The sequence below is a fragment of the Mesorhizobium sp. M0028 genome, from assembly GCF_040323855.1.
Lineage (GTDB): Bacteria > Pseudomonadota > Alphaproteobacteria > Rhizobiales > Rhizobiaceae > Mesorhizobium.
Map to the genome: position 1 here is coordinate 286864 of NZ_JAMYVG010000005.1, position 54215 is coordinate 341078.

Here is a 54215-nt window from a genome sequence, read left to right on the forward strand (position 1 = left end):
GGCTCGGCCGTGGCGACGGCGCGTGGCATCGTCTCGTTCGCGCTCGGCACCGACACCGCCGGTTCGGGCCGCATACCCGCCGGCCTCAACAACATCGTCGGGCTGAAGCCGAGCGTCGGCGCGCTGTCGGCCGCCGGCGTCGTGCCGGCCTGCCGCACGCTCGACTGCGTCTCCGTCTTCGCACTCAACGTCGACGACGCCTACAGCGTGTTCGAGGTCGCGGCGGCGAAGGACGACGCCGATCCCTATTCACGTGACCTCGGCATCCAACCGCTTGCCGCGCGCCCACCGGTGCTGACGGTTGGCGTGCCGGCCAAGGCCGATCGGACGTTCTTCGGCGACCAGGCGATGCAGGCGGGCTTCGAGGCCGCTCTTGCCTCGCTGGAGACGCTGGGCTGCAGGCTGGTCGAAATCCCGTTCGGCGATTTCTACGCCACCGCCAATCTGCTTTACGAGGGCGCCTGGGTGGCCGAGCGTTACACCGCGATCAGGGACTTCATGGATGCCAACGAGGCGGCCATGCATCCGGTGACGCGGCAGATCATCGGCGGTGCGCGAAAACTTTCCGCAGCGGACGCCTTCAACGGGCTCTATGCCTTGCAGGCCTACAAGGCCAAGCTTGCGCCGGTTATCGCCTCGGTCGATCTTTTCTGTGTGCCGACCGCGCCGACGCATTACACAGTCGAAGCGGTGTTGGCTGACCCTATCGTCACCAACAGCCGGCTCGGCACCTACACCAACTTCGTCAATCTGCTCGACATGTGCGGCATCGCCGTGCCGACCGGAACCCGCAGCGACGGTTTGCCGATGAGCGTCACCTTGCTTGCCGCGGCGGGCAAGGACCATCTGACGGCGTCGCTTGCGCGCGATGTCCATGCGGCAAGCGGCCTTGCGCTGGGCGCTACCGGCTGGCCGCTGCCGCCGCGTGGCGATATCCGCGTGGACGTGGATGAAGGCACGATCGAGCTGGCCGTGGTCGGCGCGCATCTATCGGGGATGGCGCTGAACGGCCAGTTGCAGCAGCTCGGCGCGATTTTCGCCCGGGCTGCGAGAACGGCGCCGCTCTACCGGCTTTACGCACTCGCCGGCCAGTCGGTGTCGAGACCGGGGCTCGAGCGCACCTGCAATGGCAAGGGCACAGCCATCGAGGTCGAAGTCTGGCGGCTGTCGCCGCAAGCCTTCGGTCGCTTCGTCGCGGCGATCCCGCCGCCGCTCGGCATCGGGACGCTTCTGCTCGACGACGGAACTTCGCCGAAAGGCTTCCTCGTTGAAAGTGCCGGCCTTACCGATGCAGAAGAGATTTCGCATTTCGGCGGCTGGCGCAATTTCATGGCGGATCAGCAGCTGCGGAGCTGACGCCATCACTCGACCTTTTGCCGGAACTTCGAGTGGCAGCTCGAGCAATCCTGCAAGATGAGATGCAGGAGGTGCTCCGCCGGCAATTTGGCGGGATCGGCTTCCGCCGTCCCCGGTCGCTTGCCAAGCAGGCTGCCACCGCCCATCGCCGGGCCGGAACCCATTCTCATGTCGTCGGTAATGCGCGGCGGCACCCGCTCGGCGTCGGAGGCCAGGGCGCTGGCCAGCGTCCCGATGTGGCGAGCCAGCCCTTCGAACTCCGCGCGGGCAGGGTCGATATCCAGCTTGGCGCCTGAAGGCGCACCCAATGTCGCGCTGGGGAATTCGGCAATGAGGGAAGGGCCGGTGCGGGCGCGGATGGCCTCGGCCGCCGCTTGGAAAGCCGCGGCGTCATACGCCCGCTTGCCGTCGAACATCCCGGCGATCGCCTTTGCCGCCGCAGCCATTTCCTTCATCGAGGCCTGGCGAGCCTCGATGACCGCATCACGGCTCGAATGGGCGGCAGCGAGCACGACAGAGACGCAGGCAAGCGACAGCACTGTTAGAGCGGCTGCGAGCCTCACTGGGCCACGCCTTGTCCCGCCAACTCGTCGATGATCGGGCACTCCGGCCGCTCGTCGCCGTGGCAGTGACTGACCAGATGGTGAAGCAAGCCACGCAATCCGACCAGTTCGGCGATCTTCCTGTCGATCTCCACCAACTTGGCTTTCGCGATCGCCTTCACGTCAGCGCTGTCACGTTCCCTGTCTTGGTACAGCGAGAGCAACTGGCGGCATTCGTCGACCGAAAACCCCAGGCTTCGCGAGCGCTGCAGGAAGCGCAGCCGGTGAATATCGGCCGTCGAGTAATCGCGATAGCCACTGTCTGTCCGGGCCGGGTGCAAGAGCCCGATGTCCTCGTAGTAGCGGATCGTCTTGGCCGGTAGGCCGGATTTTTCGGATGCGACGCCGATGTTCATATCGGAAATCTCCTTTATCGGAGGAAATAGACCTTCCAGTAGATGGAAGGTCAACATGATGTGGCGATTTTGGATGCCCGACGCAACCGCCCGCCGGCTCCAACCGTTTGCCTGCCAACAGCGCATACTGAACCTTCGGGAAGAAATCAGTTTTCGGAAACGTTTATCGAACAGCGCTCAAACTCGGCGCCCGGCACCAGGTACCGATCAGCAAGGACCCTCCGGCGGCACGTTACGCCGTGCAGACGCCGAGGAGATAGAACATGCCCGTCAAGGCCTATATCAACCGGATCGCGACAGCGGTGCCGGAGCACGAGGTTCATCAATTCTACCTGCGTTTCGCGGCCTCGATGCTCGCGGCCGATCGCCGGAGGATCTTCGAACGCATGGCCGATCTTGCCGGCATCGAGCACCGCTATTCCTGCTTTGCGCCGGCGTCCGATCCCGAAGGACCATCCGCCGACCTGGCCGGGACCTTCATTCGGGGCGCGTTTCCCGGAACGGCCATGAGAATGGCGATGTTCGACGATGCCGCACCTGTTCTGGCGCAAAAGGGCATCGACGGATTGCAACTTGGCGACGACGCTTCCCGCATCACCCATCTTATCGTCACTACCTGCACCGGTTTTTCGGCGCCGGGCATCGATCTCGAGCTGGTTGCGCGTTGCGGGCTGCCGAACGGGGTCGAACGCACGATGATCGGTTTCATGGGTTGCTACGCGGCGATCAACGGCCTCAAGCTGGCGCGTCACATCGTCCGCTCCGACCCGCAGGCCAAGGTCCTGCTGGTCAATATCGAGCTCTGCACGATGCACCTGCGTCAAACCACCGAACTGGAAAAACTGCTGTCGTTCTGCCTCTGGGGAGACGGCTGTGCGGCTGCGCTCATCACTTCCGAGCCGCTCGGCATCGAGCTCGATAGCTTTCACTGTCTGGTGGCGAGGGAGCGGCGGGATCTGATGCGCTGGAATATTCGCGACCACGGATTCGAAATGGTTCTTTCCGGCCAAGTGCCGGCAGCGATTCATGAAGCGTTGCGGAGCAACCAGGCCGCCATCCTCGGTGGCCGGCCGACCGAGGCGATCGACCTTTGGGCCGTGCACCCGGGTGGGCGTTCGGTGCTCGATGCCGTCGAAAGGGCTCTGGAACTGGAGCCCACCGCGCTGGAACCATCGCGCGCGGTGTTGCGCCAATACGGGAACATGTCGTCGGCGACCGTCATGTTCGTGATGAAAGAGATGCTGAAGGCGCCTGCCGGCCTGCTCGGCTGCGGCATGTCGTTCGGACCCGGGCTGACGGCCGAAACCATGCTCTTTCGAACGGTGTCATGAGCGGCCTGGAGCATCGGCAGCTTGCGCCGGAAATCCTTGACGGCCTTGCGGCCGACGATCCGCGAGCGCTGACCGCGCGCCGCGACCTTCGGCGCATCAATATGCTGATGTTTCAGGTGCCGATCATGACGTCGTTGCTCAGGAGGTTTGTGCCAAAGCCGCCACGCCGCATTCTGGAGATCGGCGCCGGCGATGGCTCCTTCATGCTGGCGGTGGCGCGGCGCATGGCCAGGCATTGGCCTGGGGTCGAACTGATGATGCTCGACCGCGTCAGCCTCGTCACCGCGCAATTGCGCGGCGATTTTGACAGGCTGGGATGGAAGGCTGAAGGGATCACCGCCGATGTCTTCGACTGGGCAGGAAAGATCGAGGGCGCACGGTTCGACGCCGTCACGGTCAATCTGTTCCTGCATCATCTCGACGATGCGCAGCTCGTGCGTCTGTTTTCGCTGATCAGGCCGAAAGCCCCGTTGCTGCTGGCGACTGAGCCGTTGCGGGCGAAACTGGCGCTGGCCGCGACCCGTCTTCTCCCGGCAATCGGCGCCAATGACGTCACACGAAACGATGCGGCGCAAAGCGTGCGTGCCGGCTTTCGCGGCAGCGAGCTTTCCGGTCTCTGGCTTGCGGCCAACGGCAAACCGGTCGAGGAGCGGCGCGCCGGCCTCTTCTCCCACATCTTCGTCGGCGCCAGTGCCGGCAGCGACTCATGACGCGATTGTCGACTCATGACGCGATCGTCATCGGTGCCGGCCCGGCGGGGACGTCCGTCGCGCTCACGCTGGCCCGGCGCGGATGGGCCGTGGCAATTGTGGAAAAGACCGCATTTCCGCGCCGCAAGGTCTGCGGCGAATACATCTCGGCAAGCAATCTTGCGCTTCTCGACCAGCTGGAGATCGGCGATGCCTGGCGTACCGATGCCGGCCCCGAAATCCGCCGCGTCGGTTTGTTTTCCGGCGAAACCTGCGTCGAGGCGGCAATGCCACGTGCAGGAGCTGGGCCTCCTGCAAAAGACGGCTTCGGCCGGGCACTCGGCCGGGACATTCTCGACTCTCTGCTTTTGCAGACGGCGCGATCGGCGGGTGTCGAAATCTTCCAGCCCTGCCGCGCCGTCGCCATCGACCGGGACGGCGAGATGCAAAGGGTACGAATTCAAGCCGGGGACGAAACGGCGATGTTGCGCGCCCCGGTGATTGTCGCCGCACACGGCTCCTGGGAACCGGGGCCGCTGCCCAGCCAGCTCGCAAAGGCCAATCGCCCGTCGGACCTGCTCGGCTTCAAGGCGCATTTCACCGGGTCGTCGCTGGCGCCGGATTTGATGCCTCTGCTGGCCTTCCCCGGCGGCTATGGCGGCATGGTCTCGGCCGATCATGGCCGCTTGTCGATCTCGTGCTGCATTCGCCGCGATATGCTGGCGCGGTTGCGTAAACAACATGGCCCCAAACACCGGAGCCATGTGCCGGCCGCCGATGCGGTCTCCCGCCATCTCGTCGACTCATGCCGGGGCGTGCGGGACGCTCTGGAACCGGCGCTTCTCGACGGTCCGTGGCTTGCCGCAGGTCCGATCCGGCCGGGAATTCGCTCGTTCTACGAAGAGGACATCTTCCGCGTCGGCAACGCAGCCGGAGAGTCTCATCCTGTTATCGCCGAGGGTATCTCGATGGCGCTGCAGTCCGGCTGGCTGCTGGCTTGCGAACTCGCATGCGCGCCAGGTGGCCGAGCAGGGCGCGAGGCTGCCGCCAGGCGCTATGAGGGGGCCTGGAAAAGACTGTTTTCGACACGGGTCTACGCTGCCGCGGCCCTTGCCGGAATTGCCCTTCGCCCCGGCAGCGCCACCTTGATGGCGGCGATCGTCCGGAATTTCCCGCAGACACTGACACTGGGCGCGCAACTGAGCGGCAAGACCAAGCGGGTTCCCGGCTTTGCCTGACGAGTGACGCGGCGTCGTGCTGCCCTGGTCGCCTTACATGCCACCGCCACAGTTGGCAGCAGCTGGCTCCTTCTCCCCGGAATTTGTCATCGCATAGTCGTATACCTGACTGCGTCCGCGGCTTCAGGTTCGCAGGTATTTGACCAAGGCTGCAATCGCGAGCAAGAGGGCGACGAACACCAGGACCCAGACGAGTGCCATGCCGCCCATCATCCACGTATCCATTGGACCATTCATCATTGCAATCACCTTTACGGTCAGTGAAGGCCCGCCTTCGTCGGTAAGCATCGGCGACTGCGAAGGCAATTAGCTCGCCGGGGACTTCGGTCAAGACGACCAGGAAACCGATCGGCCGCCTGTCGCCTTGTCCCGCCAACCGGAAGTGTCCTGTCCTGTCCGTCTCACATACCTCCGCCGCAGCCGTCCGAGAGATCCCAGACGTCGACGACCTGCTTGCCGGTGAAACCTTGCTCGCGGATCAGGAACTTCGCCAATCCGCCATACACTTTCCAGCGCCAGCATTGGCAGCAGCAAGGGCCTTTCTCGTTGGAATTGGCCATCGCATAGTCATAGGCCTGCTGCTCGTCGCCGGAGAGTTTCACATCGTAGTAGGGCATCATCTTCTGTGCGATGCCGGCCGGAATATCGTACGGATCGTTCGGGATCATCGCGATCTCGCGGTACCTGGCCAAACCGTTCACCTGCTCGGCATAGCGCTTTGTCTCCATTGGGCTGCAGCACGAGCCCGTGATCCGCGACATCGCCGGCATGGTCGCAATCGACTCCGTGAACTTGGCCGAACACGTGCTGTTGCCGTTCTGGCTGAGATATTTGAAGCGGCGCACCAGATCGGAATCCTCCGCGGCGATCGTCAAATCCGGCCCCTTGAGCAAGCCGACGACCGCAGCGACGCCAAAGGCGCTGCCCAGAACAACCGTCCGTCGGGTTGGATGGCATATCCGGCTCATTTGCTGTTCCTCGCTTGCTCGATCAGTTTCTTCATCGTTGCGAGGTCGGTCGCGCCGGGGAAAATCTGCTCGCCAACGACGAAGCTTGGCGTTCCACTGATCTTCAGCGCCTGTGCCAGTTGCGTATTCCGGTCGATCGACGCCTGGATATCGGGCCGCTGCATGTCGGTCTTCAGCTTAGCCACATCGAGACCGACGTCGGCAGCAACCTTCAGCACGACCGCTTCGGTCACCCGCGTCTTCACCGCATACAAGGCCTTGTGGAATGCCATGTACTTGCCCTGGCGCATTGCGGCGAGAGCCGCCTTGGAAGCAAATACGGAATCCGTGCTGAGGATCGGGAATTCCTTGTAGACGATTTTGAGCTGCGGATCGTCGGCCACGGCTTGCGCCAGGATCGGCGCAACCTGGCGGCAATAGGGGCAGTTGTAGTCAAAGAACTCGACCATGATGACGTCGCCTTCGGCGTTGCCGCCGACCGGGCTCGCCGGGTCCCGGAAGATATCGTCGGCCTTGGCCGCCAGGGCAGCCTTCGCCTCTTTTGCCGCGGCCTCGCGCTGGCGGGCATCGAGGCTCTGCAGCGCCTCCATGACGACCTCGGGATGCGCGAGGATATAATCGTGGATGCGCTGGTCGAACTGGTCCTGGGACATCTCGCCCGCGGCGATCGCCTGACCGTGGATACCGAGCGCGAGCCAGGCCGTCGCACCGGCCAGGACGAAGGCACGGGCCATTTTGCCGATGGCTCCGCGCCATGAATTGGATTTGTGGATCACAGGGTTCTCCTTCCCTCTGTTTCGCCGGACCGCCGGCATGTGAATGGTGCCTCAGAACATGCCCTTGATCGTCGCCCACCATCCCGTTTCCGGCTCATGGTGCGGGCGCTCGACATTGTTGGTGAGCGCATTGACGAAGGTGACGAGATTGACCGCAGCGAAATTCAGGCCATGGAAATTCGCCCGCCAGCGGCCCTCCTTGTCGATCACATGGGTGACGGTGCCGTGCATCTGATAACCATCGTCCGTCAGTGTGAACTTGTGGCCGAAGGCCTCCGCCAGTCTGCGGGTCGCATCCTCCGGCTGATCCGCCGTCGTGGTCAGGAACAGCCAATTGACGGGATCGAGCCCGTGCGTCTGCCCGTAGCTGCGCAGCACGTCCGGCGTGTCCCTGGCGGGGTCGGTGGTGATGGTCACAAAGCTGACCTGGCCTCTCATCGGCGTGCCGTTCACCATTTTCTGGACCTCGGCGATCTTCTCGGCATGCAGGGGGCATACATCCGGGCACGATGTGTAGATGAAGTGGAGGACGACCACCTTGCCGCGCAGATCTGCCGTTCGCACGACACGCCCATCGGCGGTGCGCAGCGTGAATTCAGGCGCCGGCTTGTCGATCGTTTGGAAATATTTCTCGTCGCCCTCAAGCATGGTGTCGATTTCGTCGAGCGAGTGGGCTTGCGCCCGATACGAAAACCCCACGGTCAGCGCCGCAATGGCAATGGCGCCCAGCAGCAAACATCTCCACTCGTTCAAAGCCGATGCAAGGCAGTGAGCCTTCAACCCGGACATATCTGTTCCTTTCTCACTCGGCAGCGATGCGGCTGCCGATGAAGTCGACCATGTCGGGCGCGTCCCATTCGGCCGGCCCAATCAGCCGGCCGATCTCCTTGCCGTCGCGATTGATCAGCAGGGTTGCCGGAAGGCCGACGGAGCCGATGGCGAACATGGCCTTGCCCGAGGCATCGATGTTGAGGGCGAGGTGCTTGATGCCGATCTCGGCAAAGAACTTCTTCACAACCTCCGGACCGGCACGGTCCATGGACAGCGCGACGACCTCGAAATCCGGACCGCCCAGTTTGGCCTGCAGACGATCGAGCGTCGGCATCTCCTTGCGGCAAGGCGCGCACCATGTCGCCCAGAGATTGAGCAGCACGACCTTGCCGCGGAAATCCGCAAGCGTTTTCGGCTTGCCATTGCCATCCTCGAAGCTGATTTCCGGTACGGGGACGGGCGCCTCGTGAACGACAAAGTTCTGCGGCGGCTCGGCGGCTGATACCGGCAGCGAAAATGCCAGCAGCATGCCAATCAGGACCATGGCCAGTTTGCTCACAATAGCCTCACTCTGTCGCGTAGACGGTGGGCGCCTTGCCGTCCTTGGTGAAGGCGTAGACGACGAAGGGGCCTTGCTTCTCACCACCCATGCCTGGAGCGCCCGTCGGCATGCCGGCCAGCGTTATGCCGGTGATGGCAGGGCGTTCGGTCAAAAGCTTCTTGACGATTTCGACCGGCACCAGGCCATCGACGACATAGCCGTCGACCATCAGCGTGTGGCAGCCTTCGAGGTCGGCCGGCACGCCGGCATCGCTGCTGATCTGAGAGAGATTGTTGACCGGCTTGATGTCGACCTTGAAGCCGTTGTGCTCGAGATAGTTGGCGTAGGATTCGCAGCAGCTGCATTGCGGGTTCTTGTACATGACGGCGTTGATCGTGGCGGCAAAGGCAGGCAGCGGCGTTGCGATCAGCAGGGACAGTGCGGCTAGGCGGTAGGTCAGTTTCATTGCAGTTCTCCTTGGTTGGACAAAACTTTCAGGTCACGCGGAACACTGTCATCAGGCCGGCCATCTGGTGATCGGCGACATGGCAGTGCAGCATCCAGTCACCGGGATTGTCGGCAACGAAGGCGCATTCGATCGTGTCCTTGGGGGCGAGCAGCACCGTGTCCTGCCATTGCCGGTGCGGTACTGGCGAGCCGTTGCGCGAAAGCACCGACAGGCTGAAGCCGTGGACGTGCATGGGATGCCACCACGCGGTTTCGTTGCGCATGGTGAGACGGCAGGTGGCGCCGCGTTCCAGCGTGAACTGTGGCGCCATGCCCGCGTGGCCGTCGCCGGTCATCGACATGCCGTTGATTGCCCAGGCGGCGGCGCCGCTCATGCCGGGCATCGCCATGCCCATCATGCCGCCGACGCCGGCCAGCTTGCCGCCGCCCATCATGCCGCCCTGCAGGACGATTTCATGCCGTTCGGCCTTGGCCAGGTCGGGGGCCGGCAGCGGATTGGCCGGCAGACGAAGCGGCGCATCGAGAGGATGGTCGCGCAGCGGCGCGCCGGCGTCGTAGGCGAGCGTGGTCAGGGAGTAGGCAAGGCCGTCGTAGAACTCATCGATCACCGCGTAGCGCTTGCCCGGGTCGCCCTGCATGTCGAGCACGACATCGATGCGCATGGCAGGCGCCAGCACCAGGCGTCCGCCCTCCGGCTCATGCGGGTCGCAGGGCTGGCCGTCGATGGCGACGATGACCGGACGGTGGACTTCGAAACGCAAAGCCATGATGCGAGCGAGTGACGCATTGGCCAGCCGCAACCTGACGCGCTCGCCGGCCTTCACGGTCAGGTCGGCCGGCGGTGCACCGTTGACGGTGACGACATTGCCGACGCGGCCCGACATCGCTGCATCCATCATGTTGCCGAAGCCGGCAGCGATTTGCCCATCCTTGGTGAGCCGCCAGTCCTGCAGCAGCCATAGAAGCTCGCGGTCGACCGCGACCGGTTCGGCTTCCTCGACGATCAGTGCGCCTGCAAGGCCACGGCCAAGCTGAACCAGGCTGTCGGCATGCGGATGGTACCAGAAGGTGCCGGCATCGGGCGGGGTGAACTCGTACACGAAATTTTCGCCCGGCCTGATCGGCGGTTGGGTCAATCCCGGCACGCCGTCCATCGCGTTCGGCAGCCGGATGCCGTGCCAGTGAACCGTGGTGTCCTCGCCCAGTCCGTTCTCAACGATGATGCGAGCGGGCCGCCCCTGGCGTAAGCGCAGTGTCGGGCCGGGGACCGTGCCATCATAGGCCCATACCGGAGTGCGCGGACCATCGGGGCCGGTGAGCCGTGCCTGGCCTGGCGCCACCCTGATCCGGTGTTCGCCGGTAGCCAGCGCCAGTGCAGGGCGGATCGGCACGGAGGCGGCAATGCTCGCTGCCGCAAACAGGAATTTGCGGCGCGTTATGAACGGACTTGAAACGGAATTCACCCTTGTGACCCCTGCGGTAACCGACGGCGAACGTCGCGACGTCGATTGGATTGCTGCCGCGCCCGCTGCGCATTGTGCGCAGCCGGACGATCAAACGCCGCCAATCAGCCGCGGAAACGGCAGAAACGGCGTCAGACGAGAGCGCTGGGTCTTGGAGGGAATGGCTCGGGCAACAGACTTCGCCCGTGCAGGAACGCGGCGGGAAGCGCCGGCGGCAGCTCTGCCCGCAGCAGTCCCGTCACGGGGAGAGCTTCCGGCAGCACCGCCAGAACCGGTGCGACGCAGGTCGGCGCACATTGCATCGGTTTGTCGTTGTCGGCCGAGCTCTTGAGGCAAGCGCTGCAGTCGCCGCCCTTGGCATCGGCCATCTTGGCCATGTCGGCGTCGGTGGTGCCGGCATCTGCGGCCATGGTCATGCGGCTGTCGATCGCCATCCTGGCCGACATGACGGCAGCCTGAGCGGCGGACAGGCTGAACCCGGCGATCACGAGGACCGCGAGCAGCATAGTCAGGAGGTGTTTTGGTGACAGACGTGCCATGTTCGGCCTAGGCTGGCCTCAAATAGCGGTTTTTGCAAGCCCCTGCGAGATCGAGACCATCGAGAGCCGGGGCGGCCAGCAATAACATCAACACCATCACATCGGGACAGACCATGCAGCAAGCCATTACGTCGGACGGCCTTCGCCGGGTGGTGCTTGTCGTCGCGCTGCTGAACCTCGGTTATTTCGGCATTGAATTCGCCGTGGCGCTGGCGATCGGCTCGGTGTCGCTGTTCGCCGACAGCGTCGATTTCCTGGAAGATGCCTCGGTCAACCTCCTGATACTGCTCGCCATGGGATGGTCGCTGCGTGCCCGCTCGCGGGTCGGCATGGCGCTGGCACTTATCCTTTTGGTGCCGGGCCTGGCGACGCTGTGGACCGCGTGGGAAAAGTTCAACATGCCGGTGCCGCCGCAGCCAACGGCCCTGACGCTGGCGGGGTTGGGCGCCTTGGCGGTCAACCTGTCATGCGCCTACATGCTGGCGCGCTACCGCCACCACAGCGGCAGTCTTACCAGGGCGGCATTCCTCTCGGCCCGCAACGACGCCGTCGCCAACATCGCGATCATACTGGCCGGACTGGTGACCGCCTTCCTATGGCGCTCGGCATGGCCGGATCTGATCGTCGGGCTGGGAATTGCGGCACTGAATGCAGACGCGGCGCGCGAGGTCTGGGAGGCTGCCCGGGAAGAGCACCGAGCCGTTTCGTGAAGCCAAACGCTCAGCGCGCTGCCGGATTGCTAATCCGCCAATGCAGGGCGCATACCGGCCGGCAGTGATCCAGAAACTTGCGTGATCTCTAATATAAACGCACACTTGCAAAGCGGACCGAGAGAGAAACCGCCACGAACATCATCAAAAAGGCCCGCGTCCCGGACGAGGACGCGGGCCGGTTTTCGTTGGCATGCGCTAGGCAGGTATCAAGACGGCGATGCGGTGGATGCCGACCACCTTGCTGGTGTTGGCTGCCGCCTCGGTCTTGCCCTTGGAGCAGGTATACATGTCACCTTCCTTGAGCTTGAATTGCTTGTCGGCTTTCTTGATCGTGAATTCACCGGCGGCAATGGTACATACCATGTCGTTGTCCATTACCATTGCGGGAGCGGCTGCTCCCGGCTGAAAGACCACATCGACAATTGAGATGCTCTTGTAGGCGGGGATATCGGAATTGCCGGTGCCGACCTCAACTACCCTGACGCCGGGGGCTATTTCCCTGCCTTCCTTCGGGCCGTATTTCTTGGCCTTTGCAGCTGCCGCCAGCGTGAACAAAGGCGTTACCGCGGCCGCCGTCACGCCGAGCGCAATTGCAGACCTGCGATTTATGGTTTTCATCGCGTCCTCCCATTATGTTGGCCGCGCACCAATGTGCATGGCCACTCTATGTTAGCACATTTGCAGATAACTGCAGAACGCCGTTTCGGAGGGTCCATGAGCGAACCGCCGCTCGGTCGAATGCGACCGAAAAACAGACAATTCCATGCTATGCTGACGAGCCATAAAACGGACGGCGGGGGATAGCAATGTTGGAAACGGACAAGGTGTTCGCTGGCTCGATTCCGGAAAACTACGACCGCTATATGGTGCCGTTGATTTTCGAGCCGTTCGCCGCAGATCTTGCACGACGGGCCGCGTCCTTGTCGCCCAGGGCCGTTCTGGAAACCGCCGCGGGCACCGGTGTTGTGACCCGCGCATTGGCGCCAAAACTGTCCTCCGGTGCAAGCTATGTCGTAACCGACCTCAACCAGCCGATGCTCGACTACGCCGCTTCGCGGCAAGCTCCCGACGATCGCATCGAATGGCGCCAGGCCGATGCTCTGGCGCTGCCGTTTGAAAATGCGGCCTTCGATCTCGTTTGTTGTCAGTTCGGTGCGATGTTCTTTCCCAACCGCTCATCTGCCTACCGCGAAGCCCGGCGAGTTCTGAAGCCTGGCGGACATTTCCTATTCAGCGTATGGGATCGCATCGAGGAGAATGTATTTGCCGACGATGTGACGAATGCTCTGGCGCGGATTTTTCCGAACGATCCGCCGCGCTTTCTGGCCCGCACGCCGCATGGCTACCACGATACGGCACTGATCCGCCGCGAACTGGAGGACGCAGGTTTTTCCGGTGTGGTGATCGAGACGAGGGCCGAACAAAGCCGTGCCTCCTCGCCGCGCCTTCCGGCCGTTGCTTATTGCCAGGGCACTCTCCTTCGCAACGAAATCGAGGCCAGGGAGGCGGGAAAACTGGATGCTGCAACCGACTACGCCGCAGCCGCGATTGCAGACAGGCATGGCAGCGGCGGGGTTGCTGCCAAAATCCAGGCTCACATAATCATGGCTGTGGTCTGAACGGTTCATCGTTTTCCGGGCGGAAAACCGTTTCACACTTTTCCTGGAATTTGCTTGAGGTGCTGGATATTCCGTTCCAGCGCTGAGCAGCAAACGTCTTGCCGCTATCCTGAATTCCCGGACGTTAATCGTTCATTCGCCCGAGTGGCAGGTCGACAAGTGGCAGGTCGATAATCGCCAGTTCGACCGATCGCCGGGGCTTGATGGCGGCGGCTGCCGGCGGCGCGATTCTGGTCGGCCTGGCTTCACTTTGGCAGCCGTCGCCGACTCCGCCCAGCAAGGTCTAGTCATTTCGCTTTCTTGACTCGGCCGACAAAAACGGGCAGCAAAGTCATCATTGGAGGGCAGTTTTGCCAACTATGCAGGTTTTGGAGGGCGTTTTTCGGTGTGACCGTCGCCCAATCGGCGGTCGGTAGAGGGATTGGTTAACCAACTTTGTCCATCTTTTGAATCAATCGGCAACAGACGCGAAGTGTGCTGGGGGCACCAGGCGAACTGTGAATGTCACGGCTGCGAAATCCGCTAGCCGGCAACGGCCGATTGAGAGTGGTTGAATGGCGTTTGTAAGTGCGAAAACCCGGGGTGACAGTCCTGCAACTGGATTGACTTCGATGAGGCCCGGCCTGCGCTGGGTCGCGGTTCCGGCCGTCGGCGCAGCCATTGCTTTATGGTCGGTGGCGACCTTGGCCGGCCTTTATTCGATGGGAACCTCGCTCACCGCCGCTTCCAACGGTCTCCCGCAAAGCCTGCTCGCGCCGCGCACCATCGCGCTCGCCGATCCTCGCCGCAGCCTTGCAAAGGCGCAGGCCCCGACATGGGCCGCGGCAAACGCAGCGCTGTCGGCCCAGTTGCTGCAGCACGGATGCGATGCCAACTGCCTGCGGTCGGCGTCGAACTTCGTTCACCAGGGAAAATCGGCGCGTCTCAAGCGCAATACCGTGCCGCTTGTCGCCGATGCATCGCGGCAATCCAGCTTCGACGACGTGGTGGCCAAAGCCGCGCTGTCGCCGCAAAAGCTTGCCGCTGCCTTTGCCCGTGCCTCCTCCGGCTCACCCGTCATGCTCGCCAGCCTGCCGGCCGATGCCCGGTTCGCCGAGCCGGTACGCATACCCGACCCGAACGGCCCGCCATCGGTGCGCTTCGGGCCGGCGGTGGCGGAGATCGAACGCTCGTCGCGCCTGGCGCTGGCGCTGGCGAATACGTTGCCGGAGCAGATGATCGACGTGCTCCCGGCAGCCGTCATGGCAAGCGAGCCCGCGGCTTCACAAGAGCCGCAAGAACCTGAGGTCCAGTTGGCCTCGCTGCCGCCGCAGGACGACATGCCCGACAGCATTCCGCTGCCGACGCTGCGTCCGCGGGCGGTCATCGATCAGCCGGCGCCCCAGACTCAAGCCTCGAAAGACCGGGCGCCGAAAGACCGGACGCCAAAGGATCAGGCAGCAAAAACGGAGCCGCCCCAGGCATCCAAGGCCCAGGCATCGAAGACCCAGGCATCCAGGGCGAGCAAGGTCCAGACGGCCGATGCTCCGCCGGTCGAGACGCAACCCGGCAGCCTGTCGCCTCGCAATTCGTCACAAGCGGCAGTGCCGGCCGTGTCGGGCAAGCCGGGCAAACGGTCGAAGACGCAGGGCGGCGACATGCTGGCCTATGCCAAGCCCGACATGCCTTCCGGCGGACTCGGCGGGGCCTTCAGGAACCTGTTCACCACGCCTGGCATGGGCAGCGGCGTGGCCGTCTACGACATCTCGGCCAAGACCGTCTATATGCCCGACGGCTCGCGGCTGGAGGCACATTCGGGATACGGTTCGATGGTCGACCAGCCGCGCTACGTTCACAAGAAGAATGTCGGTCCGACGCCGCCCGACACCTACAATCTGACGCTGCGGGAATCGCGCTTCCACGGCGTCGAGGCACTGCGTCTCACCCCTGCCAGCGGCAGCAACAAATATGGCCGCGACGGCCTGCTCGCCCACACCTACATGCTGCGCGGCGGCCGCGCCGAATCCAATGGCTGCGTCGTCTTCAAGGACTATGCCCGCTTCCTCGCCGCCTACAAGAAAGGCAAGATCAAGCGCCTTGTCGTGGTGCCGCGGCTGTCGAAGCCGCTGACACGCGTCGCCCAAGAGGGCCGCGGCGCTTAGGTTATTCGCAGGCAGCGCAAACATGTGAGATGTCGGCGGGAACAGCGCCGGCATCGCTGGTTTTGCCGCGTGGACTTTCCCGCCCGATTTCCAACAGATTGTCAGCAGCCGGCCGCGAAACGGTTTTCATTCCCGGCCGGGGATATTATGACTGACCGGTCGGGCGGCTCCAGCTTCAAACAATCAAGAGGACATCATGACAATACGCGCTGTCGTTTGGGGCGAGAATATCCATGAGCGGACCAATGAGGTGGTCGCCGGCATCTATCCCGCGGGCATGCACGCGACGATTGCCAATGCGCTGAAGCTCGACCCCGAGATTTCGGTGTCGTGGGCAACCCTGGAGCAGCCGGAGCATGGGCTGCCGGCCGACCGTCTGGCCGAGACCGATGTCTTGCTGTGGTGGGGGCACAAGGACCATGGCGCCGTCGCCGACGAAGTGGTCGAGCGTGTGGCGCGCCGCGTCTGGGAGGGCATGGGGCTGATCCTTCTCCATTCCGGCCATTTCTCGAAGATTTTCAAGAAGCTGATGGGCACGCCCTGCACGCTGAAATGGCGCGAGGCGGGCGAGCGCGAGCGGCTTTGGGTGACCACCCCCAACCACCCGATCGCAGCCGGGATCGGCGAGTATTTCGAGCTCGAGAACGAGGAGATGTATGGCGAGCAGTTCGCCGTGCCGGAGCCGCTCGAGACCGTGTTCATCTCGTGGTTCCAGGGCGGCGAAGTGTTCCGGTCGGGGCTGACCTATCGCCGCGGCGCCGGCAACATCTTCTATTTCAGGCCCGGCCACGAGACCTATCCGACCTATCACGACGCCACCGTCCACAAGGTGCTGCGCAATGCGGTGAGATGGGCGCACAACCCGCTCGGCTCCAATCCGGCCATCCTCGATGCGCCGAACGTGCCGGCGGAAAAGGCGCTCGAGCCGATCGTCGAGCGCGGCGGAAAACTTCATTCCGCCGGCGAAGCCGGCTTTCGCTAGACCACAAATCCATGGTCGAACAAGAAGATAAAGCCCTGTCCTAAGGATAAGAATCATGCGCCTCTTGATACTCGGCACCGGTTGGATGGCGGAGGAGCACGCCAGGCAGTTCGGCAAGATCGAGGGCGTCGAACTGATCGGCGCCGTCGATCTCGACCGTACGCGTGTCGACAAGTTTTCGGACATCTACGGTATCCCCAACCGGTTCGCGTCGCTGGACGAGGCGCTGGCATGGGGCAAGTTCGACGCGGTGGCGAACGTGACGCCGGATCGCATCCACCATCCGACCACCATGATGCTGATCGCGGCAGGCAAGCCGGTGCTGTGCGAGAAACCGCTGGCCGAAAACTTCGAGAAGGCCAGTGAGATGGCCGATGCCGCCGAGCGGGCCGGCATCATCAACATGGTCAACCTGACCTATCGCAACGTCGCGCCGCTGCAGAGAGCGCGCGCCATGGTGCTGGCCGGCGAGATCGGCACGGTCAGGCATGTCGAGGCGTCCTATCTGCAGAGCTGGCTGGTGTCCAAGTTCTGGGGCGACTGGCGCACCGATCCGAAATGGCTGTGGCGGCTGTCGCGCGGCCATGGCTCCAATGGCGTGTTGGGCGACGTCGGCATCCACATCCTCGATTTCGCCAGCTATGGCGCGGCGCTCGATATCGACCATGTGTTCTGCCGGCTGAGATCCTTCGACAAGGCGCCCGGCAACCGCATCGGCGAGTACGGGCTCGACGCCAATGACAGTTTCACGATGTCGCTGGATTTCAGCAATGGCGCCTTCGGCGTCGTCCATGCCAGCCGCTGGGCGACCGGCCATTTGAACGAACTCCGTCTGCGCATCTACGGCGACAAGGGCGGCATCGAAGTCGTGCACAATCTGACCGGCTCAGAGCTGAAAGCCTGCATCGGCGAAGACGTCGAGAACGCCAAATGGCAAGTTCTGGACACCGGAACGGTGCAGACCAACTACCAGCGCTTCGTCGATGCAGTGCGCAACGGTGTCCAGGCCGAACCGTCGTTCCGGCATGCTGCCGAATTGCAGAAGGTCCTCGACCTCGCCGTCGTCTCGGATGAGAAGCGGGCTGAATTGAGCACGCACGCGGATGCGCAATAGGCCTGGGTTCCTCGCGGCGGGGCGGGGGCGGTCAGGGTCAAAACAAAACCGAGTTTGCATCTCCGCCATTCACGGCAGGAAGTCACGGCTCTGAAAGCAGAGTTCATTGTCTTGGAGAGAGGCCATCGAGCAGGAAGCCGAGGCCTTTCCGGAAAGCACCATCCCAATCGTTATCCAACAGCAGACGAGAGCGTTCGATCGTCGGATAGCGTTCGCTGAGCCCTGTAAGGCGCTGCTGCGTGTCGGCTCTGCCGTCGTCCGAGAGGTCGAAGTTCGCCCGGCTGATGGTGGCGCCCATCACATAGTTCCACAGCGACCATATCGCGACGTTCAAATCTGCGTCCGCCACACCGGCCCTGGACAAGGTCTTGCTCAGCAGTTCAAGGCGACTGAGGATGTTCGCGCCGAGCGCCCGGCGCGGCAACAGCGATGCCGACCAAGGATGGCGCAGCATGCTGGCGCGCCAGTCTTCGAGCATATGGACGACTTCTCCGCGCCAGTCTCGAGGTTCAACCAGTTGCGGCGGTCCGCCATATTCGAGCACCGAATCGAGCGCCAGATCAAAGACATCCTCTTTGTTGTCGACGTGCCAATATAGGCTCATCACGCCCGAGCCGAGGCGATCGGCCAGCCGACGCATCGTCAATCCGTCGACCCCTTGAGCGTCCAGCAGTTCTACCGCGGTCGCCACGATACGTTCCCGCGAGAGAGGCGGTTCACTGCGCGGCTTCTGCACGGGCTGGAGCGACCCGCTTGTCCGCTGAGACCGCGTGCTCCGGGCGCCGCTACGTTTGGCTGCCATCCGTCTTCCTCGCTGTTCGGGCCGTCGATTTTGACCGGCAACGCGACGAATGTCGATCCTGAACGATTGACTCGTACGACGTACCATGCGACTGGCTCGTGCGGCGTACGAGTCAATCGCCGATATCAATCATGCCGGCCGCGAGGGTGTCTTGCTCGCAGTCGGCAGAGCCAAGAGAAAATCATGCCACGCGCCAAGCGCCTGCTTATCGGAGGGTTAATCGTGATGACCATGGGCGTTTCCACTGCCACAGCGAATGATCTCAAGCTGACCATCGTCAATCCACAAAACCTCTATGACCCATCGCCGAATGGCTACAGCACGGCGGTGATCACGCCCCGCGGAGCCCGGCTGGCCTACATCTCCGGACAGGGCGGCCAGGACAGCACGGGAGCCTTGTCGCCCGACTTCGCTGTCCAGGTTGCGCAGGCCTACGCAAATTTGCGCACCGCCCTCGATGCGCTCGGTGCCAGGCCGGATCAGGTCGCCAAGCTCACGGTCTTTGTGGTCGATCACGATATGTCCAAGCTTGGGGTCTTGACCAGGAACGTCAAGGAGATGTTCGGCGAGGCGCTGCCGGCGCAGACTCTAATTCCCGTTCCCAAGCTTGCAATCGACCCGATGCTCTTCGAGGTGGAGGCCGTGGTCGTGCTTGACTAGGGGCGCGGCTATAGCTCCGATCGCCCAAATCGAGTGGGTCGAGCGCGCCGCTAGCCGCGCGCTCGCCATCACGAAGGCCGAGCAACAGGGCTTCGCTTGTTGCGTCTGCGGCGACAAGGGTGGCATCGAAGTCGTGCACAATCGGGTCGCACCACGCATTCGTCATCCCAGGGTCTGCGCCGCGTCGCTTCGCTCCTTGCTCCACCCCCGGGACGAAGTCATCATGGCTGAGGCCATTGCGGATGTCGGAGATCGGCGGAGCGTTTCCTGCTCCCACCCAACATAGCCTCACCTGGAGATGAAATGATGGAAACCAGCGTAAGGAAGCTATTCGAGAGATATGAGCGCTTTTTCAACCAGTCCCTCGGCGGCGACATGGACATGGATGAAGTCGCATCGCTGTATGCTTCGGACTTCATAGCGGCTTCGCCCGCCGGGGTCATGACTGGAAAGAACGATGGGCAACTCAAGCAGGTCATGGCGCAAGGCTATGCGCACTATCGCGCGATAGGTACGAAGGAAATGCGGATACGCAACCTCAGGCTCTCGCCGATAGACGAACATCATTGCGTGGCCCATGTCGCCTGGACGGCAACCTATGCCCGCAGGGATCAATCGAAGGTGGCGATAGATTTTGACGTCCACTACCTCGTGCAGAAATTGGACGCGGAGCCGAAGGTTTTCGGCTGGATATCAGACGACGAGCAGGCGCTGTTGAGAAAGCACGGCATCGTCTGAGGTCCGCTTTGTCCTAATGCCCTCCTAATGCCGCAGGATCTTGCTCAGGAAAGAGCGGCTGCGGTCGGTCTTCGGGTTGGAGAAGAACTCGTCCGGGGTGCCGCTCTCGACGATGGCGCCGGCGTCCATGAACACGACGCGCTGGGCGACCTTGCGGGCAAAGCCCATCCCGTGCGTCACCACCATCATGGTCATGCCTTCCTCGGCGAAGACGTCGAGAACGCTAAATGGCAAGTTCTGGACGCCGGAACGGTGCCCACCAACTACCAGCGCTTCATCGATGCAGTCCGCAACGGCGTCCAGGCCGAACCGTCGTTCCGGCATGCTGCCGAATTGCAGAAGGTCCTCGACCTCGCCGTCGTCTCGGATGAGAAGAGGGCCGAATTGAGCACCCACGCCGATATGCAATAGGTTTGGCTTCCTCGCCCCCGCCAAGCGGGGGGAGATGTGGCCGCAAAGCGGCCGGAGAGGGGTCTTTGGCAGCGAGGGCCTTCGCAAGAACGAAATGTCTTTAATGTCGGGACAAGGTCGCACGCAATGACATGGTCAGCGCAATTTCCCCTCTCCGTCTCGGCGACCCGAGTGGTTTGTGAAACTCGCTAGCCGCGAGCGAGACTGAACTAACTCGGAAGGTCAGTTGACTCTTCGCCGCAACGGCCCATCGTTGATTGTTGGCCTGCCTTTCCGACCAACTTTTGAACAGGGAGGAAACAATGGAAGCCGTCAATCGTAGATCCACACTTGCACTCGGTCTTACACTGGCCGCAACGCCTCTGATCGCTTGGGGGACACCAGCAGCCGCCCAGACTTACGGCCCCGATGAGGGCAAAGAGGTCTCACCCGGCGTCAGAGTTGTAGCGCTTGGCGAGCGCAAGTCGGTCATACCAGCCTATGCAACGGTGAAGCTGCGCGATGTTGTCATTCAGCCCGGAGCGAAGACGGCTGACAACATGATGAAGAACGACATGCTCTGCCACATGACTGAGGGAGAACTTTCGGTCGTTCACAACAAACAAAAGTTCACAGTCAAGAAGGGCGATGTTTGGGCCTGCGCTAATGGCGCTACGACAGAAGGCACCCAGAACACGAGCAGTGCGGTCGCGATCATGCGGGTCATCGATTTGATGCCCGCATAAGGGAAGCGGCTGGTGGAAGTGCGGCAATGGCCGCCCTAAGAGGAAGCCCGGCGCGCATCTGTCGTATTAGGGAACGTCCAGCGAAGGGCCGCTTTCCATCCATCTCGGCCATCGACGACAGCCAACTGAGTTGAGTTTGAACCCTAATGCCGCAGGATCTTGCTCAGGAAGGCGCGGCTGCGGTCGGTCTTTGGGTTGGAGAAGAACTCGTCCGGGGTGCCGCTCTCGACAATGGCGCCGGCGTCCATGAACACGACGCGCTGGGCGACCTTGCGGGCAAAGCCCATCTCGTGCGTCACCACCATCATCGTCATGCCTTCCTCGGCGACCGCAACCATGACGTCGAGCACTTCTGAGATCATCTCGGGATCGAGCGCCGAGGTCGGCTCGTCGAACAGCATGATCTTGGGGCGCATGCCGAGGCAGCGCGCGATCGCCACGCGCTGCTGCTGGCCGCCTGAGAGCTGCGCCGGATAGGCATCGACCTTGTCGGCGAGGCCGACCTTGGCGAGCAGCTCGCGCCCGGCCTTCTCGGCCTCAGTCCGCGGGATCTTGCGGACATGGATCGGCGCCAGGGTGACGTTCTCGAGCGCCGTCTTGTGCGGATAGAGGTTGAACGACTGGAAGACGAAGCCGATCTCGGTACGCAGTCGCGTCATGTTGGTGGCGGGGTCGCCGAGGCGCTGGCCGTCGACCGTCAGGTCGCCGTCGCGGATCGTCTCCAGCCCGTTGATGCAGCGGATCAAGGTGCTCTTGCCCGAGCCGCTCGGGCCGCAGACGACGACCACTTCGCGCGGCTCGACGCTCAGCGTAATATCCTTCAGCACGTTGAGCTGACCGAACCATTTGTTGACGCCGCGAAATTCGATCATGCCGGCACCATTCTTGCTGCTGAGGTTCGTCATAGCTGCACCTCGCCATGGGCTGCGCCCATGCGCTGTTCCAGCCGTCGGGCCAGCATGATCAGGGGGTAGCAGACGATGAAATAACCGACGCCGACGAGGAAGAAGACGAGCAGGCCGTTCGGCACACGCTGCACCACCAGCCACCCGACGCGGGTGAGATCGGTGAGCCCGATGGCCGAAACGACCGAGGAATCCTTGATCAGCAGCACATATTGCCCGACCAGCGGCGGCAGCACGATGCGCATCGCTTGCGGCAGCACCACCTGGCGCATGCGCTGCCAGCGCGACAGGCCGGACGCCAGCGCCGCCTCGACCTGGCCGGTCGGCACCGAGCGGATGCCGGCGACGACGATCTCGCAGATGAAGCAGGCGGCCAGATTGGTCAGCGCGATGATGCCGGCGGTGAAGGCGTCGAGCTCGATGCCGAGTTCCGGCAGGATGAAGAAGATCAGGAAAATCTGCACCAGGAACGGAGTGCCGCGGATCAGGTCGACCCAGCCGCCGATCGCGCTGCTGATCAGCCGGTTGCCGCCTGTGCGCAGGATGCCGAGGCCGAAGCCGAGCAAGGTGCCCAGCACCAGGCTGATCAACGACAGCACCACGGTCATGCCGAGGCCGCGCAAGGCGAGGGGATAGCTGCCGGCGATGCTTTGCAGTTGCTGCCAGATCATGTCCGTGCCCCCGCCAGGCCGAGCCAGCGCCCGGAGAGTGCCGCCAGTCCCTTCAGCCCGTAATAGAGCAGCAGGTAGAAGGCGGCGATGGTGATAAAACCTTCGGCCGGCATGAAGCGGTCGGAAGCGAGCAATTGTCCGGCGCGCGTCAGTTCGGCGACCGAGATCAGCGACAACAGCGCGGAATCCTTGACCAGCACGATCGCCTGGCCGAGCAGCGGCGGGATCGTCACCTTAAACGCCTGCGGCAGGATGACGAGGCGCATGCGCTGGACATAGGTCATGCCCGAAGCGACGCCGGCCTCCACCTGGCCGCGCGGGATCGACAGGATGCCGGCGCGGATGATCTCGGCGACATAGGCGCCGCTGTTCAGCGACAGGGCCAGGATGCCGACGACGAGCTCGGGCAGGACGAAGCCGAGCCGCGGCAGGCCGAAATAGAGGAAATAAAGCTGCGCCAGCAGCGGCGTGGCGCGCACTGCATCGATATAGGCCTTGGCCGGGGCGCGGAACAGCCGGCCGCGCTGCAGGTTCATCGCGGCGAGTACGATGCCGACGGCGAGCGCGCCGGCAAAGGAGAGGACAGACAGCCACACGGTCGTGACGAGGCCCTGCCCGAACAGGGGCAGATATTCGACGATGGTGCGGAAGCTGAAGTTTTCGAGCATGGTGAGGCGGTGACTGGTGACTGGTGAATGGCGAGTAGCGAGTAGCGAGTAGCGAGTAGCGAGTAGCGAGTAGCGAGTAGCGAGTAGCGAGTAGCGTTCCCTACTCCCTACTCCCTACTCCCTACTCCCTCTACTCAGTGATCCTTCTTCCAGGCGTCGGAATTGACCCAGTAATCGAGGTTCTTCTGCAGGCGGCCGTCGAGGCTGACCTGGTCGAGGAACAGGTTCATCCAGGTCAGCAGGTCCTGCTCGTCATAGCGCGTGGCGAAGGCCAGTGGCTCCTTCGACAGCATGTCCGGCATGATGATGAAGCTGCCGGCCGGATAAGCGGTTGACTGGCCCTTGACCGCCGAGACGTCGTTGACGCCGCAATCGGCCTGGCCGTTGTTGACGGCGTCGAGCAGCAGCGGGCCGCCGCCCTTGTAGCTCTTGATGTCGGCATCGGGGAAGGCGGCCTTGGCTTCCTTCTCGCCGGTGGCGCCGAGCAGCACCGCGATCTTGGTGCCCTTGGCCTTGCAGTCCTCGGTGGACTTGAAGGCGGTCCCAGCCTTGGTGAAGACGGTGCTGCCCGTGTACATGTAAGGCTTGGTGAAGGCGACCTTCATGCCACGCGCCAGTGTCGGCGTCATGTCGGCAACCAGAAGATCGGCCTTGCCCGACAGCAGCGCCGGGATCAGGCCGTCCCAGTCGAAGTCGAGGAAGGTGATCTTGACGCCCATTTCCTTGGCCATCAGTTCGGCGAGTTCGACCGAACTGCCGGTGCGTTCGCCGGCGGCGCCGACCAGCGAGAAGGGCGGTCCCTGCGTCTGCACGGCGACGCGCAACTCACCGCGCTTGGTAATCTCGTCGAGCGTTCCGGCACTGGCGGCAGCGGTGAGGCCGGCGAGCGCAAGTCCGGCGATGAAAAGCTTGGCAATCTTCATTTGGGCATTCCTCCTTGTTGTCGTTTGTTGTTCCACTTGTTGTTTCACCCCATCGGGGCGCCTTTTGAGCGGCGGCGCCGTTGCCGGCGGCAACCACCGTTCGAAAATCTTCAATCCCAGCTCACCGTTTCGGCGACCTTGATGCCGCGCCTGGCCAGCTCGTCGAAGAAGCGGCCATCGGGCACATGCAGCAGCGGGTTGAGCAGGCCGGGCGTGGCGATCTCGCGCCGTGCCAGCATCTGCGCCACGATACTGGCGGGATAGCCGACGCCAAGGCTCATGCCGAACAGGCCGGAGGCGAGGTCGCGTTCGATGACCAGCTCCGAGGTCACCGTCTTGCGGCGGCCGCCTTCGCTGCCGACAAAGACGTTGCGCATCACGCAAAGGTCCTTTTCGTCGGCGCCATATTGCAGTTGCGGACCGAGCAGCCGGCCGAGGAATTCGCGTGGGCTGATGCCGGTGCCGGGCACCTTGTCCTCGGAGAGGAAGCCGAGCTGCTTCAGCGGCGCCCAGAACGCCGACCAGCCGGGCCAGCGCAGCGAGTAGCGGCCGGAGCGCTGCAGCCCCTTGGCGGCGGCGAGCATGCCGGCATAATGCGGCGCGTCGCCATTGGGGAAGGCCTCGAGCCTGCCCAGCCCGGCGATCTCGATGTCGTGGATGAAACGATTGTCGTGCTGGCGGGCGGCCGGCACATCGACCCGGTTGCCGTCGTCGACCAGCACGCTGTCGCGGTTCTGGCTGACCAGAACCATGTCGAAATTCCAGCTCACCTTGTAGCGCAGCGGCTCGACCACCGCTTTCAGCTCGGGAATACCGCCGCAATAGGAATCGATCGCGGTGATGGTGTCGAACTGGCTTGCGGCGCGCGCGTAGAGCACAAGGTCGATGCCGGGGTCGAGCCCGCATTCGGTGACGATCGAGACGCCGGCCTTTTCGGCCTCGGGCGCGAGATCGGCGATGGCCTTGCCGTAATTGGTGGTGACCAGCGGCGTGCGCGTCGCGATCGCCGCCTGCACCGCCTCGCGCATCAGCGGCTGCGGCAACAGGTCGATGACCGCGTCGACGTCCTTCATCACATCGGCCAGCACCGGTCCGATCGCGCCCTCCGGCACGACAAAACGCACCCGGGCAAGGTCGGTCAGGCCGCCAAGCCGCGCCGCGCCGTCGGTTGCGGTGTCGAGGCAGACCACTTGCTCAACGCCGGCGCTGGCGACGAGATCGGCGATCGCCGCCCGGCCTTGCAGGCCGAGGCCGCCGAGAACCGCGATCTTCATGCCATTTCCTTTCGCGTCTCGTCCGACCAGCAGCCTTCCGGCAGGCTGACCCATTTGTTGCAGGACGCCATGACGACGAAGGTTTCGCTGCGCACGACTTCGCCCGGCTCGCCGGCGCCAGGGATCAGCTCGCTGGTCACGCGGTAGAGATCGGCGACATCGCCGGCCACCGTTACGTCGACGATGATGTCGAAGCGTCCGGTGACGACGGCGGCCGAGTTCACGAAAGGCAGTTCGGAGATGCGCTGCGCCAGTTCACGCGCCCGGCCGCGCCCTTGCGCGTTGATGCCGACGATGGCCGAGATCAGCTCGGGGCGTTCGGTCAGGTTGAGCAGTCCGACGATCTTGAGCAGGTTGCGGTCGAGCAGGTTGCGCAGCCGCATGCGCACCGTCGGCACCGAGATCGCCATCTTCTCCGCGAGGCGGTTGACGCCAAGCTGCGCATCCTGCGACAGCAGCTTGACCAGTCGCCGGTCGGTCTGATCGAGATGTTCCCGCAAACGCTCAGGCTTTCATAAAAGGAAATAAACGGTCGGTTTTTCTTTCTGATATGAAAATACCTTATGAGAGATTTTTAACAACGGCAAGAGCCACGTCATCCGCGGTGCCCCTGTGCCTGTCGGCAGTTTCGTCGCAGATGCCACATTTTGTTCTTGCTTTGTGCCGGCAGCTATGCTACTAATTTGGGTATGGTGCTAATCGCGCCGCCGACCCGCCCTCCCGAGGCGGGTTTTTTGTTTTCCGGATCCCTTTGAAGGTTCAGCGCCGCCGGCTTGAGTTGGCGGTACAGCGCCGTTCGGGACGCGCTGTGTTCGAGGGTGAAAGAAGCAAGTGGCGCAAGAGGTGCCTGGAATCCATAGCTTAGAAAGGAACGGTAGATCGACATGAAGAAGATTTCTCATCTGTTGGTGCTGACGGCAATCTGCACCATTACCGCCGCCATGGCGCCAGCTGGCGCCGCATATGCCCAGAATGCGCCCTACTGGCGAGCGGACTGGGAGGAGGGGCCTTGCACCGGAGCCTCGTGCTATACCGACTGGTCTTTCGTCCAGGCGGAGAATCCGGCGGAAGCCGATCCCGCCTTGAACGCAATTGTCAGCGGCCTGGTCTCGACCGGCGCAGGGAATGTATCCTCGCACGGCGGCAACAGCTTCGGAAAGTTCGAAACGACGCTGGCTGCCATCAATGCCGGGAAGCCCCACTCCAAAGTCTACAAGGAGTGGCTCTTTGCAGGCGGCCTGGCCAAGAACGACGCTTTCGGACGTCCACTCCAGGCGGTGCCGCCGTCGGGGATCGATGGAACCTATGTCGCGTGGTTTTTCATTCCCTCCGATTACCAATACGCGGGAAACGGCTGGACGAATATCTTCCAGTTCAAGGTGACCGAGCAATCGCCCTTCAAGCAGGACCCAACGTGGTGGGTCAACCTGACCGACAATCCGACTGACGATGTGGTGATGCTGCATGTGGAAAATGCGGCGGCCGGAGTACACAATCCGGCTAACGATGTTCCCGCCCCGAAGGGCCGCTGGTTTCAGCTGCGCGCGGATCTCTATGAAGGGGTAGGCATCGATTGGTATCTGGACGGGGTGTTTTGGCAATCGTCGTCGAACGCAACCTGGCCGGTTGGGCGAGATTCCGACGGATCAGGTACACCTCAGTCATTCGTGTTTGGCGTGGGTCACTATGGTGGAGTTGGCAAACTCTACACTGATGATGCCTACATGATTGCAAAGTAGCCACTGACACATTGCCGAAGTGCATAAAATAACAAGCTGCTTCGGGTCCGACCGGGCGGCTATTTTTGTACCTAGAGCGCGTCGCATTGAACGGATCCTGCGACGCGCTTTAAGTTTTTTGTTTTATGCATGTCGTTGTCGCAAAATCGTTGCGAGGCGCAACCGCAACTTATTGTGCCTTCACCTGATAGGCGGAGAGGCTCATCCGAGATATCGCCAAAAGCGGCTTCTCAATAAAACTATAGCTGGCCAGGGAGACGGCAATGCAGGCGGTGACAATAACCATGCCTGCGAGCCATGGTGATACATTGGCGCTTGCAACGACAGGAGCGGTCGCAAGCAGCACGATAGGATGTGTCAGATAGAGAGAGTAGGAAGCATCACCCAACCTTGCCAGCACGCGAGGAGCAAGAAGCCGGAAGTAGCTTTCCAGGCTTATGCAAGCCGCGACAAGGATCAACGCCGGGATTCCCTGAGCAAGGGTTCGCGGCAAGTTGAAGCCAAGGCCCATCACCAGCATGGACACGATGGCGAACACGAGTGCCGAGACACCCAGGACGGCAGGCGAACGCGCCAGCCTGCCGACCAGGTGGCCGAGAGCCATGCCGGCAAGGAACTCAAACAGGATTGGCGTGGTATAGAAAAACAGCACAGTATCGGCGGCGGGTTTGAAGATGATGCGCGCCGCTACGGCGATTGCAAAGACAACGCCGACCATGGCCATTTGCGTCAAGGTGCCAAGACCCATAGTTGCCGCGAACAGAATGTAAAACAGGATTTCCAGATTGAGCGTCCAACCCACGCCAAGCACTGGTTGGACATAACCTGTAACAGTGTCGAGATAGGGAATGAAAAGCAGGCTATTGGTGAGCTGCTCAAGAGACACTGCACGACCGGCAAACAACCAAAGTGCGGCGACCATGACGAAGGTCATAACCCAATAGAACGGAACGACGCGCGTGAAGCGCTGCATCAAAAAAGCACGATGGTCGCGACGTCTGTTCTCCGTCGAGAGAACCATGACAAAACCGCTGATGACGAAAAACAGATCGACACCACTGTTTAGGATGGGAATACCCAGATCGAGCATGCCCAGTGCGGCCGGAAGATGATAGATAACAACCATGAGGGCTGCTAGCCCCCGCAGGATCTGTACCGATGTATACTGTTGAACCCGGCGCGGCGCAGCGTGATCATTCTCTGGAATGATGTTCATCGAAAAATGGTCCCCTGTGCGGGGAGCATTAACACACGGGGTCGTTGATGTGCTGATTAATTGCTGGTTTAATTAATGCGTAAAGTTTTAGATAAGTTTTACTGACACCAGCACGCGGCTATACTTTAGACCCGCCCGACTTTGGCCTGCCTCTCTGTCAAAACCTGGCATCTCCCCAGTGAAGAGGAGATTGGCCGTTTCCCCGCCCTAACGGCTGGTCTCGAAGATAGCGACGGCTGCCGCTGTCAGTGCGGCGTTACCGGGTGCTACTGTTCCATCAGGAAGCTCCTTGCCGTCTTCCAGTCCGATGCGCGTCGACCAACGGCGTTCCGCCGCCCGGTGCACGAAAGGCCAGACCGTGGCGTCGGCGCCGTGCAGCAGGATCGCCCGGCGCATCCCGGCGCCGTCGAGCACGGCGGCGATATCGTCACTGACCTCCAGCGCCGCGTCCAGGGGCTGCTCGGAGATTTCGATCAGGATGCGCAGCACCCGTTTGCCATGGTCGAGGCTCACCAGGCGTTCGGCGTCGGCGACGGAGGCAAGCCCCGCCTCGATGCCGATGCCGCGCTGGCGCAGACTCTCCATGACGGCGGGCGCGGCGTCTTCGCTCAGATTGACCGAGGCATAGTCGGGCAGCTCGCTCCAACCGGCGATCGCGGCCAGCGTCCGCTCGTCGTCGTTTTCGATCCAGGCGCCGGTCGACACGCCGATCAGCGTTCCCGGACAGGCACGGCGGAGCGCCATCACAGTCCGGTCCATAGCCGCAGACGCGATGCTTTCGCGGCCGTCGAGTCCGCGCGCATGGACATGCAGCTCGGCCGCACCGGCGGCAATCGAGGCCGCACCGTCGCCCGCCATGGCCTCCGCGTCGAGCGGCAGTCGCGGGTGGAAATCGGCGCTGCGCGCGCCATTGATGCAGGTCTGGACAATCATTGAGATGGCGGTCCCGTTGAAGTGGAACAAGTTTAGCGCACGACAACGAAATCGGAAATCGGATGATATCCATCCCGCGAAGCTCACCCGGCAAGAAACGGGTGGTCTGCGCGCGCTGTCTCACCCATCTCTGGTCGTAGAGAAGGAGGCGAAGCCATGACCATCCATTCGATAGGCGCGAAAGCGGCGATCAAATCGGCGGAGGCGCGCGTCGCCGCCTATGATTGGCCGAAACTCGCCGGCGAGCTGAGCGGCTATGGCTGCGCGGTGATGGAAAAGCTGCTGACGCCGCAGGAGTGCCGGCAGATCGCCGGGCTCTATCCGGACGAGAGCCATTTCCGCAGCCATGTCCACATGGCGCGGCACGGCTTCGGCAAGGGCGAGTACCGCTATTTCCGCTATCCCTTACCCGACTTGATCGGCGGCTTGCGCACCGCGCTCTTTCCGCGCCTGGCCGCGGTCGCCAACGACTGGAACGCGCGCATGGGTATCGCCCAGCGCTATCCCGACGAACACGCCGCATTCCTCGAGCAATGCCACGAGCAGGGCCAAACGCGGCCGACGCCGCTCCTGCTGCAATATGTCCCCGGCGATTTCAACTGCCTGCACCAGGATCTCTACGGCGATCTGGCGTTCCCGCTGCAGGTGGCGATCCTGTTGTCCGAGCCCGGCAAGGATTTCACCGGCGGCGAGTTCGTGCTGACCGAGCAGCGTCCGCGCATGCAAAGCCGCGTCGAGGTGGTGCCGCTGCGCCAGGGCGACGCGGTCGCCTTCGCGGTCCACAATCGTCCGGTCCAGGGCACGCGGGGCAATTACCGGGTCAATCTCAGGCACGGCGTCAGCCGGCTTCGCTCCGGCATGCGCCACACCGTCGGTATCATCTTCCACGACGCCAAGTAGCCGAGCCTCTCGGCCCGGCGGCGATTACCTGGAAAAATCGCTGCGCACGATGCCGTGGCGCTGGAGCTTGTCGTAGAAGGTCTTGCGCGGAATCCCCAGCGCTTCGATCGTGCGCCTGACATCGCCCTCGTTGCGGCCAAGCGCCTCGCGGATGATGTCGGCCTCGTAGCGCTCCAGCCGCTCCGGCAGCTTCATGGCGGCGTTCGATTCAGTTGGGGCAGGGGGTTGTGCTTCGGCGCCTTCCTCCAATCCAAGCACGAACCGCTCGGCGAAATGCGCCAGTTCGCGCACATTGCCCGGCCAGTCATGGTCGCTCAGATGGCGATGTACCGTCGCCGGCACTGCCGGCACCGGACGATGGAAGCGGGCGGCGGCGCGCTCGGCGAAATAGAAGAACAGCAGGGCGACGTCGTCGCGGCGCTCGCGCAGCGGCGGAATGGAGATCGTCACCACGTTGAGCCGATAGTAGAGATCCTCGCGGAAAGCGCCGCGCTGGCGCGGATCACCGAGATCGACCTTGGCGGCGGCGACGACGCGCAGATCCACCGGCCGCACCTCGTTGGTGCCGAGCGGGGTGACCTCGCGCATTTCCAGCACGCGCAGCATCTGCACCTGTGTCGAGACCGGCATGCTTTCGATCTCGTCGAGGAACAGCGTGCCGCCGCTGGCGTGCTCGATGCGGCCGATCCGTTTCTTCTGAGCGCCGGTGAAGGCGCCGGCCTCATGGCCGAACAATTCGCTTTCGATAACGGTCTCCGGCAGCGTGCCGCAATTCAGCGCAACGAAGTTGCCCTTGGCGCGGCGGCTCCAGCGATGCAGAAGGCTTGCCACCACCTCCTTGCCGGAGCCGGTCTCGCCGGTCACCAGCACGTCGACGTCGGTGTCGGCGATCTGGCGTAGCGTGCGGCGCAGCCTGTCCATCGCCGGCGTCTGGCCGATCAGCGGCAGGCCGTCCTGCGCCTCTCCGGCCGCCTCGCGCAAGGCCCGGTTCTCCATCACCAGGCGGCGCTTTTCCGCTGCGCGGCGCACGCTCTGTACCAGCCGGTCGGCGGCGAAGGGCTTTGTGATGAAGTCGTAGGCGCCGTCCTTGATCGCCTTGACGGCCATGGCGATGTCGCCATGGCCGGTGACGAGGATGACGGGAATGTCGGCATCCAGCCGCAGGATGCGGTTGAAAAGCTGCAAGCCATCGATCTGAGGCATGCGGATGTCCGACACCACGACACCGGTAAAACCGGCGTCGAGCCCGGCCAGCGCCTCAGCCGCCACCGCAAAGGCCGAGACCGAGAAGCCGGCAAGCTCCAGCGTCTGCGCGGTGGCCTTGAGGAGATCGCGGTCGTCGTCGATCAGGATCACCGGCGCGGCATTGTCGTTCGTCATGATGGCTTACGCTGCTTTCATGAGATGGATGGTGAAGCGGGTGCCGCTGTCGTTGCTTGAAACCTCGATGCGGCCGCCATAATCGGCGACGATGTCCTTCGAGATGACGAGGCCAAGGCCGAGGCCTTTTTCCTTGGAGGTGTTGAACGGCGTGAACAGCGACTTGAGAATCCCGGGCGGAATGCCAGGTCCGTTATCGGACACGCCGACCGTCACGCCGTCCGCGGTCTCCTCGACCGATACCTGCACATAAGCGTCGTCGCGGCCGTCGAGTGCTTCGAGCGCGTTCTGGAAGAGGTTGATCAGCACCTGTTCGAGCCGGACCCGATTGCCCATGACTTTGAGGCTCGGCGGCGGCAGGTCGATGGCCAATGCGTCGAGCCGACCGGCAAAGCGGCTTCTCAACAGCATGACCGCGCCCTCGACAACACCACGTAATTCAACAGGCTCGGCGGCGGTGCGGCCCTTGCGGGCAAATGCCTTCAACTCCTCGGTGATTGAGCCGATGCGTTCGGTAAGTGCTGCAATGGCGCCGAGGTTTTCCTCGGCCGGCCCGGTCTGCTTGCGGTCGAGGAAGGTGCGGGCATTGTCGGCATAGGCGCGGATGGTGGCGACCGGCTGGTTGATCTCATGGGCGACACCGGCGGCGACCTGGCCGAGGATGGCGAGGCGGTTGGCCTGGACCAGATCCTGCTGCACGATTTGGAGCTTGGCTTCGGTGCTGCGGTGGCCTGCTATCTCGGCCTGCAGCCGGTCGCGGGCTTGGCTCAGATCCTCGGTGCGTTCGACGACGCGGCGTTCGAGTTCGGTGCGCGCCGCCTGTTCGGCGGCAATCCGCATCTGCGCCGACTGCCGCCGCCACAACAGATACGCGGCCAGGCCGAGCAGCGGGACGACGGCACCCAGTGCCAGAAGCCGCATTTCGCGGACGGCAGCGGCGATCGGCGCTTCGGCCGGGATCAGATAGTCGAGCTGCCATGGGGTCGAAGGGACCGGCGTGGAAAGGCTGAGATACTCCGCCTCACTGCCGCCGGGCGTCACCGCGTGGACGATCGACACATCCGGGCTGAGCGCCTGCCGGTGCATGATCGGCAGCGGAACCAGCGGCGCGTCGCCGAACTGTTGGCTGTCGCGGATCGCGGCTTGCTCAGGTCCGGCCAGCGGCGCGGTTGTCATGAAGCGCCAGGACGGCACGCTGGTGATCAGCACGACGCCGTTCTCGTCGCTGACATAGGCCGGGCGGTTGGCCTCGCGCCAGTCGGCTTCGAGCTGGTCGAACTCCATCTTGACGACGACGACGCCGAGCGGTGCGGCGGCATCGCCGACGCGTCGCGAAATGTAGAGGCCGGGACGCTTGCTGACATTGCCGAGCGCAAAGTACTCGGCGGTTCCGGCCTGCATCGCGCCGGAGAAATAATCGCGAAAACGGTAGTCATTGCCGACGAAGCTGATCGGCTCGCGCCAGTTGCTGGAGGCGATCGCCAGTCCGTCGGTGCCGACGACATAGAGCACCGAGGCCTTGGTGCCGGAGACCAGCCCCTCGAGCTTGCGGTTCAGAACATCGATTGCCGCGGCGTTTTTCTGCGACAGCGCGTCACGCACTTGCTGGTCCGCGGACAAAAGCAGCGGCAGGGCGCGCGGGCTTTCGAGCACGGCGCGCAGCAGCGCGACCTTCAGATTGGCGTCGGTACGCCCCTGCGCCGCCAAGGTCCCGACCTCGGCGGTGCGGCCGTAAAGGCCGGCGCCGTAGAGCGTTGCGGTGAGGATCAGCAGGGCGACGGCCGCAAACACCAGCCAGGCTCGGCGTGCCCGCCTGGCGAGTTGCTCGGGCGTCGAAGACAAGGCACCGGCGGGGCGTTGCAGCATCGCCCATTTGTGCATGAACTCGCACAAAACACAATTCGACCTATGCGGAGATTCGCACTTGTCTGTGTGTCCAGCAGTGCGGACGTTTGTGAATGCTCAACAAAATCAATGATGAAAGGCTCTTCTGCGTATCTGGCACGGCTGTTGCAAACACGAATTCAGCAGTCGCGAGGCTGCTGGTCAAAACAACTGCCCCGGGGAGTCGAGCTTTCGATCGGGGCGCCATGGAGGACGTCATGCAGACAGCAATCGCTGCCGCCGAGCCGCGCGGCAAACTTCCCTTATACCGGCATCTTTATGTGCAGGTGCTGGCGGCGATCGCCGCCGGCGTGCTGCTCGGACATTTCTATCCGGAAACCGGCGAGGCGATGAAGCCGTTCGGCGATGCCTTCATCAAGCTGGTGAAGATGGTGATCGCGCCGGTGATCTTCCTGACGGTGGCGACCGGCATCGCCGGTGTTTCCGACCTGCAGAAGGTCGGCCGCGTCGCCGGCAAGGCGATGATCTATTTCCTGGTGTTCTCGACGCTGGCGCTTGTCGTCGGCCTGGTCGTCTCCAATGTCGTCCAGCCCGGCGCCGGCATGCACATCAATCCGGCCACGCTCGATACCACCAAGGTGACGGCCTATGCCGAGAAGGCGCACGACACAACCATCGTCGGCTTCCTGATGAACATCATCCCCGACACCATCACCGGCGCCTTCGCGCAGGGCGACATCCTGCAGGTGTTGTTCTTCTCGGTGCTGTTCGGTGTCGCCCTGGCACTGGTCGGCGATCGCGGCCGTCCGGTCGTCGATTTCCTGCAGGCACTGACCACGCCGATCTTCCGCCTCGTCGCCATCCTGATGAAGGCCGCACCGATCGGCGCCTTCGGCGCCATGGCCTTCACAATCGGCAAATACGGCATCGGCTCGATCGCCAACCTCGCCATGCTGATCGGCACATTCTACCTGACCGCGCTGCTGTTCGTGCTGGTGGTGCTCGGCGCGGTTGCCCGCTACAATGGCTTCTCGATCCTGGCGCTGATCCGCTACATCAAGGAAGAGCTGCTGCTGGTGCTCGGCACCTCGTCCTCGGAAGCGGCATTGCCGGGCCTCATGGCCAAGATGGAGCGCGCCGGCTGCAACCGCTCGGTGGTCGGCCTGGTCATCCCGACCGGCTATTCCTTCAATCTGGACGGCACCAACATCTACATGACGCTGGCGGCGCTGTTCATCGCGCAGGCGACCGACACGCCACTCACCTACGGCGACCAGATCCTGCTGCTCGCCGTCGCCATGCTGAGCTCCAAGGGTGCCGCCGGCATCACCGGCGCCGGCTTCATCACGCTGGCGGCAACGCTTTCGGTCGTCCCCACCGTGCCGGTCGCCGGCATGGCGCTGATCCTCGGCGTCGACCGCTTCATGTCGGAATGCCGGGCGCTGACCAACTTCATCGGCAATGCGGTGGCGACAGTGGTGGTGGCACGCTGGGAGGGAGAACTCGACCAGACGAAGTTTGCCGCCGCCATGGCCGGCGACTTGCCGGAGGAAGTCGACCTGTCGCTGCCGGGTTTGCAGGCCGCCTGACTGTCTCGGCCACGTGACTATAAGCCCCGGAGGCGGTTCGCCGGCTCTGGGGCAAAAGCACCGGCCCGTCGCGGCATGCCGCCTGTAACGCAACCTGAAGTGGCCCTGTTTTCGATGCGGGGCTTGTTCCAGCCGCATTTGAAGGCCAGTATCCGCCATGCCTTCAAGGCACCCGTCCGCTTCGCTCCTGACCTGATCGCGAGGCGAGACATTTTCCGTCGGGCTCGGTTGCGACATCACCTTGGCCGAACCGTCTGGGCTTTTGCTGCCGCCGACCCCTTACCATGGCAGCAGCCCTCGAAGGCATGGCGGCCTCAGTACGAAGTCGCAAAGCGAAACGTGACCCGTCTCCTGATAGAAAGCGCAGGCTTTCTCCCAGGGAACTCGTTGCGCGCCAAGAGGGCGCTTGAAGAGGGGGCAGGCCCATGAGCGGGCCTTTGCCGAACCAAAGCAAGATGCGAGGTCAAACGCGATGCAGACTGTCCCGAGAATTCCGGTATCCATCATCATCCCGAACTACAACTACGCGCGGTTCCTCAAACGCAGCATCGACAGCGCCCTCGAGCAGGACTACGCGGATGTCGAAGTCATCGTCGTCGACGATGCATCGCAGGACAATTCCACGACAATCATGGAATCGTATCGCGACGAGATCCTCGCATGTCCGCGAGCGCAAAATGGCGGACACGCCGCGGCATTCAACACCGGCTTCGCAGCGAGCTCGGGCAAGATCGTCCTGTTCCTCGACGCCGACGATTATCTCTATCCGACCGCCGTCTCCACCATCGTCGAGACCTGGGACGAGGCAACCGCCCAGGTCCAGTCCAGACTGCACATCGTCGACGAAGGGCAACGCATCAAGGATGTCTTTCCGCCGCCCGAACTGGCTTTCGACAGCGGCGACGTCATGCCGAAACTCCTGCACAAGGGCCGCTATCAGACGACCGTGACCAGCGGGCTCGCCTTTGACCGCGCAACGCTCGAATCGATCATGCCGATACCGGAGCCGGAGTTCCGCCAGGGCGCTGACGGCTATCTGGCAACGCTGGCGCCGATGTACGGGCACGTCCAATCCATCGACGAATGCCTCGGCGCCTACCGGATCCACGGCGCCAACCATTCGGTCTTCGGCGAAAAGCTCGCCGAGCGGGCACGCTGGCGGGTAACCCACGATTTCCGCCGCATGCAGGCACTGTCGGACCAGGCCTCCGGGATCGGCCTGACCATCGTGCCGTCGGATGCTGTCCGCCACGATCCGGTCCACCTGGAGGAGCGGCTGGCGTCGCTCTGCGCCGACAGAGACCGACATCCGGTGGCCGACGATTCCCGGCTGGCGCTCGGGGCGGCCGGCGCCGTCGCCAGCCTCGAAATGACCGCATCCCTGCGGCGGCGCGTCATCCTTGCCGCATGGTTCCTGTCGGTCGGGGTGTTGCCGCGGAAAATGGCCACGGCGGTGCTGTCGTGGAAGCTCGATGCGTCGTCGAGGCCGGCATTTTTGAGCCGCCTGTCCAAGAGAATCCGCCACGCTATGGGATAGAGATGTCGGCGCATGCTGCCCGAAAAGCAACAAATCCGCCGAACGCCTCTTCTCGGTTCAGACGAGCGCGAAGGCAGGGAACCCTACCGAGGCTCTCACAAATCGATCACGGCCCCGCCTGCCTGGACCGATCCTGCGGCTCAACGGCTCGCTCGACCAGGACATGCGCTTCCCGCGCGGCCTCGACGAACGCGTCCCTGGCGGCTTCGGCCCAGCGGTCGTCGCTCATGGCGCGACGGCATGTGCGCAGTGCCAAGCCGTGTTTGGCGCTGCCGGCGTCACGCCAGTGGGCTTCCAGCAATTCGACAGCCTGCCGTGCGTTGGAAATGTTGCGGATATCTCCCACAATGCCGACCGCAACCGCAACCGGCTTGGAAAACCATCCTTGGTTCATGGCGAAGCCTTCGACGTGTTGAACTACCTATAACGAAAATCGTAGCGCAAGGTTTCATTCGCGCCAGTCACCACGGCGTGAGGCGGCGCTTACTGCGCCCCGCGTAGCCTGACCACAACGCTGCGCGCCACAAGCACCAGCACGGTGATGACGATCAGGATCACGGAGAGTGCGGCGATCGCCGGGTCGATGTTGTCGCGCAGGCCCATCCACATCAAGCGCGGCAGCGTGATGGCGTTGACCGAGGTGATGAACAGGGTGACGCCGATCTCTTCCCAGGACAGCACGAAGGACAACAACGCCGCGGTGACGATGCCGAACTTGATGTTGGGCATGATGATGCGGGTGGCGCGCTCCCACACGGTGGCGCCGAGACCGCGCGCGGCAAGATCGATGCGGCGGTCGAGCTGGCTGAGCGACACCAGGATCAGCACCGTGGCGAAGGGCACCGTCATCACCGCATGCGCCATGGCGACACCCAGCCAGGTGTCATAGCCGAAGAACGACGAGAAACCCGAGATCGAGGTCAGCAGGAAATAGAGCGTGATTGCCGAGACCACCGGCGGTACCACCATCGGCAGCAGCACGAAGCCGACCAATGCTGCGGTGAAGCGCGGCTGGAACATCCAGACGCCGAGGCTGAAGCAGAGCGCCAGCACCGTGGAAAAGGCGCTGCTGACGACGCCGATCCTGATCGAGAGCAGGATCGAGTTGATCCAGCGCGGATCCTCGATCAACGCCCGGTAATGGCGCAGCGACAATTCGCCCGACGGCATCGCCAGCATGCGGCTCGGCGTCAGCGACACCGGAATGACGGCGAGCAGCGGCAGCAGCAGGAACAGCGCGACCAGGGCGGCGAGGATCAGCGAGACGGGACCGGGGCGATAGGTCGGCATCGCGCTACACCAGTTGCTTTGGTCTGACATAGCGGAACAGCAGCGCCATCAGCGCGCCGACGAACAGTACCAGCACCACGCTGATCGCTGCACCCAGGCCCCAGTCAGGGCTCTGGAAGATACGGAGGTAGATCAACTCGGCGATCATCACGCTGCGGCCGCCGCCGAGGATCGCCGGCGTCACGAAGAAGCCGAGCGAAAAGACGAAGACGATCAGCGCCGAGCCGATGATGCCGGAGCGGGTCATCGGCACGAACACCGACCAGAAGGTGCGCATGCGGCTGGAGCCGAGGCCGCGCGCCGCCAGCAGCACGCGGTCGTCGAGACTGCGCATCGAAGAGGCCAGCGGAAACACGGCGAAGGGGATGAGGAAATGCGTCATGCCGACGATGACGCCGAACTCGTTGCGCACCAGCGCCAGCGGCTCCGAGATGAAGCCGACCGCCTGCAGCCAAGTGTTGATCAGGCCGCGATTGGACAAAAGCGCCACCCAGCCGAAGGCGCGCGTCAGCACCGAGATCCAGAACGGCACCAGGATGCAGAACTCGGCCACGACGCGCTGCACCGGTGTGCCGCGCACCCAGACAACGGTGATGGCGTAGGCGGCGGCAACCGAAACGATCGTCACGATCGCCGCGATACGCAGCGTGCGGATGAAGACCGACTGCACCAACTGATCCGTGAGCAGCGCATTGTACTGCCCCAGCCCCGGCGTGGGCAGGGTAAAACTCCATTTGACCACGCCGAGGAATGGCCAGGCATAAGCCAGCACAAGAAAGAGGAGCAGCGGCGCCATCAACAGCGCCGCGCCCATCCTGTCGGAGAGGTATGCTCTCATCCGGTTATCCCGGCTTGTCAGGCGGAGATGATCTTCGTGTATTCGTCGAGTGCCGCCCCGTAGTTCTTGGCGTACCAATCCATGTCGAGCGGGATCTGCTTTTTCATGTTCTCGGGATCGACGGGGTTGATGCGCTTCTTGTCGGCGGGGATCAGCGCGTCGGCGGCCGGGTTGGCCGGACCCTGGCCGAGCTTGTCGAACATGATGAGTTCCTTCTCCGGGTCCTGGGTGCTGGCAATGAACTTCATCGCCGCGTCCTTGCCGCCGGGATTGCCCTTGAGCACGGCGAGCGCGCCGGGCGAGATCAGACCCTGGTCCCAGATGAACTTGATCTTGCCGCCGGAATCCTGCTCGATCAGCGAAGCCCGGGTCGACCAGACGATCGCCATCGAGGCCTCGCCATTGAGCAGCACGCTTTGGCTTTCGGCGCCGCCACCCCAATAGGCGACGACGTTCTCCTTGAAGGCGGCGATCTTGTCATGCGCGCGCTTGAGGTCGAGCGGATAGAGCGATGCCGGTGCGATGCCGTCGGCAAGCAGTGCCGCTTCCCAGCTCGACACGCCCCATTTGTAGAGCGAGCGCTTGCCGGGGAATTTTGCCACGTCGAAGAAGTCGGCCATGCCGGTCGGTGCCTGGCTGCCGTATTTCTCGGCATCGTAGGCGATGACATAGGAGAAGAAATAGGTCGAGGCGGCGTGTTCCCAACCGAACCCCTCGCGCATCTTCTTCTTGTCGACGATCGTATAGTCGATCGGCTCGAGCATGCCCTGCGCGCCGAGCGTGATGGCCGAGAACGGATCGACGTCGACCAGGTCCCAGGTCGGGGCGCCGCTCTTGAACTGCGCCGCGATTGCGCCTTCGGTCGGGCCGGAGCCATCCATCTTGACGACGATGCCGGTCTCCTTGGTGAAGGCCTGGCCGTAAGCCGCGTCATAGGCGGTGATGGCGTCGCCGCCCCAGTTGACCAGCACCAGTTCCTTCGCCGCGGCAAAGGCGCCGGTCGAGCGCAGCAGCATCGGCGTGCCGGCCAGCACCAGCGCGGCCAGCTGCGTGAACTGCCGGCGCGAGATCTCTCCGCGCACGGCCCTGGCGGACAGCGCCTCGATGGAATGTTTCTTGGTTTGGTTTGTCATGTCAGTTCCCCTTTTTTGTCGTTGGTATTTCCTGAAAGTCAGCGTGGCGAATTCGCCTCGCCGATCGTCATTGTCCTCCGTCCGGAAGGAGGAAGCCTTTCTCCGCCGGCCAGGTCAGCCACACGGAATTGCCCTTGCTGAGCGCGGAAGCGGCAACCTCGTTCGGTACCGAGACCGTCACCTTGGCGCCTTGGCGCGTCGTCAGATCGAGCCGCGTCGCAGCGCCGAGATAGGTCGAGGCGACGGCAGTCGCGGCAATACCGTTTTCGCCAACGGCGGCTTCGCGGGCGATCGACATGTATTCTGGCCGGATCGCCAGGATGGCGTCTCCACGGACCTTCTCGGCCTTGCAGCGCATGCTGATCGCGCGGTCTTCGCAGAGGCCCGTCGAGCCATTGTCGGCCGGGCGCACGCCCTTCAGCGGCAGCATGTTGATCTCGCCCAGGAACTCGGCGACGAAGCGGTTGTCCGGCCGGTCGTAGACCTCGTCCGGTGCGCCGACCTGCAGCAGTTTGCCATGATTGAAGATGGCGACGCGCGACGACAACGCCAGCGCCTCGCTCTGGTCATGGGTGACGAAGACGAAGGTGGTGCCGGTCTCCTGGTGCAGCCGCTTCATCTCGGCCTGCATCTGGCCGCGCAGGCCCTTGTCGAGCGCCGAAAACGGCTCGTCGAGCAAAAGCACGCCCGGCTCGAACACCAGCGCACGCGCCAGCGCCACGCGCTGCTGCTGGCCGCCGGACAATTGCGACGGTAGTTTCTTCTCGTGGCCCTTGAGCCCGACGCGCTCGATCATTTCGCCGACGTGGCGTTTGATCTCGGCCGCCGGTTTCTTGCGCACCTTGAGCGGGAAGGCGATGTTGGCCTCGACGCTCATATGCGGGAACAGTGCGTAGCCTTGGAAAACCATGCCGGCGGCGCGCTGCTCGGCCGGCCGCTCTGTGATGTCGACGCCGTCGCTGTAAAGTCGGCCGTCGGTCGGCTGAACGAAGCCGGCAAGGATCATCAGGAAGGTGGTCTTGCCGGAACCGGAGGGGCCGAGCAGGGTGAGGAACTCGCCACGGCCGATATCGAGCGTCAGATCGTCCAGCGCACGGAACGAGCCGAAGCTCTTGCCGATCCCGATTGCCTTGATCTCTGCGGCCCGGCCGGGTTGCTGCATCCTGCCCTTTCCTTAGCGTAGGCGAAATCGTAGGCAGGGCGGCGGCTCACCGCAACCGAATAGTTTTCGCCTGATCGGCAAATTTGATTCATCTATGCACCAATCTCCTCCTCGAGGGGGGAGATTAGCGCTCCTTGTTCTCGGACAGCTTCGACCTCAGCCATCTCCCAAACGCCTCCAGCACCGGATGCGCTGCCTTGGCGTGCTCGGAGACCAGAAAATACGAGCGCGGCGAATTGATCGCTATGTCGAAGGGGCGGACCAGCCGGCCTTCGCTCAGCGCCCGGCGACTGGTCAGCTCGTCGCCCATGGCGATGCCCTGGCCGGCAATCGCCGCCGAAAAGACCAGGTTCATGTCGGAAAAGAAGATGCCGCCTTCCGGATCGGGGTTCTCGACCTTGGACAGGGCCAGCCAGCGCGCCCAGTCCTCGGTTTCACCGAGATGCAGGAGATTGGCGCGCAGCACGTCTGCCGGCTTGGAGAAGCCGCCGATCTTGTTGAGCAGCGTGGGGCTGCACAGCGGCGTGAAGGAGATTTCGCACAATGGTTCGACCACGCGGTTCGGCCAGTTGCCGACGCCGAAGGCGATGAAGGCGTCGGCCTCGGCATTGCTGACGTCGTCGAGGCGCCGCGGCGTCAGGATGCGCAGTGCGACATCGGGGTACATCTGCCGGAACTCGCCGATATGGGTGCACAGGAACAGCGAGGCGAAACCCGGCGTACAACTGACACTGAACGAGCCGCCGATGCCGGTGCCGGCATGGCGTGTCACCGCGTCGCCTAGCACCGTCAGCGCCTTGCGCACGTCGCTGGCATAGCGTTGGCCGCGTGGCGTCAGCGCCACGCCCTTGCCGATGCGCGCGAGCAGGTCGAAGCCGAGATCGCGTTCGAGCAGGCGCAATTGATGACTGACCGCACTGCGGGTCAGATGCAGTTCGTCAGCGGCGCGCCAGACGCTGCCGTGGCGGGCAAAACTGTCGAGCGCGCGCAGCGCCTGCGTCGAGGGAATTCTCAAGAGGTGAACCGAATTTGCATGAGCCGGGAAAACATATCACTTTTTGGAGAGGCGCTTCACTGCTTTCTTTCCGCCATGGAGAAACCGGTGACCTCGGCGCAAGCGACCGCGCTTGCCTGTCTGGACGACATCCAGCCGTCGCTGTCGGCGTGGACGCGGACCATCTTCGACTTCGGCGAGACCGCCTGGCGCGAATACCAGTCGGCCGCCTGGTATGTCGAGCGCCTGAAGCACGAAGGCTTTACCGTTGAAGAGGGCTCTGGCGGCATGCCGACCGCCTTCTGCGCCCACTGGACCAACGGGACCGGCCCGACAATCGGCATGTATGCCGAGTACGACGCGGTGCCTGGCAATTGCCAGGATGCGGCGACGGTGAAGCGACCGCGTCCGGGCCTCGGCGAACAGGCCGGCGGCCACACCGATCCGCATTCCGGGCTCGGCATTGCCAGCCTCGGCGGGCTGCTGGCGACCAAGGCGGCGATGCAGCGCCACGGCATATCGGGCACGCTGCGCTTCACCGGAGAGCCGGCGGAGAAGGTGAGGGGATCGAAGCCGATCCATGCCGCGAAGGGCTATTACGATGGGCTGGCGGGCATGATCTCCTTCCATCCTTTTTACATGCTGCCGCTGTGCAACACGGCGCGCTGGGACACGCATTGCGGTGCGGCCTATGCGATGATCTACCGCTTCATCTGCGACGAGCCGGAACATTGGTCGAGGGCGGCAGGCAACGCGGCGCCGATCCCGCAGGCGCATTCGGCGATCCGGGCGCCGGGCGCCAACGACGCGCTCATGATGATGTACATGGCCTCGAAGGCGCTACGCGATTCCATGCTGCCGCATCAGGGCGGCTGGTCGATCAGCGAGGCGATCCTGACGGCGGGGCAGGCGACCGCCGACAATCTGCCGGCCGGGCTGGCCGAGATCCAGTACATGATCCGCGTGCCGACGCTGGCGATGGCCGAGCAGGTCACCGCCGTGCTTGACCGCAATGCGGAAGCCGTCGCGGTGATGGGCGGCTGCCGCTATGAGCGGCACTGGGTGTCGAAGTCGCGGCCGGGGCTCGCCAATCACGTAATGGCTGGCATTGCCTTCGACGCGCTGGCGGCGGTCGGGCCGCCGCGCTGGGACGAGACGGCTAAGGTGATCGCCCGCGAAATCCAGATCAATGCCGGCGGGGTGGCGAGCGAGGAACCATTCATCGACGAATTGGAGCGGCTGATTGCACCACAGGCGGCCGAGGCGATCCTGCGCCGCGACCTGGCGCCGTCGCAGGTGAATTCGACGTCCGACGACTACACCGACATGTCATGGCATACGCCGACGGCGCGGTTCTATGTCGCTCGCCCGGCATTGCGCTCGGAGAACGGTCACGCCTTTCCGTCCTGGGCGATGAATGCGCTGGGCGGCATTTCTGCCACCATCGACCCGATGGTCATCTGCGCCGCAAAGACGGTCGCGCTGGCAGCACTTCGCCTGTTGGAAGACGAGGCCGCGCGCGACGCGGCGATGGACGAATTCGTCGCCCGCACCGGTGGCGGCATCGGCGGCTCGAACTGGATCGCGCCGCTCTGCGACTACGAGCCGCCAATTGGATTTCGCTGGCCGGAATACATCACCACCCCGCGCGGACGGGACTGGTGGATACCGAGCAACCAAGCCGCATGACTCAACCAAGCCGCCCCTTCACGAGGAGAACCCATGACCGTCCATGACCGCATCGTCACCGAGCCGTTTTCGCTGCAGCGCCGCAACCCGGCCGGCGGCACCAAGAAGCTGACCGCCTGGGGCTTCGCCAACGAGACCGACGTGCTGACCGACGTGCTGCTCGGCTCGCCCAATTTCCTGCGCCATCTCTCGACCAGCTCGCTATCGCGAAAACATCTGCGCGAGGCGCCTTGCAATGTCCAGATCGCGCAGGCGCAGCACAAGGACCTTGTCGCCGCCTATGAGCATTTCGGCGTCAACATCCACTGGCATGAGCCGACGCCGGAACTGCCGATGCAGGTCTATTCACGCGATTCCAGCGTGATGACGCCATATGGCGTCATCATCACCGCGATGGCCAACTGGTGGCGGCGCGGCGAGAACTACGCGGCGATCCGCACCTATGAGAAGCTCGGCATCCCGATCTATGACATGGTCACCGCCGGCACATTCGAAGGCGGCGACTTCAACGTCATCGAGGACGGCGTGGTGCTGATCGGGTGCGGCGGCGCCCGCACGCAGGAGGAGGGCGCCCGCCAGGTCCAGGCCTGGTTCGACAAGGAGGGCTGGGAGACCCGCATCGCGTTCATCGACGAATATTACGTCCATATCGACCTGATGGTGGTGCCGATCGCCGAGAAGCTGACCGCCGTCTGCCTCGCCTGCACGGAGCCGGGCATCGTCGACTGGCTGAAGGGCAAGGGCCACGAGATCATCGACGTGCCGTTCCAGGACACGATGGCGCTCGGCTGCAACTTCATGTCGCTGGGCAAGGACAGGGTGATCGCGCCGACGTCCAGCCAGGCGCTGATCGGCCAGCTCAAGGCACGCGGCTTCGAGGTCGCGGCCATCGATATGAGCGAGATCTCGAAGACCGGCGGCGGCATCCACTGCATGGCACAGGCGCTGAAGCGCGAGCCGGCCTGAGGGGCCGGCCTTTAGCCCCAACGCTCCCACGAAAGCGCCATTGTCAGCAACGTCGAACCCGCCTGGCTCGCGGCACGCGCCTACAGCACGATGAGCTTTCCCTTGCGCAGACGCTTGGCGCAACGATAGGCGAGGTCGGCGGCGACCATGTCTTCCATCGCAATGCCCATCGCCTTGTAGGTGGTGATCTGTTGATTCGAAACGCGACCCGGCGCGCGGTCGAGCAGCATGGCGCCAAGCTCGGTGCCGAAATCCGGGTCGAAGCCGGCAAGCTCGCAAGAACCGACCGGGGTCGGTTTGAACGCATCCTTGGTTTCGACAAAAAGACTGGATTTGCCGATGAGCTCGATCGGCATTTCTCCGCCGGGCGGCGCCACCCCGACCGACGAGACATGCGTGCCCGGCTGGACCCAGCCTGCGTCGATCACCGGCTGGTAGGAGTGGGTCGCCAGGCACACCACGTCCGAACTGCGCACTGCCGCCTCGAGGTCGGCGACCGCCACCACCGACGGATGCAGCCGGGCAAGCGCTGCCGCATCGTCGAAGCTCTTCGAAGCGACCCGGATTTCGGCAAAGTCGCGCACCAGCGGCAACAGATGCAGGTGCTGGTTGGCCTGCACGCCGGCGCCGATCACTGTCGCTATCCTGGCATCCCGGCGGGCAAGCGCGCGCACCGACAGCACGGCGGAGCCGGAGGTTCGCACCGCGGTTATGAAGGTGCCGTCCATGATGCAGACCGGCAGGCCGGACAGAGGATCGAACAGGCTGATGGTGGCGAGATGGCTGGGCAGGTTCTTGGCCAGGTTGCCTTCGAAGACATTGACGATCTTGACGGTCAGGTTCATGTCCTCCATCCAGGCCGGCATGGCGAGGCTGTAGCCGGCTCCGGGGATGTCGAGCTGTGGTCGGGGTGGATTGACGACCTTACCTTGTGACAGCGCCTTGAAGCCGTCTTCCAGAACGTCGAGAAGCTGGCTGAGGTCGATGCACGCCATCACGTCGGCTTCGCTCAGCACCAGGATCTCGGTCGCTCCCTTGCTGATTTCCGCCGCACTCTTGCCGGCTGGGCTGCACGCTTCCTTGGTCATCCTGCACTCCTGTGTTCGTTGAAATCGGCTCACCACATCTGCTTTGAGTGGGTGAGGGAAGCGCAGGCTATTGCGAGGTTTTATGTGATGAAATACGTTGATTTTGGCATCTGTGCGTGAATTAAGCACACAAATCCCTGAGATAGAGTGGATTGTGAATGGACGATCTCGACCAGATAGACCGCAGCCTGCTCCGGCTGCTGCAGGAGGATGGGCGCCGGACGACGCTTGATCTTGCCGGGCGTGTCGGGCTGTCGCCGACCGGAACCAGCCAGCGGGTGAAGCGCCTGTTCCGCGACGGGTTCATCACCGCGGTCAGGGCTATGCTCGATCCGCGCAAGGTCGGCAGGGGAACGCTGGTGTTCATCGAGGTCAGGCTTGACCACACGGCGCCGCATGTCTTTGACCGCTTCGCCGAAGCCGTGGCGAAAGCTCCGGAGGTTCTGGAGTGCCATATGGTGGTTGGCGGTTTCGATTATCTGGTCAAGGCGCGGATCGCTGAAATGGCGGTGTTCCAGGATTTCCTGCAGCGGGTCATCCTGCCTCTGCCCGGCGTGCGCGAAACGCACACTTTCGCCTCCATCGCCGATGTCAAGCCGAACGCCCTCTTGCCGGTGTAATCAGATGGAGGAGGGGAATGCTGTTCAGGGCGACGTTGAACGCATCTTCGCCACCTTGTCGCTCCCCCTAGCGCGCCTCCTGGTGCAGAGATGCCGGAGACCGGCTCTAGCCTTGCAGGGTCAGCAGGTTAGCGTCGCGCGCGAGCCGCCACTCACCATCTGGCTCCTTACGCAGGAGCGTCAGCGCATATCCCGATCGATGGACCGGCTCGCCATTCGGCGGGGTCGCGGTCATGTCGATGCGGCTGCGGATGAAGGCCCAATTGCCGAGAAGCTGTAGTTCCACGATATCGCTCGTGCCGTCGATATGAACGCCGGCCGTCTCCTGCGCGGCCGCCGCGAAGATCTCCTTGTCGAAGGGTTCCCGGCCGGGAACCATGAAGATCGCATCGTCCGTCATCAAGCTGAGGACAGTCGCGATGTCTCCACGCTTACTCGCATCCATCCACGTCTCGACCAGCTTTCGGATTGCTGTTTCGTCGCCCGTCATCCGTTACCTCCCTGGCATCTCGCCGTCATCGATAGCGCACGGCGCTTCCCCCTCGCTGAAACATAGGGCTTAGATCGCTGTCGTCATCGATTGCGGTGGTCCTCGACGTCGCGCGGCGTGGGGCATGGTCCGTGAAACGGCAGGTCCGCGCCCTCCATGCCTATCGCCAGCCGCCCGAGGCGGTGATGCGCTCGCCGGTCAGCCATGACGCCTCGTCGGAGGCGAGGAACACCGCGACGCGGGCGACGTCATCGGGCAGGCCGAAGCGACCGAGCGGGGTCATGGCGATAATCTGCTTCTCGAATTCGCTGCCGACGATGCCGATGCGCGCGAGGCCTTCGGTATCGATGCCGCCGGGCGCGATCGCGTTGACGCGGATGTTGCGTGCGCCGAGCTCCCGCGACATCGACAGCGTGATCGTGTCCACCGCTCCCTTGGTGGCGGCGTAGACGAGCGAGTTCGGCTGCGGATTGCGGCTGGCAACCGAGCTTATGTTGATGATGCTGCCGCCGCCCGGGCCAAAATGGCTCACTGCTGCTTGCGTGGTCAGAATGATGCCCAACACATTGGTGTCGAACTCACGGTGGAACTCGGCCTCGGTAACCGCTTCCAGCGGCTCGAACGCGAAGACGCCGGCATTGTTGACCAGGATGTCGAGCCCGCCAAACTCCGATTTCGCCGCCTCGAACAGGCGGCGCACGTCGGCCGCTTGCGACACGTCGCCCTGGACGGTGACGGCGCGGCCGCCACGGTCCTCGATCTCGGCGACGACGCGGTCGGCGCCTTCCTGTGACGAGGCGTAGTTGACGACCACCGCGGCGCCGGCCGTGGCAAGACCCTTGGCGATGGCAGCGCCGATACCCTTGGAGGCGCCGGTGACGATGGCGACCTTGCCGTTCAGCTTGCTCATCAAATCTCTCCTTTGTCGATGATGAGCGGTATTTAATGATGATCAGAAATCGTATTAGGATCATCATGATCCATTCTTTCGTGCCTGGAATTCCGGAATGACCACCATCCTCGAAAAGACCGCCGGTCTCGTCGCCTTCGTCCGCACGGTCGATGCCGGCTCGTTCCATGCCGCCAGCCGGCTGGTCGGCTCCAGCCCATCGGCGGTGTCGAAAAGCGTGGCGCGGCTCGAGCGGCGGCTGGGCGTCAGGCTGATCAAGCGCTCGACGCGCCGGCTCGGGCTGACCAGTGAGGGCATCGCTTATTACGAGCGCGTGGCGCCGCTGCTCAGGGCGCTGGACGATGCCGAAGACATCGTCCAGCTGGCCGATACAGCGCGCGGCCTGCTGCGCGTCACAGCGCCGGTCGAACTCGGCCGCGGCCTGATCGCGGCATGGGCGCAGGCGTTCCTTTCGCGGCATGGCGCAGTCAAACTAGAGCTCAGCGTCACCGACCGCCACGCCGACCTGATCCGCGAAGGCTATGACGTTGCGGTGCGCATGGGGCAGCTCTCGGACACCGGGCTCATCGCGCGCAAGATCGCCAATCTGCCGATCGTGCTGGTGGCCTCACCGGCCTATGTCGAGCGGCGCGGCCGTCCGGCATCGGTCGAGGATTTACCGAACCACGAATTCGTCCGCTACCAGATGGCCGGCCGGCCCTATCCCGTCACTTTTGCCGACGGTACGATGATCGTGCCGGACGGACGGCTCGATACCGATGATGGTGGTGCCATCCGCAATGCGGCACTTGCCGGCGCCGGCATCGCGCATCTGATGCGGTTTGCCGTGCAGGACGATCTCGACACGGGCCGCCTGGTCCGCATCCTGCCCGAGGTGGCGATGCCGACCATGCCGGTGTACATCGTCCATGCGTATGGGCGACAGCTACCCGTCCGGGCGCGGCTGTTCGTCGACTTCCTGGCGGGCCGGATGGCGGCGCTAATGCGATAGCGCAGGGCGGAATGACCTCCGCAGCCGATCCGACGCCGTCGCAAGCAAGATTCTTGCCCCATCACCCGATCTTCAGAACGCAATCTTCACTGACTCGGCGCTGCGGTTGGCCGGGCCGTGGTGGACGGCCTCGATATTGTTGCCGTCGGGATCGAGCAGGAAGGCGGCGTAGTAGCCGGGATGGTAGTGCTGCCGCTCGCCCGGTGCGCCATTGTCCGTGCCGCCGCCATCGAGGCCGGCCCTGTAGAAGGCGTCGACCATGGCGCGGTCCTTTGCCTGGAAGGCAAGGTGGTGGCGCCCCGTCAGCTTTCCCTGGGCTGCCGGGCTGTCGGGGCTGGAGATGAACAGCTCGTCGGCCCAGAAATAATCCTCGGCGCTGCCGCCGATCGGAATATCGAGCACCTTGAAAACCGCCTCGTAAAAGCGCCGGCTGGCCTTGAGATCCCTGACCACCAACTGGATGTGGTCGATGAGACGGCCGCGATGAAGTTCCATACCTGATAGCTCCTGATCGCCAGGCTGGAAATCTAGCTCAGCACTGTGCACGGTCAATGCAATGGAGCAATTGAGCGGCGCAATTTCTTGACTGGATAAAAAATGCAACCGGATTGTCGGATTCAAAACGTCTCCAACGTCCTTCGGACGCAAGCGGCTCGGCGAAGCTCGAAAAGGTCGTGCCGTATCAACGCTTCCGGCATGGGAGAAAAGTGAAATGAGCCTTCCCTATCGTTGGGTTATCGTCGCGGCTGGCGCGCTGATGACCTGTGTCGCCCTCGGGGCGATGTTCTCGCTGGCGATCTTCCTCGAACCGATGGCGCTCGACACACAATGGTCGCGCGCCGGCATATCGAGTGCGATGACGCTGAACTTCCTGGTAATGGGCCTCGGCGGCTTCGCCTGGGGCGCCATTTACGACCGCTTCGGCGCTCGCATCGTCGTCATGACCGGCGCCGTATTGCTTGGCCTGGCGCTGGTCCTGGCCAGCCGCACCGGCTCGCTGCTCGTTTTCCAGCTGACCTATGGCGTGCTCGTCGGCCTCGCGGCAAGCGCCTTCTTCGCGCCGATGATCGCGCTGACCTCCGCCTGGTTCGACACGAACCGCAGCCTCGCGGTCTCGCTGGTCTCGGCCGGCATGGGCGTAGCGCCAATGACCATCTCGCCCTTCGCGCGCTGGCTGATTTCGGCCTATGACTGGCGCACGGCGATGTTCGATATCGGCATAACCGCGTGGGTGCTGCTACTGCCGGCCGCGCTTCTGGTGCGCCAGCCGCCCCAGCCCGCTGCCGACGGCGCTGCCCCAACCGTTGCCGCCGAGGGTGCCGGCATGACGGTTCCGCAGGCGCTGCGCTCGCCGCAATTCATCGTGTTGGGACTGACCTTCTTTGCCTGCTGCGCAGCGCATTCGGGGCCGATCTTCCATATGGTGAGCTATGCGATGCTGTGCGGCATAGCGCCGATGGCGGCGGTCAGCATCTACAGCATCGAGGGCCTGGCAGGGCTGGGTGGCCGGCTGCTTTACGGCGTGCTTGCCGATCGGCTGGGCGTCAAGCCGGTGCTGATCACCGGGCTGGCCATACAGGCGGTGGTCATCGCCGCCTATCTGGCGGTCAGCGAGCTTGGTCAATTCTACACGCTCGCCGTCATCTTCGGCGCCACCTATGGCGGTGTCATGCCGCTCTATGCGGTGCTGGCGCGCGAATATTTCGGCCAGCGCATCCTCGGCACGGTGTTCGGTGCCGTAACCATGCTGTCCAGCCTCGGCATGGCTTTCGGCCCGCTCGCCGGCGGCATGGTGTTCGATGCCTATGCCAGCTATTCCTGGCTGTTCATCGGCTCGGCCCTTGTCGGGCTTGGCGCGATGGCGATTGCGATCGCCTTCCCGCCGCTGCCGCGCCGGGAGTTGCAACCGGCTTAAAGCCGGATCAGCAGAAGAGGGCGGCCGCTTGGATGGCAAGCGGCCGCGATCTGGCAGTGCTTGTTCGGCATTATGAAAAGCGAATTGCTATGCTCGCAGAGGCACCACCTCGGCGCCATCAAGCGTGTAGCGCGCATAGCGGAAATCGCGAATTCTCGCCAATCTGTCGCCCGTCCATTCCAGCAGGATAAAGTATCTTGGCCCTCCGGCCGAGTCATCCGGATCGATGACAAGTATGGCTGGGTGCCGATCCACCAGGCCTGGAAGCAGCCGCCAATCGTGGATACCCGCGTAATTGTGGAAGTACCGGCCCACTTTCGTGCGGCCGCTCGCCCGGAGCCGGTTGACGAGGTCAAGCCGCACGTCCTCGGCCAGCATGTCGCGGATCGTATCGAAGTCGCGGGCGTTGAACCGCTCCACATAGGCTGCCAGACGCGCCCGCTCGGGCTCGGCCAACACCGGCACAGGCCGATCGTCAGGCTCGCCGGCGACTTCGCGCAGGCGCAGACGGCCGCGATGCAGTGCGGCTTTCACCGCCGGAACGCTGCTGTCGATAATGTTGCCGATCTCTTCGATCGTATAGCCGAGCACATCCATGAGGATGACGCTGCTACGCTGCGCCGCGGGGAGGCGCATGAAGGTCTGCAGGCTTGCGGCTGCAGTGTGTCGACCCTCGGCCGACATGCCGGGGTCAGGTATCATGTCGATATCCTCGATGGCATGCGCGGCATCCACCCTGGCGCGACGGCGCAGGTGGTCGAGCGCTGCATTGTGCGCGATGCGGAACAGCCAGCCCTCGACATTGGCTATCGGTCCGGTCCCTGGGAACGCCTCGAGCGCCTTGACCGTAGCTTCCTGGACGACATCCTCGGCATCGATCACCGAACCGGTCATGCGGGCACAATAGCGGTGCAGTTTCGGCCGCAATTCGCCGAGCAGCCGATCAAATGGCTCCCGTCCTTCTGGCGTGCCGGATGCGGATCCGGTCATCGCACAAGGATCGATTTCATTGCGTATCTCCCAGGGCAGGCGCGCCCGCCATGAGGCGCAGCGTCTTATAGACGCTCAACGATGGCAAAAGGATTCGGTCGAAAAAACTTTCTTTAGCTGGAATCCTTTGGTGGTGCCTCCGCGTCTCTGGATCATGGGACCGCGAGACTGGCGGGCCCTCTGTTCAAGCCGGAGGCGCCATAATCATGAGCAAGCAAAGTGCGGGATCAACGAAGGTCTGGGTTCTCGCCCTCACGTCGATAGGCTCCTTGATGGTCGTTCTCGATGCGATGGTCGTGGCGACCGCATTGAGCACGATGCGGGTCGAACTCGATGCCTCGCTGGAGACGCTGCAATGGACGATGAACGCCTATAATTTGAGCTTTGCCGTCCTGCTCATGACCGGGGCTGCGCTCGGTGACCGGTTCGGTCGCCGCCGTACGCTCGTTGCCGGATTGGCGTTGTTCGTCGCAGCGTCGGTTGCCTGCGCGCTCGCTGGAAATGCCGGATTGCTGATTGCGGCCCGTGCGGTTCAGGGCGCGGGTGCTGCAATGGTCATGCCGCTGGCCATGGCGCTGCTGAGCGTCGCTTTTCCCCCGGAGGAACGAGGCAAGGCGCTGGGTATCTTCAGCAGCATCACCGGCCTGGCCCTGATCATCGGTCCGATGGCGGGCGGTGCGATCTCCGAAGGCCTCTCCTGGCACTGGATCTTCTGGCTCAATGTTCCGGTCGGCATCGTTCTCATCCCGCTGGTGCTGCGTCGGATTCCGGAGAGTTACGGGCCGGGCACGGCTATCGATGTCCTCGGCGTCGTGCTGGTGACTGCGGCGGCATTTGGAGTGGTCTGGGGTCTGATGCGCGGCAACATCGTCGGCTGGAGCAGCTCTGAAGTGCTGTCGGCGCTGACGGCCGGGCTGGTTCTGGCCATCGCATTCGTCCTTTGGCAGCTGCGTACCCGTGAGCCCATGCTGCCTTTGCGGTTCTTTCAGGCGCGCGCATTCTCCTCGGGCGTAGGGGCGAACTTCCTGCTCTGCGCCGCCATGTACGGCCTCGTATTCCTGCTGCCGCAGTTTCTGCAGTTTGCCCAGAGCCGTGGGCCGCTCGGGGCCGGCATGGGATTGCTGCCCTGGACCGCCACGCTTTTCGTGGTCGCACCGATCGCCGGCAGCCTGATCAACCGCGTCGGCGAGCGCTGGCTTGTCGTGGCCGGATTGATCCTGCAAGCGGCTGGAATGGCCTGGCTGGCGCAGATCGCAGCACCTGATCTGCCCTACATCCAGCTAGTCGCGCCCCTGATCATTACCGGTGCCGGCGTGTCGATGGCCATGCCTGCCGCGCAGAATGCGGTCCTCAATGCGGTCGCGCGGCCGGAGGTCGGCAAGGCTGCCGGCACGTTCAATACATTCCGCTTTCTGGGCGGCGTATCCGGGATCGCGATCGCCGGTGCGGTGTTCGCCGGCACTGGAAGCTTCTCGTCCACCGACGCGTTCAGCGATGGCTTCACCGCGGCAATCGACGTCTCCGCGCTGCTCTCGCTCGCCGGCGCGCTCGTCGGAATGGGGCTTCCGGAGCGTCGCACAGTGGCGCTCGCGAATGCCGGCAAGGAGGCGTAATTGTCGCTCGGAGGCGGGAAGCTCGCGCGAAGCGGGTCCCCGCTTCAAAACGCCTTCTACTGCCCGGCGGATGCGAGGGTGCCGCTCGCCATGAGGCCCCACAACTGGTCGGCGCTCAAGTGCCTGGCGGATCCGTCATAGGCCACGCGTCCGAGGCTGAGAACCACGATCCTGTCGGCCAGCGCCCGCACCGTGGCGAGATCGTGTGTGACGAGGCTGACGCCAGTGCCGCTGGCGGCGATCGAACGGATCAGCTTCACGCGTTCCGTGATGGCGGCGAACATGCTGCATCGCAGCACCCTGCCGCCGATATCGGCGGGCCAAGGCAGCGCGCGAAAATCGTCAAAAATGGACAATTCGGGCTGGCTCCCGCTGTTTTTTGGCTTTTATTAGCCGCGCCTCACGTTCCTGTTTCAAATATGTCAACTTTTTGTGTTGCGTTGCACAATGGTGGCGCCTTATCCTGCGTGAGGGGGGCGCTTCCGATTGGAAATGCGCCGTGAACGACGCCGCTATGTTGACCGATTGGCAGTTTCGCCGTCCCGCCGGCGCACGCCGCTAATGGGAAATGCGCGCGACACCCAATTGGACGCGCTGAGGGCCATCGCCGTGACGATGGTGCTGTACGCACACTTCTTCGCGGCCGGAGGATCCTCGTTCTGGGGCCATATCGGCGTACGTCTGTTCTTCGTGCTGAGCGGCTTTCTGATTACCCGCCTGCTGCTCGAAGCCCGCTCGGCCGCCGAATTCGAAACCGGACCGGCGCTGAGATCCTTCTATATCAGGCGGGCGCTGCGGATATTCCCGCCCTATTTCGCCGTGCTGGGTTTCGTCTGGCTTACGGACATGGAGCAGTCGAGAGGATCGCTGGCCTGGCACGCGCTCTATCTGTCGAATTTCTGGTACGCAGCGCAGAATGAATGGACGCCCTGGCTGCTCTGCC

The 54215-nt window shown here is 63.4% G+C and carries 58 protein-coding genes and 2 pseudogenes (2 of these 60 only partly in view); 24 read left to right on the forward strand and 36 right to left on the reverse strand.

All coding sequences use genetic code 11. The annotated features are described in order from the left end of the window. Positions 1-1356 carry the 3' portion of an allophanate hydrolase gene (gene atzF, locus NKJ93_RS13595; RefSeq protein WP_352589557.1) on the forward strand. Its footprint begins 453 nt before the window's first position, so 1356 of the gene's 1809 nt are visible here — the last part of the coding sequence; its start codon lies off the left edge, out of view; it ends in the stop codon at positions 1354-1356. Between the two features lie 5 nt (positions 1357-1361). On the opposite strand, the gene NKJ93_RS13600 is transcribed toward atzF, so the two are convergent. Both NKJ93_RS13600 and cueR read right to left on the reverse strand, forming a co-directional pair. Then, positions 1362-1919 carry a cytochrome c gene (locus NKJ93_RS13600; RefSeq protein ID WP_023720638.1) on the reverse strand — a complete coding sequence of 186 codons (558 nt, stop codon included), beginning with the start codon at positions 1917-1919 and terminating at the stop codon, positions 1362-1364. Further along, the gene (cueR, locus tag NKJ93_RS13605) at positions 1916-2314 is read right to left on the reverse strand and encodes a Cu(I)-responsive transcriptional regulator (protein ID WP_352589560.1); all 399 of its coding nucleotides are present in this window, start codon (positions 2312-2314) and stop codon (positions 1916-1918) included. The genes NKJ93_RS13600 and cueR overlap by 4 nt, the downstream gene beginning before the upstream one ends. A gap of 263 nt (positions 2315-2577) precedes the next feature. Here cueR and NKJ93_RS13610 point away from each other — a divergent pair, with 263 nt between their 5' ends. From NKJ93_RS13610 to NKJ93_RS13620, 3 genes are read left to right on the forward strand one after another with little or no spacing between them, the layout of a single operon-like run. Further along, positions 2578-3645 carry a type III polyketide synthase gene (locus tag NKJ93_RS13610; RefSeq protein ID WP_352589563.1) on the forward strand — a complete coding sequence of 356 codons (1068 nt, stop codon included), beginning with the start codon at positions 2578-2580 and terminating at the stop codon, positions 3643-3645. Then, the gene (locus NKJ93_RS13615) at positions 3642-4355 is read left to right on the forward strand and encodes a methyltransferase domain-containing protein (protein WP_023720635.1); all 714 of its coding nucleotides are present in this window, start codon (positions 3642-3644) and stop codon (positions 4353-4355) included. The genes NKJ93_RS13610 and NKJ93_RS13615 overlap by 4 nt, the downstream gene beginning before the upstream one ends. Continuing rightward, positions 4352-5572 carry an NAD(P)/FAD-dependent oxidoreductase gene (locus NKJ93_RS13620; protein ID WP_352589566.1) on the forward strand — a complete coding sequence of 407 codons (1221 nt, stop codon included), beginning with the start codon at positions 4352-4354 and terminating at the stop codon, positions 5570-5572. Before NKJ93_RS13615 ends, NKJ93_RS13620 begins: the two co-directional genes overlap by 4 nt. A 123-nt stretch (positions 5573-5695) precedes the next feature. Here the strand turns inward: NKJ93_RS13620 and NKJ93_RS13625 are convergent, their stop codons facing one another. From NKJ93_RS13625 to NKJ93_RS13660, 8 genes are all read right to left on the reverse strand, one after another. Then, positions 5696-5860, reverse strand: coding sequence for a hypothetical protein (locus NKJ93_RS13625; RefSeq protein WP_352589569.1), 165 nt, complete (start codon positions 5858-5860; stop codon positions 5696-5698). 113 nt (positions 5861-5973) lie between these two features. Next, positions 5974-6540: a hypothetical protein gene (locus NKJ93_RS13630; RefSeq protein WP_023720632.1), complete on the reverse strand. Its 567-nt coding sequence runs from the start codon at positions 6538-6540 to the stop codon at positions 5974-5976. Further along, entirely contained in the window at positions 6537-7316 is a 780-nt protein-coding gene (locus NKJ93_RS13635; protein ID WP_352484015.1) for a DsbA family protein, read from the reverse strand. Before NKJ93_RS13635 ends, NKJ93_RS13630 begins: the two co-directional genes overlap by 4 nt. A 51-nt stretch (positions 7317-7367) precedes the next feature. Next, on the reverse strand, positions 7368-8051 hold the full coding sequence (locus tag NKJ93_RS13640; RefSeq protein WP_023720630.1) for an SCO family protein: 684 nt from the start codon (positions 8049-8051) through the stop codon (positions 7368-7370). Between the two features lie 67 nt (positions 8052-8118). Beyond that, positions 8119-8646 carry a TlpA disulfide reductase family protein gene (locus NKJ93_RS13645; protein WP_352494452.1) on the reverse strand — a complete coding sequence of 176 codons (528 nt, stop codon included), beginning with the start codon at positions 8644-8646 and terminating at the stop codon, positions 8119-8121. A gap of 7 nt (positions 8647-8653) precedes the next feature. Continuing rightward, positions 8654-9094: a DUF411 domain-containing protein gene (locus tag NKJ93_RS13650; protein ID WP_023720628.1), complete on the reverse strand. Its 441-nt coding sequence runs from the start codon at positions 9092-9094 to the stop codon at positions 8654-8656. Between the two features lie 28 nt (positions 9095-9122). Further along, positions 9123-10559 carry a multicopper oxidase family protein gene (locus NKJ93_RS13655; protein WP_352494451.1) on the reverse strand — a complete coding sequence of 479 codons (1437 nt, stop codon included), beginning with the start codon at positions 10557-10559 and terminating at the stop codon, positions 9123-9125. A gap of 131 nt (positions 10560-10690) precedes the next feature. After that, entirely contained in the window at positions 10691-11098 is a 408-nt protein-coding gene (locus tag NKJ93_RS13660) for a hypothetical protein (protein ID WP_031194474.1), read from the reverse strand. Positions 11099-11211: 113 nt separating this feature from the next. On the opposite strand from NKJ93_RS13660, the gene NKJ93_RS13665 reads away from it, so the two are divergent. Then, positions 11212-11808, forward strand: coding sequence for a cation efflux transmembrane domain-containing protein (locus NKJ93_RS13665; protein WP_023720625.1), 597 nt, complete (start codon positions 11212-11214; stop codon positions 11806-11808). Between the two features lie 198 nt (positions 11809-12006). Here the strand turns inward: NKJ93_RS13665 and NKJ93_RS13670 are convergent, their stop codons facing one another. Beyond that, on the reverse strand, positions 12007-12429 hold the full coding sequence (locus NKJ93_RS13670) for a hypothetical protein (protein ID WP_023720624.1): 423 nt from the start codon (positions 12427-12429) through the stop codon (positions 12007-12009). A gap of 188 nt (positions 12430-12617) precedes the next feature. Between NKJ93_RS13670 and NKJ93_RS13675 the strand changes: the two genes are divergently transcribed. From NKJ93_RS13675 to NKJ93_RS13690, 4 genes are all read left to right on the forward strand, one after another. Then, entirely contained in the window at positions 12618-13430 is an 813-nt protein-coding gene (locus tag NKJ93_RS13675; RefSeq protein ID WP_031194473.1) for a class I SAM-dependent methyltransferase, read from the forward strand. Between the two features lie 611 nt (positions 13431-14041). Next, on the forward strand, positions 14042-15571 hold the full coding sequence (locus NKJ93_RS13680) for a DUF2778 domain-containing protein (RefSeq protein WP_023720621.1): 1530 nt from the start codon (positions 14042-14044) through the stop codon (positions 15569-15571). A gap of 196 nt (positions 15572-15767) precedes the next feature. Next, a complete protein-coding gene (locus tag NKJ93_RS13685) occupies positions 15768-16553 on the forward strand; it encodes a ThuA domain-containing protein (RefSeq protein WP_352589572.1) in 786 nt (261 codons plus the stop codon). 55 nt (positions 16554-16608) lie between these two features. Then, positions 16609-17667: a Gfo/Idh/MocA family protein gene (locus NKJ93_RS13690; RefSeq protein WP_352589575.1), complete on the forward strand. Its 1059-nt coding sequence runs from the start codon at positions 16609-16611 to the stop codon at positions 17665-17667. A gap of 103 nt (positions 17668-17770) precedes the next feature. Here the strand turns inward: NKJ93_RS13690 and NKJ93_RS13695 are convergent, their stop codons facing one another. Then, a complete protein-coding gene (locus tag NKJ93_RS13695; protein WP_352548881.1) occupies positions 17771-18469 on the reverse strand; it encodes a TetR/AcrR family transcriptional regulator in 699 nt (232 codons plus the stop codon). 183 nt (positions 18470-18652) lie between these two features. On the opposite strand from NKJ93_RS13695, the gene NKJ93_RS13700 reads away from it, so the two are divergent. Together NKJ93_RS13700 and NKJ93_RS13705 are read left to right on the forward strand one after the other, a co-directional pair. Next, entirely contained in the window at positions 18653-19129 is a 477-nt protein-coding gene (locus NKJ93_RS13700) for a RidA family protein (RefSeq protein ID WP_352494445.1), read from the forward strand. A gap of 306 nt (positions 19130-19435) precedes the next feature. After that, positions 19436-19867 carry a DUF6841 family protein gene (locus tag NKJ93_RS13705; protein ID WP_023720614.1) on the forward strand — a complete coding sequence of 144 codons (432 nt, stop codon included), beginning with the start codon at positions 19436-19438 and terminating at the stop codon, positions 19865-19867. Between the two features lie 24 nt (positions 19868-19891). Here the strand turns inward: NKJ93_RS13705 and NKJ93_RS13710 are convergent. Further along, positions 19892-20089 (reverse strand): annotated as a pseudogene (locus NKJ93_RS13710) (polar amino acid ABC transporter ATP-binding protein); the annotation flags it as partial. Between NKJ93_RS13710 and NKJ93_RS13715 the strand changes: the two are divergent. Continuing rightward, a pseudogene (locus NKJ93_RS13715) lies at positions 20063-20278 on the forward strand (Gfo/Idh/MocA family protein); the annotation flags it as partial. The pseudogenes NKJ93_RS13710 and NKJ93_RS13715 sit on opposite strands and share 27 nt — an antisense overlap. Positions 20279-20580: 302 nt before the next feature. Continuing rightward, positions 20581-21003, forward strand: a complete 423-nt coding sequence (locus NKJ93_RS13720) for a hypothetical protein (RefSeq protein ID WP_023720612.1) — start codon at positions 20581-20583, stop codon at positions 21001-21003. 143 nt (positions 21004-21146) lie between these two features. Here NKJ93_RS13720 and NKJ93_RS13725 read toward each other — a convergent pair whose 3' ends face one another. The 7 genes from NKJ93_RS13725 to NKJ93_RS13755 form a co-directional block, all read right to left on the reverse strand. Further along, entirely contained in the window at positions 21147-21875 is a 729-nt protein-coding gene (locus NKJ93_RS13725) for an amino acid ABC transporter ATP-binding protein (protein ID WP_031194468.1), read from the reverse strand. A gap of 29 nt (positions 21876-21904) precedes the next feature. Next, positions 21905-22579 (reverse strand): amino acid ABC transporter permease, encoded by a 675-nt coding sequence (locus tag NKJ93_RS13730; RefSeq protein ID WP_023720610.1) that lies wholly within the window; start codon positions 22577-22579, stop codon positions 21905-21907. Further along, entirely contained in the window at positions 22576-23247 is a 672-nt protein-coding gene (locus NKJ93_RS13735) for an amino acid ABC transporter permease (protein ID WP_352494443.1), read from the reverse strand. The genes NKJ93_RS13730 and NKJ93_RS13735 overlap by 4 nt, the downstream gene beginning before the upstream one ends. Positions 23248-23381: 134 nt before the next feature. Next, entirely contained in the window at positions 23382-24170 is a 789-nt protein-coding gene (locus NKJ93_RS13740) for an ABC transporter substrate-binding protein (RefSeq protein WP_023720608.1), read from the reverse strand. Positions 24171-24280: 110 nt separating this feature from the next. Next, the gene (locus NKJ93_RS13745; protein WP_352494442.1) at positions 24281-25444 is read right to left on the reverse strand and encodes a saccharopine dehydrogenase family protein; all 1164 of its coding nucleotides are present in this window, start codon (positions 25442-25444) and stop codon (positions 24281-24283) included. Continuing rightward, positions 25441-25944 (reverse strand): Lrp/AsnC family transcriptional regulator, encoded by a 504-nt coding sequence (locus NKJ93_RS13750; protein WP_023677254.1) that lies wholly within the window; start codon positions 25942-25944, stop codon positions 25441-25443. The genes NKJ93_RS13745 and NKJ93_RS13750 overlap by 4 nt, the downstream gene beginning before the upstream one ends. 170 nt (positions 25945-26114) lie before the next feature. After that, the gene (locus NKJ93_RS13755) at positions 26115-26330 is read right to left on the reverse strand and encodes a hypothetical protein (RefSeq protein WP_352494441.1); all 216 of its coding nucleotides are present in this window, start codon (positions 26328-26330) and stop codon (positions 26115-26117) included. On the opposite strand from NKJ93_RS13755, the gene NKJ93_RS13760 reads away from it, so the two are divergent. Continuing rightward, positions 26329-27183: a hypothetical protein gene (locus tag NKJ93_RS13760; protein ID WP_352494440.1), complete on the forward strand. Its 855-nt coding sequence runs from the start codon at positions 26329-26331 to the stop codon at positions 27181-27183. The two genes, NKJ93_RS13755 and NKJ93_RS13760, sit on opposite strands and share 2 nt — an antisense overlap. Before the next feature lie 169 nt (positions 27184-27352). Here NKJ93_RS13760 and NKJ93_RS13765 read toward each other — a convergent pair whose 3' ends face one another. Beyond that, entirely contained in the window at positions 27353-28399 is a 1047-nt protein-coding gene (locus tag NKJ93_RS13765) for an acyltransferase family protein (RefSeq protein ID WP_352494439.1), read from the reverse strand. A 207-nt stretch (positions 28400-28606) separates the two neighbouring features. Continuing rightward, on the reverse strand, positions 28607-29332 hold the full coding sequence (locus NKJ93_RS13770; RefSeq protein WP_352494438.1) for a 3-keto-5-aminohexanoate cleavage protein: 726 nt from the start codon (positions 29330-29332) through the stop codon (positions 28607-28609). 156 nt (positions 29333-29488) lie between these two features. Here NKJ93_RS13770 and NKJ93_RS13775 point away from each other — a divergent pair, with 156 nt between their 5' ends. Beyond that, positions 29489-30232 carry a 2OG-Fe(II) oxygenase gene (locus NKJ93_RS13775; protein WP_352481701.1) on the forward strand — a complete coding sequence of 248 codons (744 nt, stop codon included), beginning with the start codon at positions 29489-29491 and terminating at the stop codon, positions 30230-30232. A 24-nt stretch (positions 30233-30256) separates the two neighbouring features. On the opposite strand, the gene NKJ93_RS13780 is transcribed toward NKJ93_RS13775, so the two are convergent. Next, positions 30257-31612 (reverse strand): sigma-54-dependent transcriptional regulator, encoded by a 1356-nt coding sequence (locus tag NKJ93_RS13780; protein WP_352494437.1) that lies wholly within the window; start codon positions 31610-31612, stop codon positions 30257-30259. A gap of 6 nt (positions 31613-31618) precedes the next feature. Beyond that, entirely contained in the window at positions 31619-33478 is a 1860-nt protein-coding gene (locus NKJ93_RS13785; RefSeq protein ID WP_352589578.1) for a sensor histidine kinase, read from the reverse strand. Positions 33479-33714: 236 nt separating this feature from the next. Between NKJ93_RS13785 and NKJ93_RS13790 the strand changes: the two genes are divergently transcribed. Together NKJ93_RS13790 and NKJ93_RS13795 are read left to right on the forward strand one after the other, a co-directional pair. Next, the gene (locus tag NKJ93_RS13790) at positions 33715-35046 is read left to right on the forward strand and encodes a dicarboxylate/amino acid:cation symporter (protein ID WP_292659748.1); all 1332 of its coding nucleotides are present in this window, start codon (positions 33715-33717) and stop codon (positions 35044-35046) included. A gap of 472 nt (positions 35047-35518) precedes the next feature. Further along, a complete protein-coding gene (locus tag NKJ93_RS13795) occupies positions 35519-36583 on the forward strand; it encodes a glycosyltransferase family 2 protein (protein WP_023720595.1) in 1065 nt (354 codons plus the stop codon). A 106-nt stretch (positions 36584-36689) separates the two neighbouring features. Here the strand turns inward: NKJ93_RS13795 and NKJ93_RS13800 are convergent, their stop codons facing one another. The 6 genes from NKJ93_RS13800 to NKJ93_RS13825 form a co-directional block, all read right to left on the reverse strand. Further along, positions 36690-36977 (reverse strand): DUF982 domain-containing protein, encoded by a 288-nt coding sequence (locus NKJ93_RS13800; RefSeq protein ID WP_352589581.1) that lies wholly within the window; start codon positions 36975-36977, stop codon positions 36690-36692. Positions 36978-37066: 89 nt separating this feature from the next. Continuing rightward, positions 37067-37873 (reverse strand): ABC transporter permease, encoded by an 807-nt coding sequence (locus tag NKJ93_RS13805; protein ID WP_352589583.1) that lies wholly within the window; start codon positions 37871-37873, stop codon positions 37067-37069. Between the two features lie 4 nt (positions 37874-37877). Next, a complete protein-coding gene (locus NKJ93_RS13810; RefSeq protein ID WP_292659757.1) occupies positions 37878-38711 on the reverse strand; it encodes an ABC transporter permease in 834 nt (277 codons plus the stop codon). A 17-nt stretch (positions 38712-38728) separates the two neighbouring features. Further along, positions 38729-39844: an ABC transporter substrate-binding protein gene (locus tag NKJ93_RS13815; RefSeq protein WP_352589588.1), complete on the reverse strand. Its 1116-nt coding sequence runs from the start codon at positions 39842-39844 to the stop codon at positions 38729-38731. A 67-nt stretch (positions 39845-39911) separates the two neighbouring features. Continuing rightward, complete coding sequence (locus NKJ93_RS13820) at positions 39912-41006, reverse strand: ABC transporter ATP-binding protein (RefSeq protein ID WP_352589591.1); 1095 nt, start codon at positions 41004-41006, stop codon at positions 39912-39914. A gap of 124 nt (positions 41007-41130) precedes the next feature. Then, a complete protein-coding gene (locus NKJ93_RS13825) occupies positions 41131-42021 on the reverse strand; it encodes a LysR substrate-binding domain-containing protein (RefSeq protein WP_023720588.1) in 891 nt (296 codons plus the stop codon). 75 nt (positions 42022-42096) lie between these two features. Here NKJ93_RS13825 and NKJ93_RS13830 point away from each other — a divergent pair, with 75 nt between their 5' ends. Beyond that, positions 42097-43689 carry a zinc-binding metallopeptidase family protein gene (locus tag NKJ93_RS13830; RefSeq protein ID WP_352589648.1) on the forward strand — a complete coding sequence of 531 codons (1593 nt, stop codon included), beginning with the start codon at positions 42097-42099 and terminating at the stop codon, positions 43687-43689. A gap of 33 nt (positions 43690-43722) precedes the next feature. Next, a complete protein-coding gene (locus NKJ93_RS13835) occupies positions 43723-44655 on the forward strand; it encodes a dimethylarginine dimethylaminohydrolase family protein (protein ID WP_023720586.1) in 933 nt (310 codons plus the stop codon). 80 nt (positions 44656-44735) lie between these two features. Here NKJ93_RS13835 and NKJ93_RS13840 read toward each other — a convergent pair whose 3' ends face one another. After that, complete coding sequence (locus NKJ93_RS13840; protein WP_023720585.1) at positions 44736-45743, reverse strand: ornithine cyclodeaminase family protein; 1008 nt, start codon at positions 45741-45743, stop codon at positions 44736-44738. Positions 45744-45901: 158 nt separating this feature from the next. Here NKJ93_RS13840 and NKJ93_RS13845 point away from each other — a divergent pair, with 158 nt between their 5' ends. Beyond that, complete coding sequence (locus NKJ93_RS13845) at positions 45902-46363, forward strand: Lrp/AsnC family transcriptional regulator (RefSeq protein WP_023720584.1); 462 nt, start codon at positions 45902-45904, stop codon at positions 46361-46363. A gap of 106 nt (positions 46364-46469) precedes the next feature. On the opposite strand, the gene NKJ93_RS13850 is transcribed toward NKJ93_RS13845, so the two are convergent. Further along, positions 46470-46853: a YybH family protein gene (locus NKJ93_RS13850; RefSeq protein WP_023722391.1), complete on the reverse strand. Its 384-nt coding sequence runs from the start codon at positions 46851-46853 to the stop codon at positions 46470-46472. A 160-nt stretch (positions 46854-47013) separates the two neighbouring features. Continuing rightward, on the reverse strand, positions 47014-47763 hold the full coding sequence (locus NKJ93_RS13855; RefSeq protein WP_023722390.1) for an SDR family NAD(P)-dependent oxidoreductase: 750 nt from the start codon (positions 47761-47763) through the stop codon (positions 47014-47016). 97 nt (positions 47764-47860) lie between these two features. Here NKJ93_RS13855 and NKJ93_RS13860 point away from each other — a divergent pair, with 97 nt between their 5' ends. After that, the gene (locus tag NKJ93_RS13860) at positions 47861-48754 is read left to right on the forward strand and encodes a LysR family transcriptional regulator (protein ID WP_352589594.1); all 894 of its coding nucleotides are present in this window, start codon (positions 47861-47863) and stop codon (positions 48752-48754) included. Between the two features lie 72 nt (positions 48755-48826). Here the strand turns inward: NKJ93_RS13860 and NKJ93_RS13865 are convergent, their stop codons facing one another. Beyond that, positions 48827-49249: a VOC family protein gene (locus tag NKJ93_RS13865; RefSeq protein WP_023722388.1), complete on the reverse strand. Its 423-nt coding sequence runs from the start codon at positions 49247-49249 to the stop codon at positions 48827-48829. A 217-nt stretch (positions 49250-49466) separates the two neighbouring features. Between NKJ93_RS13865 and NKJ93_RS13870 the strand changes: the two genes are divergently transcribed. Then, on the forward strand, positions 49467-50669 hold the full coding sequence (locus tag NKJ93_RS13870; protein WP_023722387.1) for an MFS transporter: 1203 nt from the start codon (positions 49467-49469) through the stop codon (positions 50667-50669). Positions 50670-50756: 87 nt separating this feature from the next. Here NKJ93_RS13870 and NKJ93_RS13875 read toward each other — a convergent pair whose 3' ends face one another. Next, positions 50757-51659 (reverse strand): sigma-70 family RNA polymerase sigma factor, encoded by a 903-nt coding sequence (locus NKJ93_RS13875; RefSeq protein WP_352589597.1) that lies wholly within the window; start codon positions 51657-51659, stop codon positions 50757-50759. A 206-nt stretch (positions 51660-51865) separates the two neighbouring features. Here NKJ93_RS13875 and NKJ93_RS13880 point away from each other — a divergent pair, with 206 nt between their 5' ends. Continuing rightward, on the forward strand, positions 51866-53272 hold the full coding sequence (locus tag NKJ93_RS13880) for a DHA2 family efflux MFS transporter permease subunit (protein WP_352589600.1): 1407 nt from the start codon (positions 51866-51868) through the stop codon (positions 53270-53272). A gap of 56 nt (positions 53273-53328) precedes the next feature. On the opposite strand, the gene NKJ93_RS13885 is transcribed toward NKJ93_RS13880, so the two are convergent. Then, positions 53329-53628 (reverse strand): P-loop NTPase family protein, encoded by a 300-nt coding sequence (locus NKJ93_RS13885; protein ID WP_156948281.1) that lies wholly within the window; start codon positions 53626-53628, stop codon positions 53329-53331. Positions 53629-53833: 205 nt separating this feature from the next. Here NKJ93_RS13885 and NKJ93_RS13890 point away from each other — a divergent pair, with 205 nt between their 5' ends. Further along, a protein-coding gene (locus tag NKJ93_RS13890) for an acyltransferase family protein (RefSeq protein WP_352589603.1) crosses the window boundary here: on the forward strand, positions 53834-54215 show its 5' portion. 812 nt of this gene lie beyond the right edge of the window; only the first 382 of its 1194 coding nucleotides appear in the window; the start codon lies at positions 53834-53836; its stop codon lies off the right edge, out of view.

What these genes read in the sequence shown, in the direction of transcription:
- NKJ93_RS13780 (WP_352494437.1), bottom strand. Translation starts at nt 31,612, where the DNA reads ATGACGAACGACAATGCCGCGCCGGTGATCCTGATCGACGACGACCGC.
- NKJ93_RS13755 (WP_352494441.1), bottom strand. Translation starts at nt 26,330, where the DNA reads ATGTCGATCTACCGTTCCTTTCTAAGCTATGGATTCCAGGCACCTCTT.
- NKJ93_RS13875 (WP_352589597.1), bottom strand. Translation starts at nt 51,659, where the DNA reads ATGACCGGATCCGCATCCGGCACGCCAGAAGGACGGGAGCCATTTGAT.
- NKJ93_RS13620 (WP_352589566.1), top strand. Translation starts at nt 4,352, where the DNA reads ATGACGCGATTGTCGACTCATGACGCGATCGTCATCGGTGCCGGCCCG.
- NKJ93_RS13795 (WP_023720595.1), top strand. Translation starts at nt 35,519, where the DNA reads ATGCAGACTGTCCCGAGAATTCCGGTATCCATCATCATCCCGAACTAC.
- NKJ93_RS13815 (WP_352589588.1), bottom strand. Translation starts at nt 39,844, where the DNA reads ATGACAAACCAAACCAAGAAACATTCCATCGAGGCGCTGTCCGCCAGG.
- NKJ93_RS13850 (WP_023722391.1), bottom strand. Translation starts at nt 46,853, where the DNA reads ATGACGGGCGACGAAACAGCAATCCGAAAGCTGGTCGAGACGTGGATG.
- NKJ93_RS13820 (WP_352589591.1), bottom strand. Translation starts at nt 41,006, where the DNA reads ATGCAGCAACCCGGCCGGGCCGCAGAGATCAAGGCAATCGGGATCGGC.
- NKJ93_RS13705 (WP_023720614.1), top strand. Translation starts at nt 19,436, where the DNA reads ATGGAAACCAGCGTAAGGAAGCTATTCGAGAGATATGAGCGCTTTTTC.
- NKJ93_RS13665 (WP_023720625.1), top strand. Translation starts at nt 11,212, where the DNA reads ATGCAGCAAGCCATTACGTCGGACGGCCTTCGCCGGGTGGTGCTTGTC.
- NKJ93_RS13880 (WP_352589600.1), top strand. Translation starts at nt 51,866, where the DNA reads ATGAGCAAGCAAAGTGCGGGATCAACGAAGGTCTGGGTTCTCGCCCTC.
- NKJ93_RS13765 (WP_352494439.1), bottom strand. Translation starts at nt 28,399, where the DNA reads ATGAACATCATTCCAGAGAATGATCACGCTGCGCCGCGCCGGGTTCAA.
- NKJ93_RS13740 (WP_023720608.1), bottom strand. Translation starts at nt 24,170, where the DNA reads ATGAAGATTGCCAAGCTTTTCATCGCCGGACTTGCGCTCGCCGGCCTC.
- NKJ93_RS13770 (WP_352494438.1), bottom strand. Translation starts at nt 29,332, where the DNA reads ATGATTGTCCAGACCTGCATCAATGGCGCGCGCAGCGCCGATTTCCAC.
- NKJ93_RS13835 (WP_023720586.1), top strand. Translation starts at nt 43,723, where the DNA reads ATGACCGTCCATGACCGCATCGTCACCGAGCCGTTTTCGCTGCAGCGC.
- NKJ93_RS13625 (WP_352589569.1), bottom strand. Translation starts at nt 5,860, where the DNA reads ATGCTTACCGACGAAGGCGGGCCTTCACTGACCGTAAAGGTGATTGCA.
- NKJ93_RS13630 (WP_023720632.1), bottom strand. Translation starts at nt 6,540, where the DNA reads ATGAGCCGGATATGCCATCCAACCCGACGGACGGTTGTTCTGGGCAGC.
- NKJ93_RS13775 (WP_352481701.1), top strand. Translation starts at nt 29,489, where the DNA reads ATGACCATCCATTCGATAGGCGCGAAAGCGGCGATCAAATCGGCGGAG.
- NKJ93_RS13785 (WP_352589578.1), bottom strand. Translation starts at nt 33,478, where the DNA reads ATGCTGCAACGCCCCGCCGGTGCCTTGTCTTCGACGCCCGAGCAACTC.
- NKJ93_RS13730 (WP_023720610.1), bottom strand. Translation starts at nt 22,579, where the DNA reads ATGATCTGGCAGCAACTGCAAAGCATCGCCGGCAGCTATCCCCTCGCC.
- NKJ93_RS13670 (WP_023720624.1), bottom strand. Translation starts at nt 12,429, where the DNA reads ATGAAAACCATAAATCGCAGGTCTGCAATTGCGCTCGGCGTGACGGCG.
- NKJ93_RS13690 (WP_352589575.1), top strand. Translation starts at nt 16,609, where the DNA reads ATGCGCCTCTTGATACTCGGCACCGGTTGGATGGCGGAGGAGCACGCC.
- NKJ93_RS13790 (WP_292659748.1), top strand. Translation starts at nt 33,715, where the DNA reads ATGCAGACAGCAATCGCTGCCGCCGAGCCGCGCGGCAAACTTCCCTTA.
- NKJ93_RS13840 (WP_023720585.1), bottom strand. Translation starts at nt 45,743, where the DNA reads ATGACCAAGGAAGCGTGCAGCCCAGCCGGCAAGAGTGCGGCGGAAATC.
- NKJ93_RS13675 (WP_031194473.1), top strand. Translation starts at nt 12,618, where the DNA reads ATGTTGGAAACGGACAAGGTGTTCGCTGGCTCGATTCCGGAAAACTAC.
- NKJ93_RS13650 (WP_023720628.1), bottom strand. Translation starts at nt 9,094, where the DNA reads ATGAAACTGACCTACCGCCTAGCCGCACTGTCCCTGCTGATCGCAACG.
- NKJ93_RS13720 (WP_023720612.1), top strand. Translation starts at nt 20,581, where the DNA reads ATGGAAGCCGTCAATCGTAGATCCACACTTGCACTCGGTCTTACACTG.
- NKJ93_RS13760 (WP_352494440.1), top strand. Translation starts at nt 26,329, where the DNA reads ATGAAGAAGATTTCTCATCTGTTGGTGCTGACGGCAATCTGCACCATT.
- NKJ93_RS13610 (WP_352589563.1), top strand. Translation starts at nt 2,578, where the DNA reads ATGCCCGTCAAGGCCTATATCAACCGGATCGCGACAGCGGTGCCGGAG.
- NKJ93_RS13745 (WP_352494442.1), bottom strand. Translation starts at nt 25,444, where the DNA reads ATGAAGATCGCGGTTCTCGGCGGCCTCGGCCTGCAAGGCCGGGCGGCG.
- NKJ93_RS13865 (WP_023722388.1), bottom strand. Translation starts at nt 49,249, where the DNA reads ATGGAACTTCATCGCGGCCGTCTCATCGACCACATCCAGTTGGTGGTC.
- NKJ93_RS13800 (WP_352589581.1), bottom strand. Translation starts at nt 36,977, where the DNA reads ATGAACCAAGGATGGTTTTCCAAGCCGGTTGCGGTTGCGGTCGGCATT.
- NKJ93_RS13810 (WP_292659757.1), bottom strand. Translation starts at nt 38,711, where the DNA reads ATGAGAGCATACCTCTCCGACAGGATGGGCGCGGCGCTGTTGATGGCG.
- NKJ93_RS13830 (WP_352589648.1), top strand. Translation starts at nt 42,097, where the DNA reads ATGGAGAAACCGGTGACCTCGGCGCAAGCGACCGCGCTTGCCTGTCTG.
- NKJ93_RS13735 (WP_352494443.1), bottom strand. Translation starts at nt 23,247, where the DNA reads ATGCTCGAAAACTTCAGCTTCCGCACCATCGTCGAATATCTGCCCCTG.
- NKJ93_RS13805 (WP_352589583.1), bottom strand. Translation starts at nt 37,873, where the DNA reads ATGCCGACCTATCGCCCCGGTCCCGTCTCGCTGATCCTCGCCGCCCTG.
- NKJ93_RS13725 (WP_031194468.1), bottom strand. Translation starts at nt 21,875, where the DNA reads ATGATCGAATTTCGCGGCGTCAACAAATGGTTCGGTCAGCTCAACGTG.
- NKJ93_RS13615 (WP_023720635.1), top strand. Translation starts at nt 3,642, where the DNA reads ATGAGCGGCCTGGAGCATCGGCAGCTTGCGCCGGAAATCCTTGACGGC.
- NKJ93_RS13855 (WP_023722390.1), bottom strand. Translation starts at nt 47,763, where the DNA reads ATGAGCAAGCTGAACGGCAAGGTCGCCATCGTCACCGGCGCCTCCAAG.
- NKJ93_RS13695 (WP_352548881.1), bottom strand. Translation starts at nt 18,469, where the DNA reads ATGGCAGCCAAACGTAGCGGCGCCCGGAGCACGCGGTCTCAGCGGACA.
- NKJ93_RS13700 (WP_352494445.1), top strand. Translation starts at nt 18,653, where the DNA reads ATGCCACGCGCCAAGCGCCTGCTTATCGGAGGGTTAATCGTGATGACC.
- NKJ93_RS13845 (WP_023720584.1), top strand. Translation starts at nt 45,902, where the DNA reads ATGGACGATCTCGACCAGATAGACCGCAGCCTGCTCCGGCTGCTGCAG.
- NKJ93_RS13680 (WP_023720621.1), top strand. Translation starts at nt 14,042, where the DNA reads ATGAGGCCCGGCCTGCGCTGGGTCGCGGTTCCGGCCGTCGGCGCAGCC.
- NKJ93_RS13870 (WP_023722387.1), top strand. Translation starts at nt 49,467, where the DNA reads ATGAGCCTTCCCTATCGTTGGGTTATCGTCGCGGCTGGCGCGCTGATG.
- NKJ93_RS13860 (WP_352589594.1), top strand. Translation starts at nt 47,861, where the DNA reads ATGACCACCATCCTCGAAAAGACCGCCGGTCTCGTCGCCTTCGTCCGC.
- NKJ93_RS13660 (WP_031194474.1), bottom strand. Translation starts at nt 11,098, where the DNA reads ATGGCACGTCTGTCACCAAAACACCTCCTGACTATGCTGCTCGCGGTC.
- NKJ93_RS13685 (WP_352589572.1), top strand. Translation starts at nt 15,768, where the DNA reads ATGACAATACGCGCTGTCGTTTGGGGCGAGAATATCCATGAGCGGACC.
- cueR (WP_352589560.1), bottom strand. Translation starts at nt 2,314, where the DNA reads ATGAACATCGGCGTCGCATCCGAAAAATCCGGCCTACCGGCCAAGACG.